General features: G+C 70.7%; 54 protein-coding genes, 1 tRNA gene, 1 pseudogene and 1 riboswitch (1 of these 57 running past the window's edge). Of the genes and pseudogenes, 29 read left to right on the top strand and 27 right to left on the bottom strand.

Translation table 11 applies throughout. From position 1 onward, the window contains the following. Window positions 1-223 precede the first annotated feature (223 nt). Both ACIBG6_RS19350 and ACIBG6_RS19345 read right to left on the bottom strand, forming a co-directional pair. Window positions 224-541: a hypothetical protein gene (locus ACIBG6_RS19350; RefSeq protein ID WP_056653193.1), complete on the bottom strand. Its 318-nt coding sequence runs from the start codon at window positions 539-541 to the stop codon at window positions 224-226. An 8-nt stretch (window positions 542-549) separates the two neighbouring features. After that, entirely contained in the window at window positions 550-762 is a 213-nt protein-coding gene (locus ACIBG6_RS19345; protein ID WP_399223795.1) for a hypothetical protein, read from the bottom strand. Between the two features lie 133 nt (window positions 763-895). Between ACIBG6_RS19345 and ACIBG6_RS19340 the strand changes: the two genes are divergently transcribed. Both ACIBG6_RS19340 and ACIBG6_RS19335 read left to right on the top strand, forming a co-directional pair. Then, entirely contained in the window at window positions 896-1,876 is a 981-nt protein-coding gene (locus tag ACIBG6_RS19340; protein ID WP_399223794.1) for a helix-turn-helix transcriptional regulator, read from the top strand. 5 nt (window positions 1,877-1,881) lie between these two features. After that, on the top strand, window positions 1,882-2,349 hold the full coding sequence (locus ACIBG6_RS19335) for a hypothetical protein (protein ID WP_399223793.1): 468 nt from the start codon (window positions 1,882-1,884) through the stop codon (window positions 2,347-2,349). A 74-nt stretch (window positions 2,350-2,423) separates the two neighbouring features. Here the strand turns inward: ACIBG6_RS19335 and ACIBG6_RS19330 are convergent, their stop codons facing one another. Genes ACIBG6_RS19330 through dnaK form a run of 4 tightly spaced genes read right to left on the bottom strand, consistent with a single transcriptional unit; the run spans window position 2,424 to window position 6,596 of the window. Beyond that, window positions 2,424-2,867, bottom strand: coding sequence for a heat shock protein transcriptional repressor HspR (locus ACIBG6_RS19330; protein ID WP_015034631.1), 444 nt, complete (start codon window positions 2,865-2,867; stop codon window positions 2,424-2,426). Between the two features lie 4 nt (window positions 2,868-2,871). Further along, window positions 2,872-4,056 carry a molecular chaperone DnaJ gene (gene dnaJ / locus ACIBG6_RS19325; RefSeq protein WP_399223792.1) on the bottom strand — a complete coding sequence of 395 codons (1,185 nt, stop codon included), beginning with the start codon at window positions 4,054-4,056 and terminating at the stop codon, window positions 2,872-2,874. Between the two features lie 30 nt (window positions 4,057-4,086). Continuing rightward, on the bottom strand, window positions 4,087-4,755 hold the full coding sequence (grpE, locus tag ACIBG6_RS19320; RefSeq protein ID WP_399223791.1) for a nucleotide exchange factor GrpE: 669 nt from the start codon (window positions 4,753-4,755) through the stop codon (window positions 4,087-4,089). Next, window positions 4,752-6,596: a molecular chaperone DnaK gene (gene dnaK / locus ACIBG6_RS19315; RefSeq protein ID WP_399223790.1), complete on the bottom strand. Its 1,845-nt coding sequence runs from the start codon at window positions 6,594-6,596 to the stop codon at window positions 4,752-4,754. The genes grpE and dnaK overlap by 4 nt, the downstream gene beginning before the upstream one ends. Before the next feature lie 255 nt (window positions 6,597-6,851). On the opposite strand from dnaK, the gene ACIBG6_RS19310 reads away from it, so the two are divergent. From ACIBG6_RS19310 to ACIBG6_RS19300, 3 genes are all read left to right on the top strand, one after another. Continuing rightward, the gene (locus tag ACIBG6_RS19310; protein ID WP_399223789.1) at window positions 6,852-7,340 is read left to right on the top strand and encodes a sugar transferase; all 489 of its coding nucleotides are present in this window, start codon (window positions 6,852-6,854) and stop codon (window positions 7,338-7,340) included. Window positions 7,341-7,471: 131 nt separating this feature from the next. Beyond that, complete coding sequence (locus ACIBG6_RS19305; RefSeq protein ID WP_399223788.1) at window positions 7,472-9,733, top strand: (Fe-S)-binding protein; 2,262 nt, start codon at window positions 7,472-7,474, stop codon at window positions 9,731-9,733. Between the two features lie 335 nt (window positions 9,734-10,068). Further along, window positions 10,069-11,001 carry a Yip1 family protein gene (locus tag ACIBG6_RS19300; RefSeq protein WP_399223787.1) on the top strand — a complete coding sequence of 311 codons (933 nt, stop codon included), beginning with the start codon at window positions 10,069-10,071 and terminating at the stop codon, window positions 10,999-11,001. A 104-nt stretch (window positions 11,002-11,105) separates the two neighbouring features. Here the strand turns inward: ACIBG6_RS19300 and ACIBG6_RS19295 are convergent, their stop codons facing one another. From ACIBG6_RS19295 to ACIBG6_RS19285, 3 genes are all read right to left on the bottom strand, one after another. Then, window positions 11,106-11,834: a response regulator gene (locus ACIBG6_RS19295; RefSeq protein ID WP_399223786.1), complete on the bottom strand. Its 729-nt coding sequence runs from the start codon at window positions 11,832-11,834 to the stop codon at window positions 11,106-11,108. After that, window positions 11,831-13,144, bottom strand: a complete 1,314-nt coding sequence (locus tag ACIBG6_RS19290) for an ATP-binding protein (protein ID WP_399223785.1) — start codon at window positions 13,142-13,144, stop codon at window positions 11,831-11,833. Before ACIBG6_RS19290 ends, ACIBG6_RS19295 begins: the two co-directional genes overlap by 4 nt. A gap of 161 nt (window positions 13,145-13,305) precedes the next feature. After that, on the bottom strand, window positions 13,306-14,427 hold the full coding sequence (locus tag ACIBG6_RS19285; protein ID WP_399223784.1) for a peptidoglycan DD-metalloendopeptidase family protein: 1,122 nt from the start codon (window positions 14,425-14,427) through the stop codon (window positions 13,306-13,308). Window positions 14,428-14,618: 191 nt separating this feature from the next. Here ACIBG6_RS19285 and ACIBG6_RS19280 point away from each other — a divergent pair, with 191 nt between their 5' ends. Beyond that, window positions 14,619-15,203, top strand: coding sequence for a hypothetical protein (locus ACIBG6_RS19280; protein ID WP_399223783.1), 585 nt, complete (start codon window positions 14,619-14,621; stop codon window positions 15,201-15,203). Then, complete coding sequence (locus tag ACIBG6_RS19275) at window positions 15,200-17,809, top strand: peptidoglycan-binding protein (RefSeq protein WP_399223782.1); 2,610 nt, start codon at window positions 15,200-15,202, stop codon at window positions 17,807-17,809. Before ACIBG6_RS19280 ends, ACIBG6_RS19275 begins: the two co-directional genes overlap by 4 nt. A gap of 75 nt (window positions 17,810-17,884) precedes the next feature. On the opposite strand, the gene ACIBG6_RS19270 is transcribed toward ACIBG6_RS19275, so the two are convergent. Both ACIBG6_RS19270 and dcd read right to left on the bottom strand, forming a co-directional pair. Beyond that, entirely contained in the window at window positions 17,885-18,382 is a 498-nt protein-coding gene (locus tag ACIBG6_RS19270; protein WP_317596877.1) for a phosphoribosyltransferase, read from the bottom strand. A 13-nt stretch (window positions 18,383-18,395) separates the two neighbouring features. Next, on the bottom strand, window positions 18,396-18,971 hold the full coding sequence (gene dcd, locus ACIBG6_RS19265; protein ID WP_399223780.1) for a dCTP deaminase: 576 nt from the start codon (window positions 18,969-18,971) through the stop codon (window positions 18,396-18,398). Between the two features lie 450 nt (window positions 18,972-19,421). On the opposite strand from dcd, the gene ACIBG6_RS19260 reads away from it, so the two are divergent. The 3 genes from ACIBG6_RS19260 (at window position 19,422) to ACIBG6_RS19250 (ending at window position 20,761) form a co-directional block, all read left to right on the top strand. Continuing rightward, window positions 19,422-19,492 (top strand) — tRNA-Gly (locus tag ACIBG6_RS19260). A 253-nt stretch (window positions 19,493-19,745) separates the two neighbouring features. After that, complete coding sequence (locus tag ACIBG6_RS19255; protein WP_399223779.1) at window positions 19,746-20,093, top strand: transcriptional regulator; 348 nt, start codon at window positions 19,746-19,748, stop codon at window positions 20,091-20,093. Then, complete coding sequence (locus ACIBG6_RS19250; RefSeq protein WP_399223778.1) at window positions 20,090-20,761, top strand: nucleotidyl transferase AbiEii/AbiGii toxin family protein; 672 nt, start codon at window positions 20,090-20,092, stop codon at window positions 20,759-20,761. Before ACIBG6_RS19255 ends, ACIBG6_RS19250 begins: the two co-directional genes overlap by 4 nt. A 285-nt stretch (window positions 20,762-21,046) precedes the next feature. Here ACIBG6_RS19250 and ACIBG6_RS19245 read toward each other — a convergent pair whose 3' ends face one another. After that, window positions 21,047-21,901 carry an MOSC domain-containing protein gene (locus tag ACIBG6_RS19245; protein ID WP_399223776.1) on the bottom strand — a complete coding sequence of 285 codons (855 nt, stop codon included), beginning with the start codon at window positions 21,899-21,901 and terminating at the stop codon, window positions 21,047-21,049. A 166-nt stretch (window positions 21,902-22,067) separates the two neighbouring features. On the opposite strand from ACIBG6_RS19245, the gene ACIBG6_RS19240 reads away from it, so the two are divergent. Then, window positions 22,068-24,980: an AfsR/SARP family transcriptional regulator gene (locus ACIBG6_RS19240; protein WP_399223775.1), complete on the top strand. Its 2,913-nt coding sequence runs from the start codon at window positions 22,068-22,070 to the stop codon at window positions 24,978-24,980. A gap of 620 nt (window positions 24,981-25,600) precedes the next feature. Here the strand turns inward: ACIBG6_RS19240 and ACIBG6_RS19235 are convergent. Then, the gene (locus ACIBG6_RS19235; protein ID WP_399223774.1) at window positions 25,601-25,945 is read right to left on the bottom strand and encodes a hypothetical protein; all 345 of its coding nucleotides are present in this window, start codon (window positions 25,943-25,945) and stop codon (window positions 25,601-25,603) included. 321 nt (window positions 25,946-26,266) lie between these two features. Continuing rightward, window positions 26,267-26,638 (bottom strand): hypothetical protein, encoded by a 372-nt coding sequence (locus ACIBG6_RS19230; protein WP_399223773.1) that lies wholly within the window; start codon window positions 26,636-26,638, stop codon window positions 26,267-26,269. Window positions 26,639-27,648: 1,010 nt separating this feature from the next. Between ACIBG6_RS19230 and ACIBG6_RS19225 the strand changes: the two genes are divergently transcribed. Next, window positions 27,649-27,987 carry a MerR family transcriptional regulator gene (locus ACIBG6_RS19225; protein ID WP_399223771.1) on the top strand — a complete coding sequence of 113 codons (339 nt, stop codon included), beginning with the start codon at window positions 27,649-27,651 and terminating at the stop codon, window positions 27,985-27,987. 173 nt (window positions 27,988-28,160) lie between these two features. On the opposite strand, the gene ACIBG6_RS19220 is transcribed toward ACIBG6_RS19225, so the two are convergent. Beyond that, window positions 28,161-28,721 carry a GNAT family N-acetyltransferase gene (locus ACIBG6_RS19220; RefSeq protein ID WP_399223770.1) on the bottom strand — a complete coding sequence of 187 codons (561 nt, stop codon included), beginning with the start codon at window positions 28,719-28,721 and terminating at the stop codon, window positions 28,161-28,163. Between the two features lie 134 nt (window positions 28,722-28,855). Next, complete coding sequence (locus tag ACIBG6_RS19215; RefSeq protein WP_399223769.1) at window positions 28,856-29,065, bottom strand: hypothetical protein; 210 nt, start codon at window positions 29,063-29,065, stop codon at window positions 28,856-28,858. 439 nt (window positions 29,066-29,504) lie between these two features. On the opposite strand from ACIBG6_RS19215, the gene ACIBG6_RS19210 reads away from it, so the two are divergent. The 3 genes from ACIBG6_RS19210 to ACIBG6_RS19200 all read left to right on the top strand — a co-directional run bounded on the left by ACIBG6_RS19210 (window position 29,505) and on the right by ACIBG6_RS19200 (window position 32,665). Then, window positions 29,505-30,740 (top strand): ice-binding family protein, encoded by a 1,236-nt coding sequence (locus ACIBG6_RS19210; protein WP_399223768.1) that lies wholly within the window; start codon window positions 29,505-29,507, stop codon window positions 30,738-30,740. A gap of 136 nt (window positions 30,741-30,876) precedes the next feature. Next, the gene (locus ACIBG6_RS19205) at window positions 30,877-31,581 is read left to right on the top strand and encodes a DUF5819 family protein (RefSeq protein ID WP_399223767.1); all 705 of its coding nucleotides are present in this window, start codon (window positions 30,877-30,879) and stop codon (window positions 31,579-31,581) included. 73 nt (window positions 31,582-31,654) lie between these two features. Continuing rightward, window positions 31,655-32,665: an HTTM domain-containing protein gene (locus tag ACIBG6_RS19200; protein WP_399224020.1), complete on the top strand. Its 1,011-nt coding sequence runs from the start codon at window positions 31,655-31,657 to the stop codon at window positions 32,663-32,665. A 150-nt stretch (window positions 32,666-32,815) separates the two neighbouring features. Here the strand turns inward: ACIBG6_RS19200 and ACIBG6_RS19195 are convergent, their stop codons facing one another. Beyond that, on the bottom strand, window positions 32,816-32,986 hold the full coding sequence (locus tag ACIBG6_RS19195; protein WP_399223765.1) for a hypothetical protein: 171 nt from the start codon (window positions 32,984-32,986) through the stop codon (window positions 32,816-32,818). Between the two features lie 31 nt (window positions 32,987-33,017). Beyond that, window positions 33,018-33,374 (bottom strand): PRC-barrel domain-containing protein, encoded by a 357-nt coding sequence (locus ACIBG6_RS19190; protein WP_399223764.1) that lies wholly within the window; start codon window positions 33,372-33,374, stop codon window positions 33,018-33,020. Window positions 33,375-34,653: 1,279 nt separating this feature from the next. Here ACIBG6_RS19190 and ACIBG6_RS19185 point away from each other — a divergent pair. Next, the gene (locus ACIBG6_RS19185) at window positions 34,654-35,718 is read left to right on the top strand and encodes a cobalamin-independent methionine synthase II family protein (RefSeq protein WP_399223763.1); all 1,065 of its coding nucleotides are present in this window, start codon (window positions 34,654-34,656) and stop codon (window positions 35,716-35,718) included. Window positions 35,719-35,891: 173 nt separating this feature from the next. Here ACIBG6_RS19185 and ACIBG6_RS19180 read toward each other — a convergent pair whose 3' ends face one another. Next, the gene (locus tag ACIBG6_RS19180; RefSeq protein ID WP_399223761.1) at window positions 35,892-36,386 is read right to left on the bottom strand and encodes a DUF5994 family protein; all 495 of its coding nucleotides are present in this window, start codon (window positions 36,384-36,386) and stop codon (window positions 35,892-35,894) included. Between the two features lie 324 nt (window positions 36,387-36,710). Here ACIBG6_RS19180 and ACIBG6_RS19175 point away from each other — a divergent pair, with 324 nt between their 5' ends. From ACIBG6_RS19175 to ACIBG6_RS19155, 5 genes and pseudogenes are all read left to right on the top strand, one after another. Next, window positions 36,711-37,265, top strand: a complete 555-nt coding sequence (locus ACIBG6_RS19175; protein ID WP_399223760.1) for a DUF5994 family protein — start codon at window positions 36,711-36,713, stop codon at window positions 37,263-37,265. Between the two features lie 4 nt (window positions 37,266-37,269). Continuing rightward, window positions 37,270-37,479: a hypothetical protein gene (locus ACIBG6_RS19170; RefSeq protein WP_399223758.1), complete on the top strand. Its 210-nt coding sequence runs from the start codon at window positions 37,270-37,272 to the stop codon at window positions 37,477-37,479. A gap of 345 nt (window positions 37,480-37,824) precedes the next feature. Next, the gene (locus tag ACIBG6_RS19165) at window positions 37,825-38,097 is read left to right on the top strand and encodes a hypothetical protein (RefSeq protein ID WP_399223757.1); all 273 of its coding nucleotides are present in this window, start codon (window positions 37,825-37,827) and stop codon (window positions 38,095-38,097) included. A 293-nt stretch (window positions 38,098-38,390) separates the two neighbouring features. After that, window positions 38,391-39,589 (top strand): annotated as a pseudogene (locus ACIBG6_RS19160) (PP2C family protein-serine/threonine phosphatase). A gap of 224 nt (window positions 39,590-39,813) precedes the next feature. Continuing rightward, window positions 39,814-40,116 (top strand): hypothetical protein, encoded by a 303-nt coding sequence (locus ACIBG6_RS19155; RefSeq protein ID WP_399223756.1) that lies wholly within the window; start codon window positions 39,814-39,816, stop codon window positions 40,114-40,116. A 117-nt stretch (window positions 40,117-40,233) separates the two neighbouring features. Here the strand turns inward: ACIBG6_RS19155 and ACIBG6_RS19150 are convergent, their stop codons facing one another. Together ACIBG6_RS19150 and ACIBG6_RS19145 are read right to left on the bottom strand one after the other, a co-directional pair. Next, on the bottom strand, window positions 40,234-41,037 hold the full coding sequence (locus tag ACIBG6_RS19150; protein ID WP_399223755.1) for a hypothetical protein: 804 nt from the start codon (window positions 41,035-41,037) through the stop codon (window positions 40,234-40,236). 178 nt (window positions 41,038-41,215) lie between these two features. Beyond that, window positions 41,216-41,497 (bottom strand): hypothetical protein, encoded by a 282-nt coding sequence (locus ACIBG6_RS19145; RefSeq protein ID WP_399223754.1) that lies wholly within the window; start codon window positions 41,495-41,497, stop codon window positions 41,216-41,218. 163 nt (window positions 41,498-41,660) lie between these two features. Here ACIBG6_RS19145 and ACIBG6_RS19140 point away from each other — a divergent pair, with 163 nt between their 5' ends. From ACIBG6_RS19140 to ACIBG6_RS19130, 3 genes are all read left to right on the top strand, one after another. Continuing rightward, entirely contained in the window at window positions 41,661-41,987 is a 327-nt protein-coding gene (locus ACIBG6_RS19140; protein WP_399223753.1) for a hypothetical protein, read from the top strand. Beyond that, complete coding sequence (locus tag ACIBG6_RS19135) at window positions 41,984-42,685, top strand: restriction endonuclease (RefSeq protein WP_399223752.1); 702 nt, start codon at window positions 41,984-41,986, stop codon at window positions 42,683-42,685. Before ACIBG6_RS19140 ends, ACIBG6_RS19135 begins: the two co-directional genes overlap by 4 nt. 157 nt (window positions 42,686-42,842) lie before the next feature. Beyond that, a complete protein-coding gene (locus tag ACIBG6_RS19130) occupies window positions 42,843-43,046 on the top strand; it encodes an antitoxin (RefSeq protein ID WP_399223751.1) in 204 nt (67 codons plus the stop codon). Window positions 43,047-43,203: 157 nt separating this feature from the next. Here the strand turns inward: ACIBG6_RS19130 and ACIBG6_RS19125 are convergent, their stop codons facing one another. After that, on the bottom strand, window positions 43,204-43,806 hold the full coding sequence (locus ACIBG6_RS19125; protein WP_399223750.1) for an MBL fold metallo-hydrolase: 603 nt from the start codon (window positions 43,804-43,806) through the stop codon (window positions 43,204-43,206). A 153-nt stretch (window positions 43,807-43,959) separates the two neighbouring features. Here ACIBG6_RS19125 and ACIBG6_RS19120 point away from each other — a divergent pair, with 153 nt between their 5' ends. From ACIBG6_RS19120 to ACIBG6_RS19110, 3 genes are all read left to right on the top strand, one after another. Next, window positions 43,960-44,874 (top strand): helix-turn-helix domain-containing protein, encoded by a 915-nt coding sequence (locus ACIBG6_RS19120; protein ID WP_399224019.1) that lies wholly within the window; start codon window positions 43,960-43,962, stop codon window positions 44,872-44,874. A 236-nt stretch (window positions 44,875-45,110) separates the two neighbouring features. Further along, complete coding sequence (locus ACIBG6_RS19115) at window positions 45,111-46,610, top strand: APC family permease (RefSeq protein ID WP_399223748.1); 1,500 nt, start codon at window positions 45,111-45,113, stop codon at window positions 46,608-46,610. Then, window positions 46,607-47,047, top strand: a complete 441-nt coding sequence (locus tag ACIBG6_RS19110; protein ID WP_399223747.1) for a hypothetical protein — start codon at window positions 46,607-46,609, stop codon at window positions 47,045-47,047. Before ACIBG6_RS19115 ends, ACIBG6_RS19110 begins: the two co-directional genes overlap by 4 nt. A gap of 39 nt (window positions 47,048-47,086) precedes the next feature. Here the strand turns inward: ACIBG6_RS19110 and ACIBG6_RS19105 are convergent, their stop codons facing one another. Beyond that, window positions 47,087-48,406, bottom strand: coding sequence for a hypothetical protein (locus ACIBG6_RS19105; protein WP_399223746.1), 1,320 nt, complete (start codon window positions 48,404-48,406; stop codon window positions 47,087-47,089). 98 nt (window positions 48,407-48,504) lie between these two features. Between ACIBG6_RS19105 and ACIBG6_RS19100 the strand changes: the two genes are divergently transcribed. Then, entirely contained in the window at window positions 48,505-49,467 is a 963-nt protein-coding gene (locus ACIBG6_RS19100) for a D-2-hydroxyacid dehydrogenase family protein (protein WP_399223745.1), read from the top strand. 22 nt (window positions 49,468-49,489) lie between these two features. Here ACIBG6_RS19100 and ACIBG6_RS19095 read toward each other — a convergent pair whose 3' ends face one another. Further along, window positions 49,490-50,290 carry a CbtA family protein gene (locus ACIBG6_RS19095; protein WP_399223744.1) on the bottom strand — a complete coding sequence of 267 codons (801 nt, stop codon included), beginning with the start codon at window positions 50,288-50,290 and terminating at the stop codon, window positions 49,490-49,492. A gap of 23 nt (window positions 50,291-50,313) precedes the next feature. Next, window positions 50,314-50,541, bottom strand: a complete 228-nt coding sequence (locus tag ACIBG6_RS19090) for a CbtB-domain containing protein (protein ID WP_399223743.1) — start codon at window positions 50,539-50,541, stop codon at window positions 50,314-50,316. A gap of 59 nt (window positions 50,542-50,600) precedes the next feature. Next, window positions 50,601-50,676, bottom strand: a riboswitch (cobalamin riboswitch). Between the two features lie 32 nt (window positions 50,677-50,708). On the opposite strand from ACIBG6_RS19090, the gene ACIBG6_RS19085 reads away from it, so the two are divergent. Next, on the top strand, window positions 50,709-51,389 hold the full coding sequence (locus ACIBG6_RS19085) for a histidine phosphatase family protein (protein ID WP_399223742.1): 681 nt from the start codon (window positions 50,709-50,711) through the stop codon (window positions 51,387-51,389). Here the strand turns inward: ACIBG6_RS19085 and ACIBG6_RS19080 are convergent. Continuing rightward, window positions 51,382-51,738: a GntR family transcriptional regulator gene (locus ACIBG6_RS19080; protein WP_055642577.1), complete on the bottom strand. Its 357-nt coding sequence runs from the start codon at window positions 51,736-51,738 to the stop codon at window positions 51,382-51,384. The two genes, ACIBG6_RS19085 and ACIBG6_RS19080, sit on opposite strands and share 8 nt — an antisense overlap. 2 nt (window positions 51,739-51,740) lie before the next feature. Beyond that, window positions 51,741-52,179: the 3' portion of a hypothetical protein gene (locus tag ACIBG6_RS19075; protein WP_399223741.1), read on the bottom strand. 542 nt of this gene lie beyond the right edge of the window; only the last 439 of its 981 coding nucleotides appear in the window; its start codon lies beyond the right edge, outside the window — the gene reads right to left on this strand; the stop codon is at window positions 51,741-51,743.

The following is a 52,179-nucleotide window of genomic DNA, read 5'->3' as shown; positions in this document are numbered from 1 at the left end:
ACGAACGTCGCGCGGCACGAACGTGCGCGCGGCACGAACGTGCGCGCGGCACGAACGTGCGCGCGGCACGAACGTGCGCGCGGCACGAACGTGCGCGCGGCACGAACGTGCGCGCGGCACACATGTGCGCGGGCAGCACAGCGGCGCCATCGCGTTTCAGGTCCGCGATGGCGCCGCTGTGTGGGGGAAGTGCCGGAGCGATCTACAACGACGGGGGAATCGCTCAGGCACTGCGGGGGGTGGCGGTGATGGTCTCGGGTTCGATCAGCTGGTGGTCCCGCTGGTCGAGGTTGACGAAGATCATGCCGTACCGGATGGCACAGCGGATGGGCTGCGGGGCACCCCGCGGGCGGCGGAGACAGCGGTAAGCACGGACGTCCTCGTCCTGCTCGCGTGCCACGACGATCGGTTCTCCGAAGAGGGTGACCTTCAGCGCGTCGCCACGGTGGGGGATGGCCGTGGCGAGGTCGACGAAGTGCCAGCCGGAGCGATAGGCCGAGGCCATCTCCCGGCGGAACCTGGGGTCATCGGGAACGTTCATGCGCCCGTCTAGCTCCAGCCGGGATCCTGTGCGGGGGCCACGCTCCAGCCCGGGTCACCGAGGAGCGCGGGGGCCGCGTGCCAGCCCGGGTCGAGCGGAGCGGCCTGCACCTCGGCCGGCGCCGTGTGCCAGCCGGGGTCCTGGGTCACTCCCACGGCGCCCAATGCGGCCCCCGCGATGAAGGCGACTCCGGCCACCGTGCGTATGAGCTTCTTCATCATCACCGAGCAACCTCACTTGAAGGCAACGTCTCTTTTCCAACCCCCGCGAGTAAGACGATGGCTTACTCTCTGCACCTGCACCACCAAACCCAGGCATCATGTTCCTGAGATGCAGGAGCCTGGGGGTGTACATATGCGGAAACAAGCGGACGAAAGCGGTCACCCGCATTCGTATGCCGAGCTCTGCAAAGCCGGCTCCGAGCTGTACGCGGCCGCCTTGCGGACCGGGCGAATACCCCGGTCAGAGACCCTTGAGGCCCCCTGCCTCCTCGATCTCTCCCTGCTCCACCCCGACCCGGACGACGCCCGATGGCTCCGTCCGGTTCCCCCCTCGGCCGCCCTCGCCCAGCTCCTCCAGCCGATCGAACGGGAAATACTCGACCGTCGCCGGCGCACCGTCGCCCTTTCGGACGCTTTCGAGCCGTTCATGGCCATCAGCGCCCACGACTCCCCCACCACGCACGCCATCACCGTGCTGGAGGGCATCGACCGCATCAACTCGACCCTCGACCGCGTCGTCGCCAACTGCCGCCACGAACTGCTCACCGTCCAGCCCGGCGGCGGGCGCCCCGCGCAGGCCCTCAGCGAAGCCCTCGACCGCGTCTCGCCCCTCCTCGGCCGCGGCATCAGCATGCGCACGCTCTACCAGCACACGGCCCGCCACACCGAGCTCACCCTGACCTACCTGGAGCACGTCGGCCCCGAGGTCCAGGTGCGCACGCTGGAAGAGATCATCGACCGGCTGATCATCGTCGACCGCGAGGTCGCCTTCGTCCCGGCCCGCAGCGACCGCCAGGTCGCCCTGGAGCTGCGCCACCCCGGCCTGGTCGCCTATCTCGGCGGCGTCTTCGACCAGTTCTGGCATCTCGCGGTGCCGATCCGGGAGGAGATCCCGTACGACATCAAGACCGACGGCATCGGCGGCGTCCAGCGGTCCATCGCGAAGCTCCTCGTCGAGGGACACGTCGACGAGGCCATCGCCCGGCGCCTCGGCATGAACGTCCGCACCTGCCGCGCCCACATCGCCAAACTCGCCACTGCCCTCGGCAGCGGCAGCCGGGCCCAGCTCGGCTATCTCATCGCCCAGTCCGGCATCCTCGAACGGGACAACTGACCAGCGTGTACGTACAGATCGACCTCGACGGACCCGCGGGGACGCTCCGGGTCTCCGGCCACGGGCTGCCCACCGTGGAGCTCGTACGGGCCCCCGGGACCGACCCCGACGCCCACACCCCCATCGGGACCCGCAAGCGCGCCCTGCTCGCGCTCACCGTCGACGGGGAACCTGCCGTCATCCGGCCCGCGCGCGGGCGGCTCCTGCGGCGCTCCTACCGCGTGGACGTCCGGACCGGCGGCGTCCGCTACCGGCTCGTGCCCTGCGGGTACGTGGACAGCCGCCTCACCCGCGACGGGCGCCGGATCGGCACCTTCACCTCCTCGGGCGACGGCAAGGTCATCGACGAGTGGGACGGCGACCCCACCCCTCACGACCTCGCCGTCGGCGCCGCCCTCGCCGCCGCGTTCGGCACCGGCGCCTCGCCCTGGTGGGAGACCCTCGGCGACATCGTGGGCGAGCTGATCCCCTAGGAATCCTTCCGACACATACGGCGAGGCCCCCTCCACCGTCGTGGAGGGGGCCTCGCCATACGTGCTGTGCGGGGCTATTCGCCGCGCTTGGGACGCCAGACCACCAGCGCGCTCGCCTGCTGCACGTCCTGGTACGGCACCAGGTCGCGCCGGTACGAGGCGTGCACCTGGGCCTCGCGCTGCCGCATCGCCGCCGCCGCGCCGTCGACCGCGGCCGACAGCTCGGCGATCCGGCTCTGCAGCGCCGCGACCTGGTTCTCCAGCTCGATGATGCGCTTGATGCCCGCGAGGTTGATGCCCTCGTCCTGCGACAGCTGCTGCACCTGACGGAGCAGCTCGATGTCCCGGGCCGAGTAGCGCCGCCCGCGGCCCGCCGTGCGGTCCGGGGAGACCAGGCCGAGACGGTCGTACTGCCGCAGGGTCTGCGGGTGCAGACCGGAGAGCTGGGCCGCCACCGAGATGACGTACACCGGCGACTCGTCGGTCAGTTCGTACGGATTGCGTCGGCGCCCGTCCACGGGGTCACGCTCCCTTCGCGGCCTGGAACAGCTCCGCCCGGGGGTCCTCGGAGGCCGTGGCCTCGCGGAAGGTCTCCAGGGCCTCACGTGCCTTGTCGTCCAGCTCCTGCGGCACCGCGACCTCCACCGTGACGAGCAGGTCGCCGCGGGTGCCGTCCTTGCGGACCGCACCCTTGCCACGGGCGCGCATGGTCCGGCCGTTCGGAGTGCCCGCGGGCAGCTTGAGCGTGACCGCGGGGCCGCCGAGCGTCGGGACCTTGATCTCGCCGCCGAGGGCCGCCTCCGTGAAGGAGACCGGCACCGTGACGGTGAGGTTGTCGTCCTTGCGGCCGAAGACCGCGTGGTCGTCGACGTGCACGACGACGTACAGGTCGCCGTTCTGCCCGCCGCGCTCGCCCGGGGCACCCTTGCCGCGCAGCCGGATCCGCTGCCCGTCGGCGACACCCGCCGGGATGCGGACCTGCATGGTGCGGGAGGACTTGGCCCGCCCGCTGCCCTTGCAGACCTCGCAGGGGTTCTCGGCGATGAGGCCGCGGCCCTTGCAGTCCACGCACGGATCGGTGAGCGAGAAGCCGCCGCCGCTGCCGCGCGAGACCTGCCCGGTGCCGACGCAGGTCGGGCACACGCGAGGCGTGCCGTTCTTGTCGCCGGTGCCCGAACACGCCGTGCACGGCTGCTGGCTGGACATCCGCAGCGGTACGGTCGCGCCCTCGACGGCCTCGATGAAGCTGAGCGTCACCTCGGACTCGATGTCCTGGCCGCGGCGCGGCTGGGTACGCGTACCCGCCCCCGCCCCACGGTTGAACAGGCCGCCGAAGACGTCCCCGATGCCGCCACCGCCGCCGAAGCCGCCGGCTCCGCCGGGGCCGCCGCCCTGGCCACCTCCGAAGAGGTCGCCCAGGTCGAAGTTGAACGAGCCGCCGCCCGGGCCGCCGGCCCGGAAGCCGCCGTTCCCGAAGAGGGCGCGCGCCTCGTCGTACTCCTTGCGCTTCTTGGGATCACCGAGGATGTCGTTCGCCTCGGAGATCTCCTTGAAGCGCGACTCGGCGCGCGCGTCACCCTTGTTGGCGTCCGGATGGTTCTCGCGGGCGAGCTTCCGGTACGCCTTCTTGATCTCGGCCTCGGTGGCGTCCTTGGGGACGCCGAGAACCTTGTAGTAGTCCTTCTCGACGAAGTCCTTCGTGCTCATCGACGTCCCTCCTTCCGGACGATCGTTGCGTCACCCCTCTTCGGGGGCACCGCTCTCCTCGTCGGCCTTCTCTTCCTTGGTGCCGGACGTGGCACCGGGCGTGGCGCCCGGCTGGGGCTCGGCCACCGCGACCCGCGCGGGCCTGATGGTCCGCTCGCCGATCCGGTACCCCGGCTGCAGGATCGCCACGCAGGTCGTCTCGGTGACGTCCGGCGCGTACGAGTGCATCAGGGCCTCGTGGATCGTCGGGTCGAAGGGCTCGCCCTCCTTGCCGAACTGCTGCAGACCCATCTTGGCGACGACGGTCTCCAGCGATTCGGCCACCGACTTGAACCCGCCCAGGAGCTCACCGTGCTCGCGGGCCCGGCCGACGTCGTCGAGCACGGGCAGGAGCTCGGACAGGAGGGTCGCGACGGCGATCTCCTTGACCGTGATCCGGTCCCGCTCCACGCGGCGGCGGTAGTTCTGGTATTCGGCCTGGAGCCGCTGGAGGTCCGCGGTGCGCTCGTCGAGCGCGGAGCGCACCTGGTCCAGCTGGGCCGTGAGGCCCGCGGTACCGGCGGCCGACTTCTGGCTGCTTGCGTCCCCGGCCGGGGCCGCCTTCTCCTCCGTGGAGAAGTCGGCGGCCTCGGCGGCGTCGTCAGGGGTGGCGCCGGAGGGGACGTCGGACTCCTCGAAGCCCGGGGTCTCCTCGGTCACGCCTGACCGCCCTTCTTGGGCTCGTCGTCGATGATCTCGGCGTCGACGACGTCGTCGTCCGCCTGTGCCTGACCGGCACCGGCGTCGCCGCCCGCGGCCTGCGCGCCCTGCGCGTCGGCGTAGAGGGCCTGGCCGAGCTTCTGGGAGACGGCCGCGACCTTCTCGGTGGCGGTGCGGATCTCGGCGGTGTCCTCGCCCTTGAGCTTGTCCTTCAGCTCGACGAGCGCGGCCTCGACCTCGGCCTTGACGTCACCGGGGACCTTGTCCTCGTTGTCCTTGAGGAACTTCTCCGTCTGGTAGACGAGCTGCTCGCCCTGGTTGCGGGACTCGGCGGCCTCGCGGCGACGGTGGTCCTCGTCCGCGTACTGCTCGGCCTCCTGGCGCATCCGGTCGACCTCGTCCTTCGGCAGCGAGGAGCCGCCGGTGACGGTCATCTTCTGCTCCTTGCCCGTGCCCAGGTCCTTCGCGGTCACGTGCATGATGCCGTTGGCGTCGATGTCGAAGGCGACCTCGATCTGCGGGACGCCTCGCGGCGCCGGCGGCAGACCGGTCAGCTCGAACATGCCGAGCTTCTTGTTGTACGCCGCGATCTCGCGCTCGCCCTGGTAGACCTGGATCTGCACGGACGGCTGGTTGTCCTCGGCCGTCGTGAAGATCTCGGACCGCTTGGTCGGGATCGTGGTGTTGCGCTCGATGAGCTTCGTCATGATCCCTCCCTTGGTCTCGATGCCGAGGGACAGCGGGGTCACGTCGAGGAGCAGGACGTCCTTGACCTCACCCTTGAGGACACCGGCCTGGAGCGCGGCGCCGATGGCGACGACCTCGTCCGGGTTGACGCCCTTGTTGGCGTCCTGACCGCCGGTCAGCTCCTTGACGAGCTCGGCGACGGCCGGCATACGGGTGGAGCCACCGACGAGAACGACGTGGTCGATCTCGCGGAGCTCGATGCCCGCGTCCTTGATGACGTTGTGGAACGGCACCTTGCAGCGGTCGAGCAGGTCCGAGGTGAGCTGCTGGAACTGGGCGCGCGTGAGCTTCTCGTCCAGGTGCAGCGGGCCCTCGGCGGACGCCGTGATGTAGGGCAGGTTGATCGAGGTCTCCGTGGAGGAGGACAGCTCGATCTTCGCCTTCTCGGCGGCCTCGCGCAGACGCTGGAGCGCCATCTTGTCCTTGGCGAGGTCCACGCCGTGGCCGTTCTGGAACTGCGTCACCAGGTAGTCGACGACGCGCTGGTCCCAGTCGTCACCACCGAGGTGGTTGTCACCGTTGGTGGCCTTCACCTCGACGACGCCGTCGCCGATCTCCAGGAGGGACACGTCGAAGGTGCCGCCACCGAGGTCGAAGACGAGGATCGTCTGGTCGTCCTTGTCGAGGCCGTAGGCCAGGGCGGCCGCGGTCGGCTCGTTGACGATGCGCAGGACGTTGAGGCCCGCGATCTCACCGGCCTCCTTGGTGGCCTGGCGCTCGGAGTCGTTGAAGTACGCCGGGACGGTGATGACCGCGTCGACGACCTTCTCGCCCAGGTACGCCTCGGCGTCACGCTTGAGCTTCTGCAGGATGAAGGCGCTCATCTGCTGCGGGTTGAAGTTCTTGCCGTCGATCTCGATCTTCCAGTCGGTGCCCATGTGGCGCTTGACCGACCGGATGGTCCTGTCGACGTTGGTGACGGCCTGACGCTTGGCCACCTCGCCGACGAGCACCTCGCCGTTCTTCGCGAAGGCGACGACGGACGGCGTGGTCCTGGCGCCCTCGGCGTTGGTGATGACGGTGGGCTCGCCGCCTTCCAGAACGCTGACGACGGAGTTAGTCGTGCCCAGGTCGATGCCGACCGCACGTGCCATTTCAATTCCTCCAGCTGACGTACTTGAGTGGATCTGACTCAAGGATGCACGAGACCCCGCGGTGCGTCAACAGACCTGAGTGGAGGGGGCTCAATTCTTCGCCCTTTATCTCGCTCATACGCGGCGGGGCGCGCGTCGATCCCGGACCGGACGGGGTGACGCGTGAGAGAGTCCGATTGCCCCTTGCCGGGCAAAGCAGGCATATCCCACGAATATCCCATGATTCTCACGCGGTCCCTCGGAAGGGTGTGGGGAATGACGGCCAAGCGCGCCTTCGACGTCCTGGGCGGACTCGCCCTCCTGGTCGTGCTCTTCCCGGTCCTAGCCGCCGTCGCCCTCTCGGTCGCGCTCGGCGGGACGACACCCGGCCGCGGTGTCCTGCGGCGCCGGACGGTGGCCGGTCTGGGCGGCAGCACCTTCACGATGCTGACCTTCCGCACGAAGAGCCCGCTGGCCGCGCTGCCCCTGCTCCTGCACGTCGTCGCGGGCCGGATGTCGCTGGTCGGACCGTGTCCGCTGGCCCCGTCCCACCGCGAGTGCGCGGGCGAGGGCCGGCGCCGGCTCTCCGTACGCCCCGGACTCACCGGACCGTGGCAGATCAGCGGTCGCTCGGAGCTACCGTGGGAGGAACGCGAACTGCTCGATCTCCACTATGTGGACCACCACTGGCTCGGGATGGACCTGACGATCCTGGCGCGTACGCTTCCAGCAGTCCGCAGGCGTCGCGCGGCAAGGTTTGCCTGAGCGACACAGATCACCGTGAGTGCCGCTACAGCGCGGGGCCGTGACCCGGTAATCTCAGCACGGACTCAATAAGTTACCGCTTAGTAGGCCCGCGAGTAGTAGGCACGCGAGGCCCGCCCGAGGAGCCCCTCATGCAACTCGCCGCGATCGTCGTGTCGATCGTCATCACGGTGGTGGCCGTCGCGCTGTTCGGCCGTGCCACCGTGCAGATCTACCGCTTCGTACGCCTCGGCCAGCCGGTCCCCGCGGGCACGCGCACCGGCGACCCCACACAGCGCACCATCACGCTGGTCAAGGAATTCCTCGGCCACACCCGGATGAACCGCTGGGGCATCGTCGGCGTGGCGCACTGGTTCGTCGCGGTGGGCTTCTTCTCGCTGCTCCTGACGATCGTCAACGCCTTCGGCCAGCTGTTCCAGGCCGACTGGCTGATCCCGATCATCGGTGACTGGCTGCCGTACGAGATCTTCACCGAGTTCCTCGGTCTGATGACCGTCCTCGGCATCGCGACCCTCATCGTGATCCGGCAGCTCAGCAAGCCGACCAGGGCGGGCCGCAAGTCCCGCTTCACCGGCTCCAAGACGGGCCAGGCCTACTTCGTCGAGGCCGTCATCCTGATCGTCGGCGTCTGCATCATGACGCTGCGCGCCCTCGAAGGCGTCCAGCACCACGTGACGAGCTGGGAGCCCGGCTTCTTCGCCTCGTACCCGCTGATCGCGCTGCTCGACGGCCTGAGCCTGAGCACCATCCAGTACCTCACCTACTTCTTCGCGGCGCTCAAGATCGTCACGTCCTTCACCTGGATGATCACGGTCTCGCTCAACACGAACATGGGTGTCGCCTGGCACCGCTTCCTCGGCTTCCCGAACATCTGGTTCAAGCGAAACGCAGATGGGGGGTCGGCTCTGGGTGCCCTCCAGCCCATGACCTCCGCCGGCAAGGAGATCGACTGGGAGGACCCGGCCGAGGACGCCGTCTTCGGTGTCTCCCAGGTCGAGCAGTTCTCCTGGAAGGGCATCCTCGACTTCTCCACCTGCACCGAGTGCGGCCGCTGCCAGTCGCAGTGCCCCGCCTGGAACACCGGCAAGCCGCTCTCCCCGAAGCTCCTCATCATGTCGCTGCGCGACCACGCGCACGCCAAGGCCCCGTACCTGCTCGCAGGCGGCGGCAAGGACATGGAGGGCAACGAGAAGGCGACGCCGGAGCAGCTCAAGGACGTCCCCGCGTCGGCGATCGCTGAGGCCGAGCGCCCCCTCATCGGCACCGCCGAGGAGAACGGCGTCATCGACCCGGACGTCCTGTGGTCCTGCACCACCTGCGGCGCCTGCGTCGAGCAGTGCCCGGTCGACATCGAGCACATCGACCACATCGTCGACATGCGCCGCTACCAGGTGATGATCGAGTCCGCGTTCCCGTCCGAGGCGGGCACGATGCTCAAGAACCTGGAGAAGAAGGGCAACCCCTGGGGTCTCGCCAAGAAGGCGCGCGTCGAGTGGACCAAGGAGGTCGACTTCGAGGTCCCGATCGTCGGCAAGGACGTCGAGGACCTCTCGGAGTACGACTACCTGTACTGGGTCGGCTGCGCGGGCGCCCTGGAGGACCGGGCCAAGAAGACCACGAAGGCCTTCGCCGAGCTGCTGAACATCGCGGGCGTCAAGTTCGCGATCATGGGCGGCGACGAGAAGTGCACCGGTGACTCCCCCCGTCGCCTGGGCAACGAGCCGCTGTTCCAGCAGCTCGCGCAGGAGAACGTCGCGATGCTGAACATGGCGTTCGGCGAAGACGATGAAGACCCGTCGACCCGGAAGCCGAAGTCGGCCAAGCGGATCGTCTCGACCTGCCCGCACTGCTTCAACACCATCGCCAACGAGTACCCGCAGCTCGGCGGCGACTACGAGGTCATCCACCACACCCAGCTGCTCCAGCACCTCATCGACGAGGGCAAGCTGATCCCGGTGACCCCGGTCGACGGCCTCATCACCTACCACGACCCCTGCTACCTGGGCCGTCACAACAAGGTCTACACGCCGCCGCGCGAGATCATGTCCGCCGTCCCCGGCCTGCGCCAGCAGGAGATGCACCGCCACAAGGAGCGCGGCTTCTGCTGCGGCGCCGGTGGTGCCCGGATGTGGATGGAGGAGCGGATCGGCAAGCGCATCAACACCGAGCGCGTCGACGAGGCCCTGTCCCTGAACCCGGACATCGTCTCCACCGCCTGCCCGTTCTGCCTCGTCATGCTGACGGACTCCGTCAACGGCAAGAAGAACGAGGGCAAGGCGAAGGAGAACCTCCAGGTCGTGGACGTGGCCCAGCTGCTCCTCGACTCGGTGAAGACCCCGGCGGAGCCGGAGCCGGAGTCCGCGCCGGAGCCCGAGCCGGAGCCTGCGCAGTAGGCAGTAGTCACGTACGTACGAGAAGGACGGCCGTCCCGCGGAGATGCGGGGCGGCCGTCCTTCTCGTGTCCTCGCCTCAGGCGGTCTGCTTCTTCGGGGCGGTCTTCCTCGGGGCGGTCTCCAGCCAGGAGGTCACCGTGCCGTCCGGCTGGTCGGCGGCGAACGAGGCCGCCATTGAGGTGATACGTCGGATGTGTAACGACCTCCGCGCGTCTGGCCACCGGCCAGGTCACGGCCCGCCCGCCCCTGAGACTTCCCTTAGGGGATGTCACAGCTCAGTGGCAAGGACCGGCCGGACGCGCGCCCCCACAGCCCGAGCGGGTACGTTCAAGGGCGTGGCTGGATTCAGGAACGGACGCGGCCGGGACAACCGCCCCCCGCAGCAACAGCAGCAGCAACCGCAGCAGGCGCCCTACGGGTACAACGCGGCCCCGCCGCCGTACCCGCAGCAGCAGTGGCCCCCGCAGAGCGGCCAGTACGGCGGTCAGTACGGCGGTCAGCAGGGCCCCCAGGGCGGCGGCCAGTACGGCGGCCCCCAGGGGCAGCCGCAGCAGCAGCCCTACGGCGAGCCCGAGTACTTCGGGGACTCGTACGGGCAGCAGCAGCCGCCCGGACAGCAGGCGCACGCCGGCACGGCGAACAACCCGGGCCACACGCAGATGTTCAGCGTCGACGACCCGTACGGCGACGGCGGCGGCTACCAGGCCGCGCCGCCCGTCCCCACCGGCCCCCGTCTCCCCTGGAAGCCCCTCCTGAGCGGCATCGTGCTGCGCCCGGCGGACACCTTCCTCCGGATGCGGGACCACGCCGTCTGGGGCCCGGCGCTGATCGTCACCTTCCTCTACGGGCTGCTCGCGATCTTCGGCTTCGACAAGGCGCGCGACGAGGCGATCAACGCGACCCTGTCGACGGCGATCCCGTACGTCCTGATGACCGCCCTCGGCTTCGTCGTCGGCGGACTGATCCTCGGCGCGGTCACGCACACGCTCGCCCGCCAGCTCGGCGGCGACGGCTCGTGGCAGCCGACCGTGGGCCTGTCGATGCTGATCATGTCGATCACGGACACGCCCCGGCTCGTCTTCGCGCTCTTCCTGGGCGGCGAGAACGGCTTCGTGCAGGTCGTCGGCTGGCTGACCTGGCTGGCGCTCGGCGCCCTGCTCACCATGATGGTGAGCCGCTCGCACGACCTGCCGTGGCCGAAGGCCCTGGGCGCGTCGGCGATCCAGCTGGTGGCGCTGCTGAGCCTGACCAAGCTGGGCATGCTGTAGCGGCGTAGCACGTACACACGTACGGACATGGAGAAGCCCCTCATCGCACGGCGGTGGGGGGCTTCTCCGTACGTCCGCTCCGCACGTCCGCTCCGTACGTCCGCTCAGCGGCTCCGGCCGCCGATGCGCCACCACTCCTTGCGATCCGGCGGGTCCGCCGGGTCCGCCGGGTCCACGGCCCCCTCGGCCCAGTACTCCAGGAGGTCGCCCGGCGCGAGCCCGAGGGCGCGCTCGATCTCGCCGGGGGTGAGGCCGCGCAGGGAGTCCGACAGCGACCTGGTGAGGTCGAACCAGTAGCCGCGCAGCGTCGACTCGCTCACGAACAGCTCCCGCGCGACCTGGGCGTAGCTCAGGCCGCGGGCACGGCCGTGCAGGATCTGGCGCTGGCGCTCGCTCAGCAGGGTGATGCAGTCGCGCCGGACGAGCACTTCGAGGATGCCGACGACCTGCTGCGGCACGACGGTGCCGCCGGCGGCGACGTCGAGGAAGAGCTGTTCGGCCCGGTCGCGCGGCAGGGCCTTGGAGACGATGCCGCTCGCGCCGGCCGCGATGCACGCCGCGAGGACGAACCGGCGTTCCTCCTGGCTGTAGACGCAGACGCGGTAGCCGCGGCGGGTCAGCGTACGGATGGCGGCGATGCCCTGACGCGCGTCGGGCTGCTGTTCGAGGTTGGCCAGGTGCAGGTCGAGCAGGACGACGTCCACCGCCGGGCTGCGGCGCACCAGCTCCTCGACGGTCGCGACCGAGGCGACGACGTCGAGACCGGGCATGAGCGGGCCGATCGACTCGCGGATCAGCGAGGCGTCGTCGACGACCGCCACCGCGGGCCTCACGGCGCGTCCGCGAAGGCGGCGCCTACGGTCGGGTGCGCGAAGGCGGCCCGTACGGTCGGGCGCGCCGGCCCCGGCGGATCCGCCTCCGGCCCCGGGCGCGACCGGACCGTCACGGTCGTTCCCTCGCCCACGGCGGACACGATCCCGACGCCGAGTCCCCGCCGGCGCAGCTCGCCGACGACCACCTCGCGCAGTCCGACCCCGGCGGTCACCGACGCCGGCTCGAAGCCGACGCCGTCGTCGTGCACGGTCAGCGTCCAGCCCCCGCGCTCGCATTCCTGGTCGTCGAGGTGGACGACGACCTCGTGCGCGCGGGCGTGCACGCGGACGTTCAGGAGCAGGCTCCCGAGCGCGCGCTCCAGCGCCTCCGCCTGCGCTGCGGGGATCCGTACGCCGGTGCAGAGATCGAGCGAGGCGACGACGTTCAGGTCGGCGAAGCGGTCGCACACCCGCCTGACCATCGGGACGAGCCCGACCGAGGGCCCTTCGGCGTCGGAGGCGTACGCGTCCCCGTCCCCGTGTCCATCCCCGTCCCCGTGTCCGTCCCCGCCCCGCAGATAGGAGCGCATCCGCCGCAGTTCCACCTCGGCCTGGCCGACGAGCCCGGCCCGTGAGACGTCGTCGCCCTGCTCGGTCAGCAGGCGCATGACGGCGACGCCGTTGTGCATCATCACCTGCGCCCGCCGCTCCTCCTCGCGACGCGCCAGCTCGGCGGCGCGGGCGCGGGAGGCGTCGGCGTCGCGCGCGATGCGGCGGGTGTACCCGAAGAACATGCGGGCGACCAGCGCGTACACGACATAGGTCATGACGTTGCCGACGGCGGTCGACGTCATCTCGCTCCCGACGTCGCCGCCGAGGTAGACCACGTAACAGACGGAGACGGCGAGCAGGCTGCCCGCCCACACGCCGAGGCCGCGCACCCCGCCGGCGGTGATGATGACGGACAGCGCGTACCCCGGCTGGAACGCGGTCCAGGTGCCGAAGCGGTCCCAGGGCGCGAGCACCAGGGGGCCGAGGACGAGCAGGGCGCAGGCCAGCCCGAAGTCGAGCACGGACACGACCGTGCCCGGCGGCCGGCGGCGTACGAGCGTCACGACGCTCACCGCGACCGCGGCCAGGGCGGCGGCGCCCCAGCACGCGAGGTAGCCGGCCTCGTGCGGCGAGCGCGCCGCCCCGAGCTGCACCGCGGGAACCATCTGCGCGACGGTCCCGAGGCGGACCCCCGCGGTGAAGTACGAGAAGGCCCGCTCGACGCCGGCCCTCGTCGTGGGCAGCTCCGCGACCCGCCACAGACCGCTACGGATCCTCATCGTCCTCCTCGGCTCCGGAGCGGCTGTCTGGTGACAGCCCTCTGGTGACAGCCCTCTGGCACGCAACGATGAAGATAGTTGAGCGGCATGCCTCAGGGCAGGGCCTCGGAAGGAGACCCTGCCCTGACGGAGTTCGACGAGCGGTCGTACGGGTCGGAGCGTCAGACGAGCTTGGCGAGCGCCGCCCAGGTGTTGGTCCCCGGGACGCCGTCGACCGGGCCCGTGTAGCCGCCGAGCTGGGCCATGCGCTGGAGCCCCTTGTACGTGTTCGCTCCGGGCGCTCCGTCGATCGGGCCGGTGTACCCGAAGCCGGTGAACAGCCTCTGGAGGCCCTTCCACGAGTTGGCGCCCAGGATGCCGTCGGCCGGGCCGGTGTAGCCGCCGAGCTTGGCCATCCGCTGCATCGCCGCGTACGTGTTCGTCCCCGGGGCGCCGTCGATCGGGCCCGTGTAGCCGAAGCGCCGGCAGACGGTCTGCACGCCCTTCCACGAGTTGGCGCCCATCACACCGTCGATCGGGCCGCCGTAGCCGCCCTTCTGGGCCAGGCGCTGGAGCGCGGAGTACGTGCCGTTGCCGGGGGCGCCGTCGATGGGGCCGGTGTAGGCGTAGCCCCTCACCACGTTCTGCACGCCTGTCCAGGTGTTCGTGCCGGGCACGCCGTCCAGGGCCCCGGTGTAGCCGCCGGCGCCGGCGATCTTCTGCAGCGTCAGGCCCTCGCCCTGGACGGGGGGCGTACCGCCGCCCGTGACGGAGAGCGGGTTGACGCGGACGCCGCTCGCGTTGATGACGTGCCAGTGCAGGTGCGGTCCGGTCGAGTTGCCCGCGCCGTCGGCGCCCGCCGCTCCGCCGGAGAGCCCGACGACCGTCCCGGAGGACACGGACGCGCCGTTGGCCAGCAGGAACCTCGACAGGTGCATGTACTGGCTGCGGTAGCCCTCGGCGTGGTGGATGGTGACGGTGTGGCCGCCGGTGCCGTTGTAGGGGATGTTCTCGATCGTTCCGGCGCCGCAGGCCGGGAGGGACGTCCCCACGGCCATGCCGAAGTCGACGCCGTTGTGGTTCGGCGGGTCCCACGGGCCGGTGATGGCGTACGCGCCGAACGGGTTGTAGAGCGCGGGGACGGCGTACGCGCTCGTGGGCAGGACGAGTCCGCCGGCGGCCAGCGCTCCGCCGCCCACCACCGCGCCACGCAGCAGCGTGCGGCGGCTGACGCCCGCCGGGACGACGGGATGGTGGTCGTCCCGGCCGCCGCCACAACGATGCCGTGCCTCGTTCTCGGTCAACGCTTCTCCTCGTCTAGGACGGTTCGCGAGCCCGCTCATCCCATCGGGCCGCCTTGTCGCCGACAACCCAACGAATGCGCGGAACCTGGGCTTCAACTCCGCGTATTCGTTGGGTTGTCGGCGTACGGGCCGTGGGGTGGTCTTGACCGGTCCGTGGTTCGGCCGGCGGTACAGGGATTCCAGGAGGTCAGGTGCCCGAGTGGGTTGACGGCGAAGGGCGGGGGCGGGGGCTGTCCCGGCGGTCCGTCCTGCGGACGGCGGGCGCGCTGCTGCCGGGACTGGTCCTGGGAGTGGGGGTGGGCGCGGGCGGTACGGCATCGGCCGCGAGCCCGCCCGGGACGTCCGGCGACGCGGAAGCCCGGGGGACGTTCTCGTCACCGGAATACGCCTGGCGGGCCGCGGATCCGCGGGGTGAATCCTCCGCCCCGGCCACCGGCGTGCTGTTCACGCTCACCGCACCGGACGGCAGGCCGCTGCCCGGCCGACGGGTCCGGTTCTCCCTCGGCTCGTTCCACGCGGCCCGCCCCGGTCTCTGGTTCGAGGTGTCCGAGGGCCGGAAGTCCCCGGGCCGGCACGGCTACCTGGACCTGGACACGGACGCGGACGGAACGGTCGACCTGGCCCCGTGGCTCCGCCATGGAGCCGTTCCGACGGCGGCGACGACGGGCGTACGACCGGTCGTACGTGCCCAACGGGTGGGCTCCGAGACGATCCTCGCGACGTCCGACCTGACCATCCTCGCTTCCCCCAACACCCTTCAGGAAGGTGCGAGTTGACGAGAACGGTCGCCGGGGCGGAGCAGTGGGCCCGCCTGCACGTCACCGATGGTGGTGCCGCCGGCTTCGACAACGGCTCCAACTGGTCGGACATGTGCCAGTCGTTGATGTTCCGGGCCTGCGACCTGAGCAGCTCGCGGGCCACGGCGTACGACGCGTGGGAGGCGTCGGGAGAGGGGCATCCGGACTACTCGGCGGCGCCCCGCGGGGCCTTCCACTGGTGGGCCAACGCCGTACGGCTCACGCCCGGCCATGTGGCCCTGGACCTCGACGGCGGCGGCACGCGCTGCCTGATGGCGACGGGGCACCTGTCGGGCGGGGAGGACTTCGCCCCCGGCGGCTACCGCATCGGGACCCAGTCCGTCGCCCGGTACGACTCCCTCGCCGGCCTCGTCTACCTGGGCTGGACGCTGGACAACGTCGGCGCGCGGATGGCCGACGTGGGCACCCCGGGCCCCGGGGGCGCCACGTACCCGCTGACCGCGGACGACCAGCGGGTGCTGCAGACGCTCGCGCAACGCGGCGGCTACACCGGCCCCGTCGACGGCGCGATCGGCGTCAACGGCTGGCAGTGCGTGCAGACCGCGGTCCGCGGCTACGGCTACACGGGCCCGATCGACGGCGTGCCCGGTTCCGCGACGTACAAGGCCGTCCAGGCCCTGGCCCGGGACGGCGGCTACACCGGGCCGATCGACGGCGTCCTCGGCCCGAACACGATCCTCGGCGTCTCGGGCTGGCTGTCCGCGCACCCGCCGTCCACGCCGCCGGCCCCCGGCCCGGCACCGACACCCTCGCCCACGGACGCGGTGTACGGGATCGACGTCGGCACCAGCCAGGCCGACCTGGACTTCCTGGCCGCGCGCAGCGCCGGCTTCCGGTTCTGCGTCGTGAAGTCGGGCGGCTCGAACGACGGCACCCACCAGCCCTACACCTCGCCGCACTACGTCCGGCAGGTCGACGAGGCCAGGGCCGCCGGGTTCCTGGTCGGCCACTACTGGATGACGGGCTGGGGAGCGGCGGCCACCGACGCCGCGTACTTCCTCGCCCATCTGCGGGACTACCGCCCCGGCGAGCCGCTGATGGTCGACGTCGAGGGCGTCGACCAGAGCCCGGTGTGGACGGACGCGCAGACGGCGGAGTTCATCGGCATCGTGAAGGCCCGCCTGGGCACGACCCCCTTCCTCTACACGTACTCCTCCCTGCTCCAGTCCCGCTCCTGGCCGCAGACGCAGGCGACGGGCGCGAAGCTCTGGATCGCGGACTACGGCGCTCCCGCCGGCAGCCCGCGGATCGGGACGGCGTATCCGGCCTGGGCGATCCACCAGTTCAGTGACACGGGGTCGGTCAAGGGCGTCGCCGTCGACCTGAACCAGGCGAAGCCGGACGCGTTCGGCTCGGCGGTCCTGCCGCCCCCGGGCCCGAACCCCGTCCCCGACCCGGCGCCGGACATCCCGCTGGCCGACGGCGTGACGCTCCAGCGGATCGCGCAGCTGGGCGGCTACACGGGCCCGCTGGACGGCGTCCTCGGCACGTTGTCGTGGAAGGGCATCCAGACCTTCCTCACCCAGCTGGGCCTGTACGGCGGCCCGATCGACGGCGTCCCCGGCCCGAACACGTACAAGGGACTGCAGCAGTTGGCCCAGCGCGGCGGGTACACGGGCCCGGTCGACGGGATCATGGGCCCGAACACGTACGCCGGGCTGCGCGGGTACCTCGCGCAGGCGGGCGGTACGGGGACGATGACGATCTCGACGGCGGACGCGAAGACGCTCCAGCAGCTGGCCCAGCGCGGCGGCTACACGGGCCCGGTGGACGGCGTCCTGGGCACCCTGTCGTGGAAGGGCGTCCAGACGGTCCTGTCGGCGGGCTACTTCACCGGCCCGCTCGACGGCACGCCGGACCCGGACACGTACAAGGGGCTCCAGCGGCTGGCGGCCGACTACGGCTACACCGGTCCGATCGACGGCGTGCCCGGCCCGAACACGTTCGCGGCCGTCCGCACGTACCTGAGCGTGACGGGCACGGGCCCCGGCCCGATCTCGACGGCCGACGGAACGACCCTGCAGAAGATCGCCAAGGCGGGCGGCTACACGGGCCCGCTGGACGGTGCCATGGGCATCAATTCGTGGAAGGGCGTCCAGACGGTCCTGCGGGGCTACGGCTACACGGGCCCGCTGGACGGGGCGCCGGGCACGGCGACGTACAAGGGACTGCAGACCCTGGCGACGGCGGGCGGCTACACGGGCCCGATCGACGGCGTCATGGGCACCCACTCGTGGAAGGGCGTCCAGACGGTGATGCGCCGCTTCGGCTACACGGGTCCGATCGACGGCGCTCCGGGGACGAACACGTACGCGGCGATGCAGCGGATGGCCGTACTGGGCGGCTACACGGGCCCGGCGGACGGGGTGCTCGGCTCGTACAGCTGGGCCGGCGTCCAGGCGTGCCTGCGCGGCTCGGGCTACTCGGGCCTGATCGACGGAGCGCCCGGCACGGCGACGTACGTGGCGCTCCAGCGCCTGGCCCAGACCGGCGGCTACACGGGCCCGCTGGACGGGGTGCCCGGCACGAACACGTACCGGGCACTGAGCAACCTGGTCACCTAGCCGACTCAAGCGACCAGGCGGTGGGGGGTGGGGATCGGCCACTCGACGCGGACGACAGGGGCGGGCCCCGTCGCCTCAGGCGTCGAGAACCTGCCCCTCACGCCTCACGACGGGCGGCTCGACCGACCAGGGGAAGTTGATCCACTCGTCGGTCTTCTTCCACACGTACTCGCACTTCACGAGCGAGTGCGACTTCTCGTAGATGACGGCCGAGCGGACCTCGGCGACGTGGTCGACGCAGAAGTCGTGGACGAGCTTGAGCGTCTTGCCGGTGTCGGCGACGTCGTCGGTGATGAGCACCTTCTTGTCGCTGAAATCGATCGCGTCGGGCACGGGCGCCAGCATGACCGGCATCTCCAGGGTGGTCCCGACGCCGGTGTAGAACTCCACGTTCACGAGGTGGATGTTCTTGCAGTCGAGGGCGTAGGCCAGACCGCCGGCGACGAAGACGCCGCCGCGGGCGATCGAGAGCACGATGTCGGGCTCGTAGCCGTCGTCGGCGATGGTCTGCGCCAGCTCGCGGACGGCGGTGCCGAAGCCCTCGTACGTCAGGTTCTCGCGTACTTCACTCATGCCGGCTACCGCCTCACACCTGGGTCCGATGGAAGTTCATGAACGAGCGGGAGGCCGTCGGCCCCCGCTGTCCCTGGTACCGCGAGCCGTACCGCTCGCTGCCGTACGGGAACTCGGCGGGCGAGCTCAGCTTGAAGAGGCACAGCTGGCCGATCTTCATGCCCGGCCACAGCTTGATCGGCAGGGTGGCGAGGTTCGACAGCTCCAGGGTCACGTGCCCGGAGAAACCGGGGTCGATGAACCCGGCGGTCGAGTGCGTGACCAGCCCGAGCCGCCCGAGGGAGCTCTTCCCCTCCAGCCGCGACGCGATGTCGTCCGGCAGGGAGATGACCTCGTAGGTCGAGGCGAGCACGAACTCGCCGGGGTGGAGGATGAACGCCTCGTCGCCCTCCGGCTCGACCTCACGCGTCAGGTCGAGCTGCTCGACGGCGGGGTCGATGTGGGGGTAGCGGTGGTTCTCGAACACCCGGAAGAAGCGGTCAAGCCTCACGTCGATGCTCGAGGGCTGCACCATGGATTCGTCGTACGGGTCGATGCGCACCCGTCCGGCATCGATCTCGGCCCGGATGTCCTTGTCTGAGAGAAGCACGCCCCCACGATACGCAGAGGGCGCGGACCTGCCCCAATCGGCAGGGCCCCGCGCCCCGGCCCCTCGGCCCCGCCCTGCTCGGCCCCGCCCTGCGGCGCAGCGCGCCCGCCGCGCTAGCGCTGCCCGAGCACCACGGGCACCGCGTGCCGCAACCGCGCACACCGCGGACACCGAATGAGCCGCCCGGGCCCGATCCGCCCGGCCCCGAGCTGCTGAAGCGGGAACGAGGCGGTACTGAACACGTGCCCTTCGGCACAGCGGACGACGGTGCGCTCCATGGAACCCATCAAGTCCCTTCCCCTACACATACGCTGGACGAGACAGCCACATTAGGGGATCAACAGGACACCCTCCAGGCGGCGCTCCGCACACGCGGAGGCGTGAGCTTCGCCTCAAGTGGCGCATGGGGTACAGTGTGCAACGATGCGGCACCGTTCATACGGCCGCTGTGCGGATGTAGTTTAATGGTAGAACATGAGCTTCCCAAGCTTATAGCGCGGGTTCGATTCCCGTCATCCGCTCTTTAACGAAGCCCCAGGTCAGCGACCTGGGGCTTGTTTGTTGGCAGGCCAGCCTCGCCGTTCGTACACCCTTCAGCCCCGCGAGATGGGGCACGCGGAACACAGCATTGTCTCGCCGGACGTGTCGCATGAGGACTCTGACCTGCCCTTACGGCGGCGTTACCGCCACTGCGGCCACGTAGAAGCTCTGAGCCGGGTGTTACCTGTACCGGAATCACCGGGCCGCCTCGCCCACCTGCGGAATAATCAAGGTATGGCAGCCACGCCCAGCGTTCCCGAGCTCCGCCGCACCAGATTCGCCAGGCGGCTTCCCGCCAAGCTCTCTGAGCTCGGCGGCCCCGCCCACGGCCACATCGACCTTCCGCTGCACCTCGCGTGGTCCGGCCTGTCTCGGTTCGACCTCGACCAGCCCCGATTGCGGATGGGCTGCTACCGGATCGTGCTGGCCGAAGGGCAGCACGATGACCTGGTCCATTACCTGAACCGGGAACTGCTCGTCGCCATGTGGCCCGTCCTGCGCACACTGATCAGCCGGGACATCCGTGATGTCTGGGAGGACGCCTTCAACGAACTGACGCCCGATGCCCAGGCTGCCGCGTGAATCTCACGGAACTGCATCGGCGGCTCCTCGCGGATGTCCTCGCCGTGGGCGATGTCTACCCGCTCGTGCTCACGGGTGGCTACGCCGTCCAGGCACACGGACTGGTCGACCGGCTCAGCAAGGACCTCGATGTTGCCACCGAGAACCCGGAGCCGATGGAGAAGATCGCCGCCGCCGTGCGCGCCGGGCTGGAACAACGCGGCTGGCGGGTACGAGCGTTGGAAACCGACCCGCTGTCCGCGCGGCTGATCGTCACCGACACCTCCACCGGCGAGGAGTGCGAGGTCGATGTCCTCAAGGAAGCACTCTGGCGTCCACCTGTGAAGACTCAGCACGGCTTGGTGCTTTCCCTGGAGGACGTGGTCGGCACGAAGGTTCGCGCGCTGGCGGACCGGGGCCTGGCGCGTGACCTGATCGACGTCCGAGCGGCAACGGAACGCTGGAGTCGCATCGAGCTCGAAGAGCTCGGCCGCCGCCACGCCCGTGACAGCTTCGACCTCTCCGATCTTCAGGCCCGGCTCGCCGGCGCGGACTGGATCGATGACACCGAATTCGCGGCCTACGGACTCGACGACCAGCAGACCATCGAGCTGCGCCGGTGGGCTCAGGAGTGGGCCGATGACGTCGCCGAGAGACTCCAGGAAGCGGAGAGCCCACCCGACGACTGATGGCCGGGCATCGGACACGCGGAGGAAGCGCCGCATCTCCGAGGAAGCTGGTCGTGCCCCATCCGTGCCCTTCGGGGCGGTGAACAGCGGTCACCACGGGTATCGCCGAGCCGGCGAGAAGCGTCACGAAGGACCCGTTTCCGCAGGTCAGGCAGAGGGTGGCCAAGCCGGGCGCCGGTGATTCCCAAGCTTATAGCGCGGGTTCGATTCCCGTCATCCGCTCTTCCACTAAGCCCCAGGTCAGCGACCTGGGGCTTAGTCGTTGCCCAGACCTGTCCGACCCGGTCACATGATCGTCGCCGCATCATCGGCGCGAAGTTCGGACACACCCCACGAGCTGACTGTCACGTCGTCGCCAACGGACAGTCGGCCGGGCCGGACCACGGCCAGCTTCACGCCGAAGGCGACGCCGCCCTCAGCGGCCCGCCGGTAGGTGGCGAGGGTGCGGATCGGTTCCCGCCCGCTCCGGCACCCGGACCGCTGGTCGACCAAGGTGACGGCACAGCGGATGGCGAGCTTCGCGTACGCCAACTCCACCGAGCCGACGGTGATGCGGCGCGCGAGGTCCTCGGTGTGGGGATCGTCCCATCCGTCGACGACGACATTGGGGCGGAACCGGCTGATCGGCAGCGGTTCCGCGCCGTCGGAGACGAGGCGCTCGTTGAGGGCGGCCATGGACGAGCGGGAGACGACGTGCACCGCGCAGCTGTCGGCGTAGCCCGATGTGCCCGCGACGAGTCCGTCGGTGATCCGGTCGTGCTCGGGCGGCACCCGCACGAGTCGGCTCGGCCCGCCTGTCACCGCGGAAAGCCAGGCTGCTGCCTCGTCGCCCTGATCGATGCCGGTGAACGGAGCTCCGAACAGTTCCACCGGCCGTCGCTCGGACGACGAGTCCACCGGGACGGTGACGGTGCCGGAGCCCGGGGCCTCCAGGGTCAGGCGCGTTCCGTCGGCCGCGATGCTCGGGCGTATCAGGGCCAGCCGGGGATCGCGCCGCTGGCTGCGGAAGACTCCGTTCTCGTCGACGATCATGAATGAGCGATCGTGAGGGAGTCCCGCCGGGGCCATGAAGGCATCCTGCACGGAGAGGCCCGCGCAGCCCTTGACCGGGTAATAGGTGAGTTCCACGACCTTGGCCACAGGGCCTCCTTGTTCCTCTCGGCTTCCGGATTCTTCTCGGCTCCGGTGCACGTCGGTCTCTGGCGCCCGAGTCTGCGGGGCGGCGGCAATGGAACGTCAACGGCCCGGTTTCGGCGCTGGCTATGATCAGCGCGGTGGCGTGCCCGGGGATCACGGAGCGGTGGGGATGAGGTTCGGTCTGCTGGGTCCGCTGACCGTCCATGACGCCGGTGGCAGGCCTCTCGCCGTTCCCACTCCGAAGAGCAGGGCCCTGCTGGCCGCGCTGCTTCTCGAACCGAACCGCCTCGTCTCACGTGAGCGGCTCGCGGCCGCGCTGTGGGGTGAGAGTCCGCCCGCGACGGCCGCTGCCGCCCTGAGCAACTACGTGAGCCAGTTGCGACGAACCCTGTCGGCCGTCGACGCCGAGCGCCTCGCGTCCGTACCGACCGGCTACCGGCTTCTCGTCCACGACGGCGAGGTGGACACCGAGGAGTTCACCCTGCTGCTCGCTGAGGCGAAGACGGCACAATCCCGGCAGGACTGGGTGTCCGTCAGCCGCCTGACCCGGGCGGCCGAACAGCTGTGGCGCGGTGCTCCGCTCGCTGACGCCCCCGTGTCCGAGACCCTGCGTCCCCAGATCACACACTACGAGCAGGCGCGGGTGCAGGCCCGGGAGTGGCACTTCGCGGCCGAGCTCCGGCTGGGGCGTCACCACGAGATCGTTCCCGAGATCAGCCGGTGGACCGCCCGGTACCCCCTGCACGAGGTGTTCTGCGCCCAGCTGATCCTCGCCCTGTTCCGCAGCGGTCGCCAGGCCGAGGCGCTGCTCGCGTTCGAGCGCGTACGCCATGACCTGGTCGAGGAGCTCGGCACTGATCCGGGCCGCGCACTGCGCGATCTGCATCAGTCACTGCTGGTCGACGACCCGGCACTGCAGTGGACGGGCCCGGCCGTCGCCGCCGAGAACGGCCGGCAGGCCGATGCGGTGCACGCCGCCAGCGGGCACCCCGGCGGCGGCGCGTCCGTCGACGCCGACGTGCCCGACGAAGCCGCTGACCCGCGTACCGTCAGGACCTGGCCCGCTCCGTCCCAGCTGCCCGCCGACGTCCCCGATTTCACGGGGCGCGCCGACGAGGTGCGGACCCTGATCGAGCTGCTCACCCCCCGGCCGGACGACCGGGGCCCCCGCATGGCGGTCGTCACCGGGATGAGCGGCGTCGGGAAGACCGCCCTGGCCGTCCACACCGCGCGCATCCTGGGCGACCGCTTTCCGGGCGGCCAGATCTTCACGGACCTGCACGGATTCGGGCTCGGTACCCGCCAGGACCCGCACGACCTGCTCGGGCGATTCCTGAGCGATCTGTCCGACACTCCGGCCGGTCCCGGCCTGCCGATACCCGGCGACACCGACGGACGCGCGGCGCTGCTCCGTACCCGTCTGACGGACAGGGGCGTGCTGATGGTCCTCGACAACGCCCACGACGTCGAGCAGGTGCTCCCGCTCCTGCCGGGTTCGGCCGGCTGCTCGGTCCTGATCACAAGCAGGAACGCGCTGCCCGACCTGCCCATCGGAGCCCGGGTTCCCCTGGAGCCGCTCGGCGAAGGCGACCAACGGGCGATGCTCTCGGCGTTCTGCGGTGCCGACCGGGTCCTGGCGGAGGCAGGGGACGCTACGCGGATCCTGGCGGCCTGTGCCGGACTGCCCCTGGCCCTGCGGATCGTCGGAGCGAAGGCGAGGGTTCGCCCCTCCTGGCCGCTGCGCACGATCGCGGAGCAACTGGAAGCCGGCGACGGCCGGCTGCGGGCCCTGTCGGCCGGCAGCCTGTCCGTCCACAGCTCCTTCGCCTCCAGCTATCGGATGCTGCGGGACAGCCGTGACCGCCACGAACGCGATGCGGCGCGTGCCTTCCGGCTGCTCAGCCTGTGGCGCGGCGAGGGGCTGAGCCTCGATGCCTCCGCCGCGCTGCTGGACCTTCCCGCGCGCAGGACCGCCGAGGTGCTCGGACTCCTGGGGGACGTACATCTGCTGCAGAATCCGGAGCCCGGGCGATACCGGTTCCACGACCTGGTCGGAGAGTACGCGGCCGAGCGCAGCGCCGCGGAGGAGTCCGAGCCCGCCCGAAGGACGGCGCTGCTGAGGCTCCTGACCTGGTACACCGTCGCAACCGAGGCGGCCAGTGCGACGATCGCGCCTGGCATGCCCGCCGGCCCGAGGTTCGAGGAGGGCCCGGCGGGCCGGGCGCCGCGCTTCTACGACGCCGCCGGGGCGCTGGCGTGGTTCGTGCAGGAGCTGCCCAACCTGCGCGAAGCCGTCCAGGCGGCCGCGCTGTCCCCGCGTCCGGATCTGGCCTGGCGGCTGGCCCTCAACCTCTTCGGCTACGCCACCACGTACTGGTGGACCGGCGTGTGGGACACCTGCCTGCGGTCGGCGCTGGCCACGGCGAAGGCGCACGACGACCACGAGGGGCGGGCATGGGTCCTGTTCCGCCTCGGGGTGGCGCACCGCATGGCGCACCGGCACGATGCCAGCCTCACCTGCCTGCTGGACTGCCTCCCCCATTTCGAGGCGAGCGGCGATCTCGAGTGCCGGGCGGGTGTCTACTCCAACCTTTCCCGGGCCTACAGCGGGACGCACCGCCCACGGCAAGCCCTCGACCACGCGCGGAAGGCCATCGATCTCTTCAGGCGGTCCGGCAGCGAGCGCAGCGAGGCTCCGCTCCTGAGCGGACTGGCCACGGCCCATCGCGCCGCTGGCGAACTCCGGCAGGCCGAGGCCGTGTACCGCCAGGTGCTGGCCATGTGCCGCGAGCTGGGGTACCTCACCAACATCGCCATCGCCCTGGAAGATCTCGGCGACACCCTGCGCGCACTCGGCCGGCGTGACGAAGCGCTCGACGCCTTGACCGAGGCTCTGGCTCTGCGACGTCAGGTCGGCGACGCCGGCGGCTCGACGGACACCCTGATGGCCGTCGGACGGACCCACGCGCACTTCGGCGAAACCGCTGCTGCTCAGGCGTGCTTCGACAAGGCCGAAGAACTCAGAGGCAAGGACCAGTTGCCCCCGTGGCCGGCCGGAACGAGTGCGGGATCGGAACCGTAGCGCCGAGGGTGATCGATAGACGAACGGACCGTTTGGCTCAATCGCGTCTCAGAGCCGGTCTCCCCCGCGTTGAGGATCGAGGTGGCGCGAGGCGAGAAGCGCAGGTCAGAGGCAGGATAGCCCCGCCGGGCGACGGTGATTCCCAAGCTTGTAGCGCGGGTTCGATTCCCGTCATCCGCTCCATAGCGAAGCCCCAGGCCAGAGGCCTGGGGCTGTGTGTTGTCCAGACCTCTCGGGGCGCGTGCCATTCGCGTGCCATAAGTGCCGTAACGGGGCGTCGGCTCCAGCCCGGACCTTATCCACCGTGAGTGGTCAGGCGGCCGTTCGGGTCCGAGGCGTGGTGGCGGGCGGGGACGCTTCGGACTCTCGTCGCCCCGGGCACGGCGTCTACGGTTGCGGCCGCCAACCCGGCCTGCTCTCTGTCTGGGAGCCTTCATCGGCTGACGTCTCATGGGGCTGTCCTCTCAGCCGGTAGACGTCGTGGGATGCGCCCCATGCCAGACGGCGCAGCAGCGCGGAGAAGTAGCCGGTGCGAGCGGACGTGTGCCGGGGGCTGGGCGTCCGCGACGGCTTCCAGAGCCTGGAGAATGCACGGCCGCACCATTTCCTCGCCCGTTCCTTCACTTCACTGAGGGGTGTTGAGGAAGGAGGGGGTACACGTCCGTCGGGGAGAACAGGGTTCCGCGCCCGTCGGGTGCGACGAGCCAGGCCAGCCCCGTCGCCTGCCGGTCGGGGTCCGGAACGGCCAGCCACGCCCCGCTCGTCAGATACCGGGCGGCCCGGTCCAGCCCCGTGGGAGGAGGAGTGCCGGGAGTCATCAGGAGCACGAGTTCCTGACGCTTGCTGTCACCGAGCACCGGGCCGCTCCCCGACTGTCCCGAGCGGGCGATGGCGGCCAGCAGGCTGCGTCCCAGTATCTCCGGGACCGCGAGCGCGTCCCACATCCGCCCCGCAGGCAAGAGCACGACACCCCGTGGGCCGACTCGCCACTCACGCAGGCACCCGGCCGGGTCATCACAGGACGACGCCAGCCACCGAGCCGACCTCATCGCGCCAGTCATATGCCACCCCATCCCTGATCGGCCGACGAAGTACCCGACTCTCTAGGACCGGCAGCTGTAGGGGTAGGGAGGCGGGGCGTGGCGGATTCAGCCAGCCGATTCTTGTGATCTGACAGGTGCCGCCAGATTCCCTGGATACGGCGGCGAGCCCCTCGACGGCGGGCTTCGCCCCCGCCTCCGGCAGACGCGGGCCCATGCCCCACAGCACACCCAGCCCCACGAGGGTCACATGGCGTGGCTGATCCATCGCCGCAGCGCGACATGGGTGGTGTCGCCCAGCCGGCACAGGGCCTCGATGGCATCCATGTCGCCCGGCAGGGGCGCGATACCCGCGGTGGTGAGAGCGGCATGCAGCTCCAGGCGCCGACGGTCGGCCGGCTCGAGACGAGCGGACGGGCGGCTCGTCGGCTCCGGCGCGGGCAGAAGGTGGTCGCCGGGCTCCAGGACGCCGCAGACCGTCGGCGTCTGCTCCGGCAGATCGTCGACGAGCGCGGCAGGAAAGCGGTACGGGTCGAGATCCCGCAGCGCCACGGTGCCGGTGGTGAAAGCCTGAAAACCAGTCACGAATGCCTCCTCGGTCGTCGTGCCACTGCGCATGACGACTGCAAGCAGAGCGGAGGCGGTTGCGGCGCACGACGTACTCCACTCGAATGTCCCCTACGGCATCTCGTCACAAGAGCGATGAACCAACCGGCGAGGACCGCTGCGCGACGGCCACCTCGCGGCTCGCTCGACACCGGCGGCGACGCCTCGCGAACCGGCCACCAGACCGCAGCGGGACTCCGAGCCCAGCTTGCGTGACCAGTACCTCATTGCCGTCGCTTCACTGTTCGAGGTCGATTACCTATCCACCGGACACACAGAAATCTATGTCGGCCGGAGTAGACATTGGGTGGCGGCCTGGTTATGGTTTCTCTCGTAGCCCAGAGAGACAGCAGGGCCTGGCAGAGACGAACTGCCGGCAAGCGGTACCAGCAGTACAGGTAGTTGCAGTTCGCAGGACGGTGCGGTGGTGGAGTTTCGAAGCCAGGGTTGTTGCAGGACGGCGACGGGACTGACGGCCGGACCGGGTGGCCCGCAGTGATCAGGGGCCGCCGCGAGCGGGACCGCTGTCATGGCAGGTGCGGTACCCGCGAGTGCAGTGCGCAGTACCCAGCAGTGAAGAGTGAGCGGTACCCCTGGTGAAGGCGTCGGCTGCGGACGCGCGCATCGGGAAGTTCGGCAGTGGGGTTCCAAGCCAGAGAAGACGCAGGACGGGCGACGGGGCTGGCTGCCGAAGGGTGGCGCTGTCACAGGCCACTGAGCAGTTCGCATCACCGGCAGTACCAGCAGTACGTAGTTGATCACCGAGGAAGAACGGAGGAACCCGACGCCATCAGGATCGCCCGGGCGGAAGTCGTGAGCCCGGGTACCGCAGGACATCGATAGTGAGGTGGTCTCCGGTCAAGCAACCGCGATCCCCGCGCCCCCGACAGCAGTCAGGTCGGGTACGCGGACACAGAACGCCGGCGCAGTATCAGGGCCGGCAGGTGGTGTAGTAGTTCCTTCGGGGCCCTGGTGCCAGTACGGCACCAGGGCCCCTCCACGCGTTTCCCAGAGGGGTGCAAATGACAGCAGATGACTCGTACGGCCGTCTCGACGACGACGACTACCCCGCCTACACGATGGGCAGGGCCGCCGAGATGCTCGGCACCACACAGGGCTTCCTCCGCGCCATCGGCGAGGCCCGCCTCATCACCCCGCTGCGCTCGGAGGGCGGCCACCGCCGCTACTCCCGCTACCAACTGCGCATCGCCGCCCGCGCCCGCGAACTCGTCGACCAGGGCACCCCCATCGAGGCCGCCTGCCGCATCATCATTCTCGAAGACCAGCTCGAAGAGGCGCAGCGCATCAACGCCGAATACCGCCGCGCCGCCACGTCCGACACGCCACCGGACTCGGCTTGAGTGAGTTCGCCCGCCGTCGGCATCGATCGACGGGTGCGACCCGAGGGCTCGGCGGAGGATTGCTCACGAGCAGATGCCCGCGCGAGGTCCACCCCCATATCGGCACTGCGAGTGGCCTGGTAGGCGCCGGCCGGAGAGTGCATGCCGGGAGTTGCACATCAGGCCGTTGACGCCTATCGAGACTGCTCCCACTCGGTCCGGGAGAGTTCGTACTCGACTTCACCGTGCTCGGAGCCCTCGATCTGCTCCGGCCAGTCCCCGGTGAAGTTCCGGATGAAGGACAGGCCCGACTTTTCCATGACGCGACGGGAGCGGGTGTTGACGGCCATGGTGTTGGCGGTGACCCGCTCGACGTCAAGGTCCGTGAATCCCTTGTGGACCAGGGCCCGGGACCCTTCGGTGGCGTAACCGCGTCCCCATGCCGCCTGGTTCAGGCGGTAGCCGAGTTCGACCACGGCAGGGCTGTCCTCCTCCAGGGGCCGGAACTCGAACCAGCCCAAGAAGGTGCCGGTGGGCTTCTCCTGCGCGGCCCAGTAGCCCCGGGTCCTCCAGCACGGGTAGTCGTGCAGGAGCCGCGGGAGGGTTCTCGTCTCGATCACCTCCCGGCTTGTGGGGCGTCCGCCGTTGATGAAGCGCATGACCTCGGGGTCATTGTCCAGGGCGAGCAGATGGTCGACGTCGGCCGCCGTGAACGCGCGCAGGACGAGCCGGTCGGTCTCCAGGAAGTGGGGCATGCCGCGATCGTCACCGGGGCGGACCGGGCCTGCCACTGATTTTCCGGCCGCCGACAGACGGTGGTGTTCATGCCGCGAGGACCTCGGATCACTCGACCAAGCCCATGTCCGCGGGCCCATGGGACGGCCTCGACCTACCTGGCGACCGCGGACGACCTGGGCGACATCGTGCCGGAGGCATTCCGGCCGACGACGTACGCCTTGATGGCTTCGGCAATGAGCTGCCGGATGCCGTCCGAGCTCAGCGCCCGAGCCTGTAAATGCGCGTGCATATCGCCGTAGAGCAGCACGTCAAATCGTTTCTCCACATAGAGGTCGCTGGTGAACCGCTCCACATACACCACGCTCGCATGGTGGCGCCGGCGAACTCTCGCCGCTGCCCACGACGCGCCGCAGCACCGACTCGTCCAGCACGGCCATAAGCGCAGCGCGTTGCCGGGGGCGCCCAGCCGGCAGAGTGCCACGGCCCAGGGGCAGTTGGATCCGTCTTCGTGCCCTGTCGCGCCTGGTCGCAACCGGTTCGTCTCCGTCGCCGCCTCGCGAATTCTCGTAGCGCAGGCCGCGCGCACATAAGAATGCCTATTTCCCCCACAAGGCCCATCGGCTTCATTCGTTCTTTGTGCGATTTTCCGCCGACGCGAATGATGAACGGCAAAGAAACCGCCCACGCGAATCCCCAGGACCGTGCAAATTTCTGCGTAATATGCCAGCGACAGAGAGACGGTCCCATGTGACCGAGACCGTCAATTACGCCACCATCCACTCACAGGAGTTGGCCCCTCGATGACGCTGAATATCTCTGGCGCGGCGCTACGGCGCACGAAGCCCCTCTGGATCGCGACGGCTCTCGCGACGGTGATCGCCTCTGCCGTGATCGCGGTGACCCCGACCCCGGCGAACGCGATCGCCACACCCGTACCTCTGGGAACGGCCGCCAGCTTTGCCGTGCTGGCCGGTTCGGAGATCACCAACACCGGCCCCTCGGTGATCACCGGCGACCTCGGAGTGAGTCCGGGGACGGCCGTCAGCGGATTCCCGCCCGGCGTCGTGTTCGGCTCCCGGCATTCAGGGCCCGTCGACCAAGTGGGCCTCGATGCCAAGAGCGACCTGGTCGTGGCCTACAACAACGCCGCCGGCCAGGCCACGGACGCGGTCCTTCCCGCGGACGCCGGGGGACTGACGCTGGTCCCGGGTGTGTACACCGCCCCCTCCACTCTCGGACTCACCGGCACGCTCACCCTGGACGCCCAGAACAACCCCAACGCCGTGTGGGTGTTTCAGGTCGGTTCGGGTCTGACGACGGCGAGCTCCAGCAACGTGTCCCTCATCAACGGCGCCTCCCCCTGCAACGTGTTCTGGCAGGTCGGGAGTTCGGCCACCCTCGGCACCGAGACCAACTTCGTGGGCACCATCATGGCCCTGACCTCCATCACTCTGACCACGGGTGCGGACATCCGCGGCCGGGCGCTGGCCCGAAACGGCGCGGTGACGATGGACACCAACACGATCAACCGTGGGACGTGTGCCGGAGGCCTCATCGGCGGGGCCACGGGCGGTCTGGTCACAGGCGGTCTGATCGCCGGCACCACGGGTGGTACGGCGACCGGTGGCACAGCGACCGGTGGCACCACCTCGGGAGGCCTTCTGGGCGGTGTGGTCGGCGGCGCGACGACCAGCGGCGGTGTGCTCGGCGGCGTGCTGGGTGGAGCGACGGGCGGCCTCGTCGCGGGCACCACGACGAGTGGCACCACGGGCGGCACCGCGGGCCCGATCACGGGCGGAACGCTCGGTGGCACCTCGGGGGGCGGCATCCCCAAGCCGCCCGGAAAGCCCGGCCATGACTTCCCGGGCCTCCCCGGTCACGAGGCGCCCGGCAAGCCCGGTAAGCCCGGCAAGCCCGGTCACGGCGAACACGACGGGCACGACGGACCTGGCGGGCACGACGGGCACCACGGACCTGGCGAGCACGACGGGCACCACGGACCTGGCGAGCACGACGGGCACGACGGGCGCGCGTAAGTCTCCACGCGGGTTGGCTGCCGGGGCAGTCAACCCGCCTCGCGCGAGCCGGACGGAACGGAACGGAACGAAAGCATGAGCAGTCGCGACAGGAAAGCCGGGTGGGGCCGTGCTGGGTGGTGTCCAGTCAGCGGACGTGAAGGAACCGGAGCCCTCCGAAGCCGGGCCGGCCGCCGAGGGCAGGGGCGGCGGGCCGCACGCGTACGGGGATGAGCCCGGCCCTCCCGGCCCACTGAAGGCGGGAACCGCGGCCGCCGTCGTCGTATGTCTGGCAACGGCGCTGATCCATGTCCTCCTGGTGTTCCTGCACGTGGCGCCGCCCAACCCGGTCTCGCAGCTGTACAGCCGGCCGATCAACGCATGGATCCATCCCCTCTTCGAGCAGAACTGGCGGCTGTTCGCCCCTGATCCGGAGTCGGTGAACCGGCAGATCTCCGCGAGGACCGCGCGGACGGCACCCGACGGCACCGTGGAGGTGAGCGGCTGGTTCGACCTGAGCGCCCTGGACCACTCCGCCGTCAAGCACAACCCCTTCCCGAGCCACACGGCGCAGAACACGCTGCGCCGGGCCTGGAGTTCCTACCTCGAAGCGTTCGGCAGTGACGACGAGCCACATTCGGAGCGGGCTGTGATGATGCGGACGTACCTGCGCAACATCGCGGTGGATCGCGTCGCCGCCCACCGACGGGGCTCTTTCGACTCCATCCAGCTGCGAGTGGTCACGCTCCCCGTCGCAGCCCCGAACACCGTGGGCGTCATCCCCCCGGCCACGACCGGCGCCACGCCTCTCGAGACCCGTTACCTGCCCTGGTGGAAGGTGGCCCCCCATGGAACAGACTGAGCCGGCACCGGCACCGGCGCCGGCACCGGCAGCCGCGCCCACCCGCCCCACGGAGCAGCGCGTGCTCGACCGCATGGGCACGCTCCTCGCGCTGCTGATCGAGCGGCCGGTGTCCCTGTACGCCGCGGCGGTCCTGCGCATCGGGTACGGGCTCCTCTACCTCGTCTTCCTGTTGCGCGAGTTCCCGCACCGCGACGAGATCTGGGGTCCCGGTTCGCCGTGGACACCCGCGCTGGCGCAACAGCTCTTCGACGAGACCGGGTGGGTCAGCATCCTCACCCTGTCCGACAGCCGCGCGTACTTCGAGGTCTGCTACGGGGCCGCTCTCGTCACGTCCGTGCTCTTCACGCTGGGCTGGCGGACCAGGGCCGTGTCCGTACTGTTCGCGGTCGTAGTGGCGTCGTTCCACGCCCGGGCGATCTTCATGACGGACGGGGGCGACAACCTCATCCTCCTCATGTCCGTGTACCTCGTCTTCACCGCGTGCGGGCGCCGCTGGTCCCTGGACGCACGCAGGAAGGCGGCTCCGGCGGCGGAACGCGGTCGGCTCGGGCAGCGGTTCCACGATTTCCGCCGGACCGTGGGCACCGTGCTGCACAACTGCGGCATGTTCGTCATCGCCGCCCAGGTCTGCTTCCTCTACGGATCCGCGGGCCTGTACAAGGTGCAGGGCGGCTCCTGGGGCAACGGGACCGCCCTCCACTACGTGCTGAACCTCGAACTGTTCCGGCCGTGGCCCGCGCTGTCCCACCTGCTCGACGAGCACGCGATCGCGATGGCCATCGCCGGCTACCTGACGGTGCTGCTCCAGGTCGCCTTCCCGTTCGTCCTGTTCGGCAGGCTCAAGTACCCCGTGCTGACGATGCTGTTGGGGCTACACCTGGGGATCGCGCTCCTCCTGGGACTGCCGCTCTTCTCCGGCGTCATGATCGTCGCGGATGCCGTGTTCCTGCCGGATCGCTTCTACCGGTCCTTGGGGCACCTGTGGCCGCGAAGTGCCCGGCCACCCGGCGTCGGGAAGACACGGGATCCGGCCCGGAGAGAACCCGCACTCGTGCCGACGCAGCCCGGTCCGGCCGGCTGAATCCCTGAAACGGGAACGCGGCGGCGTCACCAGCGACGGCGCGACCATCTTCCTCATCGAGTGGCGCGGCGGCGACGCCGACCGTCTCACCATCCTCGATTGAGCCGACAGCCACCGCCGCCACGGAGCCGGCTCGCCTGGCGCGTCGGGTCACCGGACCGGGCGGCGGTGGGCGGAGCGACGCATGCGCAGGGTGATGTAGACGAGGTCCGCCACGAACAGCACGATGCCGATGATCAGCAGGAAGAGCAGTCCGTCGGCGGTGGCACCGATGATGCCCAGCACGATCGCGATGATGATCAGGGCCAGGAAGAGCGTCATGAGGGCTGCCCCCTCGGTCGGTTGGGGGGGGTCAGCGACGGGCCAGCTGCCGTTCACCGTTCGCCCCGGTCTGGTAGGGGAGGTCGTAGTGCCGGAAGACCGCCTCCTCCTCCTCGGCGGGAAGTACGTCGTCGGTACCGACCGAAGGACACCGCTTCACCAGCGCCTTGTCATGGACGACCTGCACGTAGCCCGGCCCGACCGTCGCACCGTCCAGGGGAACGAACACCAGACGGTGTCGGGTGGGCAGGCCGACGCGGACCGTGGCCATGGCCGGCTCGTCGGTGCTGGTGTCGACGTAGACCGCCTCCAGCTCACCGATTCTGTGGCCCCGCGTGTCCACCACGTCGTGGGTTCGCCACTCACGGATGTCCGCCATCTGGATCATGTCGACTCCTGGTGGTCCGTCATCGGTCGCGACCTCCCGGGAACGGTGCCACCACGCGCCGTCGAGGACGCCCTCGCGGGTGTGCGTCGTCTGCAGCCGGAGCTGAGCCGTGCCGGGCCTCACCGCTCGGTGAATCTCGTCCGGAAGGAGCTTCCGAGGTGCTGGGGCTGTCGTATTCGGCCATGGTGTTCCGCCTGCCTGTGCGGGCCCGCCGACACCTCATGGCCGACGAGATACCACCGTGATCTCACGGTACTCCGCGTGCCCGTGGTCGTGCCCGTGGTCGTGCCCGTGGTCATGCCCGCGGCCGACAGCCGGGCGTACTCGGCCATCGGCCGGCGGTGCTCTCCCGGCTCACCACCAGCAGACCGTCCACGCGCACGGGCACAAACGTCGACGACGTCTGAGCGGCACCGGAACGACCTGCGCATCCCGGAGGAGGAAGGCGGCTGAGCCGGACTGCCCGCCGGCCCGATCTCTCCCTGCCGGCCCGGCCCGCCGTCGTACAATGGGACGTGGATCGAGCACTCTCACGTGTGACGATCCGGAAGGGCGGCCTCGGCGGAGTGAATGCGCTGGGGCCGTTGTGACGACCAAAGCCAGTCGTGACGACCGCCGCCCTGCCGCCCGCGCGGGCGGCTTCATGGCGCCGCCCGTCAGAGGTGACCCAGTTCCGGGGACCTCCGCTGTTCCGGCCCACAGGCGGGTGCGACGAACACCATCACGCCCCCCGCCACCGGCAGTGAGCCACCACGCGCCGGGCGCCGTCCTACCGGGGCAGCCGCGGCCAGGAGCCACCGTACGGCACGGGAGCGGTTCGCGAGCCTGAGGCGTCGTCCGTGCCGGGGCCACCAGTCGACCGCGGCGAGGAAGCCGGAGTCACAGAAGGTGACCTGGGAGGTGTCCAGTACGAGGCCAGGCCGGCGCCCGGCAGGCGTAAGGCAGACGTTTTCTCAGGTCAGCAGGCATGTACCGACTCAAGTGCCGGGTGACTCCCAAGCTTATGGGCGCGGTTTCGATTCCTTCCTGACGGGTCCCGTCCGGTCAACGCGACGCCGTAGGGCGCGCCGATTCAGTGAACTGTCATCAGCCAATCCCTCTGGCTGAACAGCGGCCCCTGTTCCGGACGGCTGCCCATCCGTCACTCCGCCGATCAACGGTGACCTGCGGCGATCCCGCTCACCCCCGGAACGCTGCCGCGGTTCGGGCGGGGCGCGGACCGGTACACGCGGTCCACGCCTCCTTGCCCGGGCCTGTGGCGCTTTCTAGGGTCCGGCCCATGAGCATCCCCACCGAGTCGATCGGCAGCATCCCCCGGCCCCGCGCCCTGCAGGAGGCCCTCTCCGAACACGCCGCGGGGCGCCTGTCCGAAGCGGAACTGACGCGCCTCCAGGAACAGGCCACGGCCGACACCCTCAGCCGGCTGGAAACGCTGGGCTGCAACGTCCTGGTGGACGGGGAACAGGCAAAGCCCAGCTTCCTCACCTACCCCCTCGCAGGGCTCACCACCCTCGCCCCGGACGGCGCCGTCATCCCCTTCGCCGACGGCCACACCCGACAGCTGCCCCGCCTGACCTCGGGGCCGTTCCGCTACAAGGTCCGCGCGGAGACCTACCTGCGCGACGCCCTGCGCCACACCGACCGCCCGGTCAAGCAGGCGGTCATCGCGCCGTCCGCCCTCAGCCTGCTCTACCCGGCCGCCCCCATCGCCGGCTATCCCCGTGAGACCTTCCTGAGCGACCTCGCCGACGAGGCCGAGGCCGACATCCGCGGCTGCCTGGAGGCCGGCGCCCACAGCGTGCAACTGGACTTCACCGAAGGGCGGCTGTCCCTCAAGCTGGACCCGTCAGGCGGCCTGCTCGACGACTTCATCGCGCTCAACAACGAGGTGCTCGGCCGGTTCGGCGAGGAGGACCGGGCTCGCATCGGGGTGCACACCTGCCCGGGAGGGGACCACGACTCCACGCACAGCCTGGACGTGGACTACGCGGACCTGCTGCCGAGGCTCTTCCGACTGAAGGCCGGCAACTTCTACGTCCAGCTGGCGAGCGAGTCCGACCCCGAGCGCGTACTCAAGATCATTGCCGACCGACTGCGTCCCGAGATCCGCGTGTTCGTCGGCGTGACGGATCCGATCGGCACCACCGTCGAGACGCCGGAAGAGGTACGCGATCGCGTACTGCTCGCCGCCCGATACATCCCGGTCGACCAGCTGGGCACCTGTGACGACTGCGGATTCTCGCCCTTCGCCGACGACACCTCCACCTCACGTGACCTCGCCTTCGCCAAGATCGAGGCTCGCGTGAGGGGGACCGCCATGGCTTCCCAAGCCCTCGGCTTCTGACGGGAAGGGCCGACCGCCCCCTCCTGGGGCGGCCGGCCCCGGTCGGTTGGCGCAGGGCGCCCGCCGGATGTCGGCCTCCACGGGGAGAACACCGCACGCCTCCTCACCGATCCTGCGGCCCCGCGTGTCCACCACGTCGTAGGTCCGCCACTCACGGATGTCCGCCATCTGGATCATCCCGACTCCCGGTGGTCCGCCGTTGGTTCGGGAAGCGTGGCGACAAGGATCTCGGCGGCCTGGGTGACGTTGCCGGCGTCGACCGCACGGGCCATCGCCGCGCGGGCCGCATCCGCCGTGGTGTGCGGCGGGACCACCAGCAGGGCGAAGTGGTCGTTGTCGCCACGGGTGATGAGGACGGTGTCGTCACCGACGGGATACGAGTCCAGACGGACGACCTGATCGTCGATGACAAGGCGCGTCGGGACCTCGCCCCAGGCATCGGTGTCCAGGCCGACCCTCGTGATGGGGCCGAGGTGTCCGGTGAGCGCTTGGATCAGGGCGGGCAGCTCGGTCGCGACGTCCCGGGAGCGGGGCCACCAGGCGCCGTCGAGGACGCCTTCGCGGGAGTGCGTCGTCTCCAGCCTCAGCAGGGCCGTTCCGGGCCTCACCGCTCGGTGGATCTCGTCCGGGAGGAGCTTCCGAGGGGTGGGTGTGTCAGATTCGGCCATGGTGGTCCGCCTGCCTGCGCGGGGCCGCCGACACCTCGAAGCCGACGAGAAACCGCCGTGGTCTCACGGTACTCCGGGCGCCCGCGATCGGTACTCCGGGCGCCCGCGATCGGTACTCCGGGCGCCCGCGATCACGCCCGCGAGCATCGGCGGGCGGTGTTCTTGGTCGGAAACCGCCTGGTCAGAACCGCTCGTCCGTCCACAGCGCGGAGTAGGCTGAAGGTACCGGGAGTAAGTCGAGCACCCGCTCCCACGCGGACGTCGTTTCCGGCGATCAAGACACTGGGCCGCCCTGCAGGACGGCCCGGAGACGGGTCCGCGATCATGACCACCGTCGCCGCTCCCCTCATGTCGGCGCGCCTGTCGCTGACACCTGAGACCACCCTCGTCGGCCAGTTGGACGGCGCTTGGTGGCCTGAGTCACGCGACCTCGAAGCCGAGCTTCCACCACTGATCGACGCGCTGGAGGGCCGCTTCGGACGCATCACGCGCGTCGCGGTGAACCCCACCCGCTGGCCCGTCGTCCCGCAGAAGGTTCCCGTCACCGGGCACACCCTGCACGTGGGCTGGTTCACCGAACAGGACCCCGACAAGATGATCCTGCTCTCCTACTCCGTCGGCCGCTGCGACCTGCTGGTGATTCCGCCCGAGACCGAACCCGCCGCAGCCGCCCGGCTCATGACCGCCGCCGCCGTCCCCGGCAGCATCCTCACCGCCGGTGTCCTGATGTCCGACGAAACCGCGACCGGCCGCCGTATGCGGGACGCCCGCAGCAGCGAGGCCGCCTCGGCGACCGACGGCGGGTCCGACCCGCCGCCCCTCCGGCACCCGGTCGTCGGCGCGCGGATGATCCCGCTCCGCGGGACCCCGCGGAGGTGACGTCATGGAGACCTTGATCGCGCTCGCGGCAGTCGCCCTGCTGATCACGCTCGGCATGCGCCTGATCCATCGACTCAACACCCAGCACGACGCACGCATCGCGGCCCACCACTTCAGCGACCCCTACCCGGCCATCGCCCGGCCACCCGGTCACAGCCCCCACACGCGGACAGGGCAAGCCTCCAGCCACAGGAGCACGGGTACCTGGCCGTGACCACCTCAGACCACTCCTCCGACCGAAGGCCGCGGGTGGGGCACCCGACACCCGGGACAACCCACCCGCCGACCTCTCGCTCGCCCATGACTCGCCCATGAAGGGGCCACGCACCTTGTACCCCGGCGACACCGCGATCCTGCCCTCGGCCGGACACACGTAGATCCGCATCGTCGCCTCCACCCCCGACGGCGGCACCCGGCTCCACCTCACCGTCGACACGGATTCCGCTGCCGGACCCGCACGGTCGTGGCTGACCGCAAGCAGGCCGCCCACCGGCGCCGGCACCCACGGGGACGAGGTCTGAGGAGCAACCCGGACCCCTACGCATGAAAGGACTCGGTCATGGCGACTCTCCACGAGCGGCAGGGCTACCGCGAACGGGTCCTGACCGCCCTCTACGAAGCCACCGAGGGCAACCGCCTTCTCGGAGTCCCTGGTCGAACGCTGCGGAACGACCTGCGCATCCCGGAGGACGACCTGGCGGCGGCCTGTACCTACCTGGCCGGCGAGGGCCTGATCACCGTCGACTGGGAACCGGGCAACACACCCGCGATGGTCTCCCTGACCCACCAGGGCATCAGGCGGATGGAAGCCGAAGAGGAAGAACGCGGCTGAGCTCCGGCCGGGAGCCGGCCGCCCTCGCCCGCGCTGGGAGCCGGCCGCCCTCGGCGCGGCCGTCGGCACGTGCGGAAACCCGTGTGGCGCACCCGGCCGCCGAGGAGCATCCTGAAGGCGCGTAGCGGTACGGCCCGCCGCCAGGACCGTCTCGGCGAAGGACGGCGACAGCACCGGGAAGCCGCGTGCGAGCACCGGGCAGGAGAAGGGTTGCCGCCCAATCGAGCTACCACGTGCGCCGGCATCGTACGAGGGCCACATCGCCGGCCCGCCGCCCGGTTGGAGGTAACTGGATGGCAGCCGGACAGCGTGGGGACCCGGACCGCTCCGAGAGCTTCGGGGAGAAGCTCCTGGGTGTGTTCCTGGACCGCGCACACGAGCTGCCACCCCATCTGGTCGCACCGCACGTCGCCGACGCGGTGGCCCGGCTGGGGGCCCGCGACCCGCAGATCCTGCTCCAGGACTACGGACAGCAGCAGCTGGTCCCCTTGCCCGGCGAGGGCCTGGCGGCCGGCGATCCGCAGCCCATCGACAGCTCCGTAGTGGGCCGGTGCTTCCTCGACTCAAGCCCTGTCGAGCTCGTCCGGCCCGACGGTGTACGGGTCCACCTGCCGCTGCTGCACGGCGGCGATCCGGCGGGGGTCCTGTCCGTAACCCTGGATCGGGTCGACGACGACGACCGCCGCATCCTCCGCAGGATCGCCGGTCTGGTGGCCGACATGATGGTGACCAAGAACGGCTACACCGACCTGTTCTCCCGCACCCGGCGCACCGAGCCGATGAGCGTCGCCGCGGAGGGCCAGTGGTCCCTGCTGCCACCCCTGGCCATGGTGATGCCGCGCGTCGCGGTCGCCGGGGTCCTGGAGCCCGCCTACGACGTGGCGGGCGACAGCTTCGACTACGCCTACAACGGGGACACCCTCCACCTCGCCATGATCGACGCGATGGGCCACGGGTTGAGCGCGGCCACGATGGCCACCGTGGCCATCGGCGCCTACCGCCACGCTCGCCGGACCAGCATCGAGCTGTCCGAGATCTACGCCTTCATGGACCGGGCCGTCGCCGACCAGTTCGCCCCCGACCACTTCGTGACCGCGCAGATGATGCGGCTGGACACGACCACCGGGAACCTCCAGTGGGTCAACGCAGGACACCCCGCCCCCCTGCTGATCCGCGGGCACCGCGTCGTACACCGGCTGGACAGCCCGACGACCCTCCCCGTCGGCTTCGGAGGATCGGAGCCACAGGTCAGCGAGCTGTCACTGGATCCGGGAGACCGGGTCCTGTGCTTCACCGACGGCCTGATCGAGGAACACCAGAGCGGGCAGGAGCAGTTCGGCGAGGACCAGCTGATCGACCTGGTGAACCGGCTGCAGGAGACGGACCGCGGCGTCCGCACGGTGGCACGGGACCTGTCCCACACGCTCAAGCGGCCCGCGGCGAAGCCACCACGGACGACGCCACGCTCCTCCTGGTCGAATGGCGCGGATGACCACCTGAACCGCGTCGGATCAGGTGGCGGGCGTACCCGCGTTTACCTGGAGGGCGATCAGGGTCGAGGCGTACACCTCCGCATGGCGCCGCGCCGGCCCTCCCTGCCGCGAGGCGACCTGCTCCGAATGGCTGCTCCGATGTGCCCGGCCGGTCTGACCTGCCTAGCGTCGTACTGCCGTGCCGCACGGCTGCGGCGCACCAAGGCAATGGAGAGGAACTCCCATGGCAGTCGTGATGACCTTCGTGTGGCCCGAGATGACGCCAGAGGTGTACGACGCGGCTCGTGCCCGGGTGGGCTGGGAAGACGACGCTCCGGACGGGTTCGTGATGCACATGGGCTGGTTCGTCGACGACGCCTTCCACGTGGCCGACGTCTGGGAGACGGAGGACCACTTCACGCGGTTCATCGCCGACAGGGTCGCACCCGTGGTCAAGGGGGAACTGGGCATCACGACCGAGCCCCAGGTGACGTTCGCCCCCCTCTACCGTCGCTTCATCGCCCCGGACGCCGGCGGCGCCGCCTGAACGTCGCGGAGCGACGCGCCCGCCATCCACGGCTTCCTCACGCAGCACTCCTGACCCACCGCGGCGGGCGCGGTGGGTCAGCCGGATGGCGATCTGAGTCCCTATCGGCCCGGGTCCTCAGGCGGTCGGTAGGCGGTTGCCCTGGGCGTCGCAGGGGAGTTCTGAGGCCGGGTGGTTCTTTGTGAAGTCTCGGGTCGCCTGGCGTTCGGCCTCGGTGATCGCCGTCGGCTGTACGTCGATGATGCCGCCGAAGGGGCGGTCGACGTCCCGGATGATGCACAGCGCCGTCGTCAGCAACGCGGTGATCACGACGAGCGTGATCAGTTGGCCGCGGTTGTTCCTGCGGGGCAGGCAGATGCCGAGGGCCACCACGGTGATGGCCAGGGTGGCGAGCAGGAACCAGAGGATGGCGCTGGGGATGCTGGCGGTGGCCTGGGTGAGGCGCTCCTCCCGTTCGTCGGAGCGCTTGTTGTCGGCGGCGATCAGCATGCCGAAGGCCGGCTTGCCCTCCAGGGTCCTGAAGGTCTGCCGGAAGTCCGTCGACCACACGCTCGGTGCGGCGGAGCCCTTGCCGTCGGCCATGGCCGGCCATTCCTGGGTGCGGACGGCGCGTGCGTAGCAGACGGCGTCGGCCTGGATTCGGGAACGCTGGGCCTCGGGCGCGTACTCGGCGGTCTCCACGAGCTGGTCCAGTGCCCGGGCCTCGCCGCGCGAGGCGACCTCGGCCTTGCCGTAGGACCCGTTGGCCGTGACCAGGACGAAGGCCAGCAGCAGGACGGTCAGCGTCAGCAGGGGCCCGACCAGGTCCTTCACCGCCATGCCCGTGTCGTCGTCCTCGTGGAGAAGGCGTGGCCTCAGGTAGCGGTTGGCGGCGAGGCCGGCGAGCAGGGCCAGTACGGCGACGACGATGACGAGGACCACGGGCGGACGCCTCCGATGGACGGCTTGAGGGGTTCCCGGTACGGGTGGGCGCCGCGATCATTGCCCGCCGGTGACGTGACCGGAACAGCGGAAACGTTCGTTCGACCCCGCACGGGGGATCCCCTTGCTCCAGCGGGAGCACGCGTGGCACCGGCTCACGGCGCGGGTGCGATGCCCGTCATCGGCCGTCGGTGCGCGTGCGCGTGGTGGTGACCAGGCCGTGTTCGTAGGCGGTGATGACCAGTTGCACTCGGTCGCGCAGGCCTGCCCGGCGGGTCGGCCGGAAGGCAGCGGCGACCAGTACGCATCCGGCCCAGACGCGCAGCAGCCACCCGCCCCGTCCCCCGCCGCCGACTGTCCGGACGGCCACGGCCGCCGACCCGGCCGCGACCGCGAGGAGCCCGACGGTCACCAGCATCGTCCCCGACGCGTCATCCGCGCCTGCGACAGCGGAGTACACGACTACTCCGATCGATGTACGACGCGACCGGGACCGTCGCGTGCACGGATGGCGCAAAGTGATCACAGTCAGCGATATCCATATGACAGGTTGTCAGTGCTGGGTGCTTTCATGAGCCGGTCGCGCAGGGAGGCGCGACGCGACTGACGAGGGGGACCCGCCTGTGCCCGTGATCGACGCGTACGTGAAGTCCGACGGGACTGTGGTCAGGAGGCACACACGCCTCCCGGCAGGGGCCCGTCGCCAGACCGCGATCGCGGGGCTGATCGTGGCGGGGGTGTTCCTCTTCGGCGGCGGCGACATGACCACCGGTGCGGCCACCGGCGCCGCCACCGGTGCGGCCACCCAGCCGGGGCAACACGGGTTACCGCAGCCGCAGTCCACGGTGGTCTACCCGATCAAGTGGCCCGGCTGGGACAAGCCCGTGGTCCGCCCCACGCCGACCGTCTCCTATCCGATCGTCTTCCCCCACTCGGGGAGCGGTCGATGAGCCGCCGTCCGGTCCGGCGCCGGACCGGTGGCCGCAGGCCGCGCCGCCGCAAGGGTGCCGTTCCGGTCGAACTGTGGGCGTTCGGAGCGGTCGCGCTGGTGGCCGTGAGCGTGATCACGGCGGTGGTGTCGTGGCTGGCCGCCCATCCGTGGGTCGTGCTTCTGGTGGTGCTCGTCGCGGCGGGGATCGGCGGCTGGTGGCTGTACCGGCGGCAGGAGGCCGCGCGGTGGGAGCGCGTACGGGCGCAGAGCCTGCGGTACGCCGTGGAGCACCTCGACGGACTGCACTACACCCAGTTCGAGTACGCGGTACGGGACTTGATGCGCCGGGACGGCTGCCAGGACGCCCAGCAGGTCGGCGGACGCGGCGACAACGGAGCCGACGTGAAGGCCACCGACCCCTTCGGGCGGCGCTGGGTGATCCAGTGCAAGCACCGCAAGGCGGGTACGAGCGGCTCGGCCGTGGGCACTCCCGATCTCCAGGTCCTGAACGGCACAGGGCGTCAGATCCACGGCGGAGACGTCCTCGTCATGCTGACCAACGGCCGCTTCTCCGCCCCCGCCCTCGATTTCGCCGCGTCCCAGCGCCTCCATCTGGTCGACCGCAAGCTCCTCGCCCGATGGGCCGCCGGCTCCACCCCGCTGTGGGAGCTGCTGCGGGCCGTGCCCCCGCCGCGTAGACCCACTTCGCTCTCCTGACCTCGGTCGCGTAGGGCGGGTGTGAGGGCGGCCTCATCCCGTCCGCAGTGCGAGCTGCTCGGTCGATGGCAAGGCTCCGGGCACGGAGTTTCCGGATGCGGAAATTCCGCCTGGCCGCGATGCTGGGTGCGTCGGCTTTTCATGAGGAGGACACGCAATGTCCATGCTCGACAAGCTCAAGGGCATGCTCAAGGGCCATGAGGACACCGCACGCCAGGGTGTCGAGAAGGCGGGCGACGCCGTCGACGCCAAGACCGGCAACAAGTACCAGAGCCAGGTCGATACGGCCCAGCAGAAGATCGACGAACAGCTGGGTACGCAGCAGCAGCAGCCGCCGCAGCCACCGACCAGGGAGCAGTAGCCCTCCCAGGAGCAGCCTTCTCAGGTGCAGCCCTCCCAGGAGACCCTCCCAGGAGACCCTCCCAGGAGCAGCCCGCTCAGGAGCAGCCCTCCGCCCGAACGACCGACGAGGCCCCGGGGGTAGTCCCCCGGGGCCTCGGGCGTTCCGATCCGACGGGTCAGCGCGGCGCCGTGTCGTCCGCCGGGAAGGCCGGGCCGTGGCCGGGGACGATGACGTCCGCGGCGGCGAGCACCCGGAGCCGGGAGTCGCGCAGGATCGTGTGGTCCGGGGCGACCGGGTCGTCCACCGGGCCGTTCGGCCGCCACCAGAGGTCGCCCACGAAGGCGACGACCTCGGTGTCGGTGCCGGCGAGGAGCGTGATGTCCTCGCGGCTGTGGCCGGGCGTGCGGATCAGCCGGAGCGACGGGGTGAGTTCGTAGCCCTCGGCATCCCGGTCGGTCCACTGGTCGTTCTCGTAGATCGCCTTGTGGTCGTGGACGCGGGCCTGGCCGAAGAGGCCGACGTTCATGGTGTTGTCCGGGTGGTGGTGGCTGAGCACGACGTCGGTGATGTCGTCGGGTCCGAGGCCCAGTTCGGCCAGCGGGGCGAGGATCCGGTCGCGGCCGGCCACCATGCCGGGGTCGACGATCACGTGCCGGTCGCCGTCGTGCACGTAGGAGACGGTGGCGGCGACCCCGGGGCCCGTGGAGAGGGTGTAGCCGGTGGTCAGGACCGTGTAGCGGGCGGTGCGGCCGCGCAGTGCTTCGTCGTTGGTGTTCATGGGCTCAAGTCTTCGCGTTCGGCGGGACCTTCACGAGTGGCCGTACTGCCACTGATCGCGTGAATCGTGCCAGCCGGTCGGGACGGGTCGTGCCACACTCCTGGGGTGCCGCCCTTCGTGACCGTCGCCGCCTACGCTCCGCCCGGCGTCGGCATGCTCGGCGCCGGGATCGTCTCCGAGGTGTTCGACTTCCGCGGACAGGGCCTGCCGCGCTTCGACTTCGCCCTGTGCACCGACCGGCCCGGCCGGGTCCGCACCGATGTCGGCCTGCCGCTCTTCGTCGAGCACGGCCTGGACCGGCTCGCCTCGGCCGACCTCGTCATCGCCCTGCCCTGGGCCGACTTCCGTACGCCCCCGGCCCCCGCCGTCCTCGACGCGCTGACCGCCGCCCACGGGCGCGGCGCGCTCGTCGCGGCCCACTGCGTCGGCGCCTTCGCGCTCGCCGCCGCCGGGCTCCTCGACGGGCGGCGGGCCACCACCCACTGGCGGTTCGCCGGCCTCCTGGCCGAACGCCACCCGGACGTCACCGTCGACCCCGACGCCCTGTACGTGGACGAGGGCAGCGTCGCCACGGGCGCGGGCGCCGCCGCCGGCTTCGACCTGTGCCTGCACCTCCTGCGGCGCGAGTACGGTGCCACCACGGCCAACGCCATCGCCCGGGACCTGGTGCTCCCCTCCCACCGGGACGGCGGCCAGGCCCAGTACCTGACCACCCCCGTACCCGAGGACAGCCAGGACGAGCGGCTCTCCGGCGTCCTCGCCTGGGCCCGCGAGCATCTCCACGAACCGCTCCCCGTCGCCGAGCTGGCCCGCCGGGCCCTGATGAGCCGCCGCTCCTTCGCCCGCCGTTTCGCCGCCTCCACGGGCACCACCCCGCATGCCTGGCTGCTCGGGCTGCGCCTCAGCCGCGCCGAGGAACTCCTGGAGACCACGGACCTGCCGGTCGAGGAGATCGCCCACGCGGTCGGCTTCGGCAGCGCGGCCGTGCTCCGCGCCCAGTTCGTCCGTCGCCGGGGCGTCCCGCCCCGCTCGTACCGCCGTTCCTTCACCCGTACACCCACCGTCTGAGGTCGGTCGGACGGGGCCGACGGGACCACCCGGACCAGCCGGACCACCGGTTACGCCGACGCTCCCGACGACACCTTCGCGTACGGGCTCGGAGCTCTCCTCGACGCGCTCGAAGCACGGCTGAAGGCCGACACGCCGAGGAGCACGGACACCCCTAGCCCGTACGGGTGCGACCGGTTGCCGCGCCCCATCCACCGATCGAGCCTGGGGTGATCGTGTGACCTATGGGAGGGCCCATGAGCAGCCTCGACACCCCGGCCGAAGTGCCCCGACCACGGGCGGCGGCGGCCCGAGTGGCCGCGCCGTCCACCATGACCTGGGTGACGCTCGCCCTGATGACGACCGCGTCGGTGGCGAGCCTGCGGGCCGCACCCACCATGGCGGTCTACGGACTGGCGTGCGTCTTCCTCTACCTCGTCCCGGCCATCGTGTTCCTGCTGCCGACGGCGCTGGTCTCCGCGGAGCTCGCCTCCGGGTGGAACGGCGGCGTCTACCGCTGGGTCTCCGAAGGGCTGTCCAAGCCGCTCGGATTCCTCGCGGTCTGGTGCCAGTTCGCGATGACGATCTTCTACTACCCGAGCCTGCTGGCCTTCGTGGCCTCCACGATCGCGTACGTGATCGATCCGTCCCTGGCCTCCAACGGCGTCTACACCGCGATCGTCATCATGGTCCTGTACTGGACCGGCGTCTGGGTCTCCTCACGCGGGACGAAGGCCCTCGCGGGACTGTCCAGTTGGGGCCTGGTCATCGGGACGCTCGTGCCGGGCACGATCCTCGTCGTCCTCGGCATGGTCTTCCTGGGACAGGGCAACCCGTCCGCGGCCCCCATGAACGCCGACCACCTGCTTCCGCAGTGGACGGGCCTCGCGAGCCTCGTCCTGATCGTCAACAACTTCCTCTCGTACTCCGGCATGGAGATGAACGCCGTCCACGTCTCCTCTCTGAAGAACCCGGGGAAGGAGTACCCGAAGTCGATGTTCCTGGCCGTGTGCCTGGTGCTGCTGATCTTCATCCTGCCGGCGCTCGCGATCAGCTGGGTCGTCCCCGCCGACCAACTCAGCCTCACCGCAGGCGTGATGCAGGCCTTCGACGCCTTCTTCTCGTACTTCGACATCGGCTGGATGACGCCGATCGCCGCCGTCATGCTGATCTCCGCGTCGCTGGCCGGCATGCTGACCTGGCTCGCCGGCCCGTCCAAGGGCCTCCTGGAGATCTCCCGCAGCGAGGGCTACCTGCCGCCGTTCCTGCAGAAGCTCAACAAGTTCGGCGTCCAGCAGAACATCCTGGTCACCCAGGGCGTCGTGACCTCGGTCATCGCCCTGATGTACGCGCTCATCCCCAACGTGTCGAGCGTCTACTGGATCTTCTCCACCATCACCACGCAGGTCTATCTCATCGTCTACCTGCTGATGTTCGCCGCCGCGATGCGGCTGCGGAAGACCCATCCCGACCATCCGCGCGGCTACCGGGCACCCGCCCTCGGGCTGATCTGCACGGTCGGCCTGCTCTCCTCGCTCGCCGCGCTCGCCATCGGCTTCGTCCCGCCGTCCCAGTTCGGCGGCGGCAGCGTCTGGGCGTACGCCCTCTTCATCGGCAGCGGCCTGGTCGTCCTCGGGTTCCTCGTCCCCTGGGCCTTCCTGAAGTTCCGCAAGCCGAGCTGGCGTACCGCCGAGGCCGAGGCCGCGGCCGGCCCGTCCGGTGCCTCCGGCACGTCGACCGAGGGAGACCGGTCATGAGCCCCACCCGTTACGCCTCCGAGCACAAGTGGATCTACTGGGGCGCGATCGTGATCCTCGTCGGCCTCACCGTCACCGGCCTCATCCAGTACTCGGCCATCCGGACGAACAGCCAGTCCCTCTCCAAGGCCGACGAGCTCCAGGACGAGCTGCTGGAGGCCGGCTACTCCGCACCCCCCGACACCGACACCATCGCGCGGGTGCTCGGCACGGACGGCGGCCAGGTCTGCGAGGCGCCGGGCAGTGCCCTGGAGACGGCGCTCTGGAAGATCCGCCAGTCGAACGGCGCCACCGGCCCCGGCCAGCGGCCCGTCATCTCCGACTCGAAGGCCGTCGAGGCCGAGCGGATCGTGCTGAAGGTCTACTGCCCGGACCAGCTCGACGAGTTCGACGAGGCCCTGGAGGACCTGCAGACGGACGACACCGTACGGCGCTGACACCGCCGTACGGCGCTGAGCCGGACCCCCGAAGGAGCCTCACGCCACCGGCTGGGGCTCCTTCTCGTGGGGGTCGTGGTTCTCGTGCGACTGCTCCGCCAGGAACGCCACCACCGCCAGCGCGAAGAGCAGACCGAGCGCGAGCCCCAGCACGACCCAGCCCGTGGGGTGGGGCCAGAAGACGCAGGCCGCGGCCGCCGCCCCGACGAGGATCCAGGTGATCCAGGTGCGGTACCGGCGGACGAAGGGCCCCACCGGGCCCGTCCGCAGGCCCGCGTGGTCGGCGGTGGCGCGGGTCGCGGAGATGCCCGAGTCCCACAGGCCACGGGCGAGGGTCGCCGGGCGGCTCGGTCCCGAGATCCAGGCGGCGACCGCGACCAGCACGCCCAGGGTCACGAACACCCGTACCGAGGTGCGGAGGTAGCGGACCAGGGTGTCGTAGACGGCGCCGGCGGCGGCCGGGGAGACCCCGGACGGCAGGGCGTTGAGATAGACCGTACGGAAGACGGTGAGGGCGATGCCGAGGACCAGGGCCGCCACCGCGATGCCCAGGGCTCCCGCCACCAGGGCGCGGCGCCTGCGCGCGGCGAGCAGGATCCCGCCGGCGACCAGCAGCACCGAGATCACCGGCAGCCACACGCCCATCGCCTGGAGCAGGGAGAAACCGGTCTTCACCTTGCCGATGTCGTCCGCCTGGAGCACCGTGAAGTCCGTGTGGATCTCGGGGATCTTGCCCGCGACCGTCAGGCCCGAGTCGACGAGCCGCTCCTTCACCCGCTCGATCACGGGCGCCAGGTCGATCGTGACCTTGTCCGTGTCGATCTTCACCGCGCCCTCGTCACTGCCGGTCAGGGCCCGGTCGAGGGACGTGTGGATCGCCCGGTTGGCGTCGGTCCAGATCGTCGCGAAGGCCGAGGAGGCCACCACGTCCTGCGTCCGGTCGTGGACGAAGCTGGCGACCGCGCTCTCCAGGGAGTCCCCCAGCTTGCCCAGGGCCTTCTCCAGGAGCGGCCGCTGCTCCGGCGCCACTCCCTCCAGGAGCGACTGCAGGTCGATGTGCTCCATGACGACGTTGGTCACCCGGGTCGCGACGGCGGCCTGGACGGCCGGGTCGGAGGCGAGCGGCTCGACCGTCTGCACGTACCGGTCGGTGTCGCCGACGATGTCCGACGTCCAGGAGGCGACGATGCCCAGGGGTGCCAGGACGCAGCCGATGACGATGAGCAGGGCGGCACAGAACGAGCGGAGGCGATGGCGGGGCGGCCGGGCCGCCCCCGCCGTACTGGCCTCCAGGGCGGCGATCCGGGCCCGGAGCGCCGCGAGATCCTCACCGTCGGAACCCACGTCCTTGGCGTCCACGGCACCCACTCCTCACAGCGACAGCGCATAGAGAGACAAGTCAGGGCAATTCTCCGTGGGGCGAGCGGCTTTGTCGCGCTGAGGGCGATCATGCGGTCATGAAGCTGCTGCGCTGCGCCGTACTCGACGACTACCAGGGCGTCGCCCTCTCCTCCGCCGACTGGGGCCCGCTCGCCGGCCGGGTCGACGTCCGTGTGCTGCGCGAGCACCTCACGGACCGCGACGCGCTCGTCGCCGCCGTCGAGGACTGCGAGATCCTCGTCGTCATGCGGGAGCGCACGCCGGTCGACGCCGCGCTCCTCGCCCGGCTCCCCCGGCTCCGGCTGCTCGTCACGTCCGGGCTGCGGAACGCCTCCGTCGACGTCGCCGCCGCCCGCGCCCGGGGGATCACCGTCTGCGGCACCGCCAGCAGCTCCGAGCCGCCCACCGAGCTGACCTGGGCCCTGCTCCTCGGCCTCGCCCGGCACGTACGGACCGAGGCGCAGGCGCTGCGCGAGGGCGGGCCCTGGCAGTCGACCGTCGGTGCCGACCTGGCCGGCCGGACGCTCGGCCTCGTCGGCCTCGGCAAGATCGGCGGCCGGGTCGCCCGGATCGGCCTCGCCTTCGGCATGGACGTCCTCGCCTGGAGCCCGAACCTGACGGAGGAGCGGGCCGCCGAGCACGGCGTACGGCTCGCGAAGGACAGGCGGGAGCTGCTCGGGAGCAGCGACTTCGTCTCCCTGCACCTGGTGCTGTCCGACCGCACCCGGGGCCTGATCGGGGAGCCGGAGCTGCGGGCGATGCGCCCGTCCGCGTACCTCGTCAACACCTCACGGGCGGGGCTCGTCGACGGCGGGGCGCTGCTGCGGGCGCTCCGCGAGGGGTGGATCGCGGGGGCCGGCCTCGACGTGTTCGACACGGAGCCGCTGCCGGCCGGCGACCCGCTGCGGACCCTGCCGAACGTCCTGGCCCTCCCCCACCTGGGATACGTGACGGAGGGCAACTACGCCCGCTACTTCGGGCAGGCGGTCGAGGACATCGAGGCGTTCCTGGCGGGCGCCCCGATGCGCGAGCTGAGCTGAGGAGCGTCCGCCCGGGGACGGCTCAGACCGTGACCGTCTCCCTGACCGCGGCGGCGTCGCGGGGCGCGGCCGGGGCGAGCAGCCGCTGTGCCAGGGACCCGAAGGCGACCGCGAAGACCGCCCACAGGACCGCCTGGATCCCGAGGGTGGCGAGCCGGAACTCCCACAGCACGGCCGCGGGGAAGCCGGCCTGCACCGCATCGTCGTTGCCCGGCAGGAACGCGCAGGCGACGGCGACGGCGGCGACGAAGCCGGCCCCGGCGACGAGGGTCGCGTTCCAGTTGCCGAGGCGCGGGGCGAGGCGGCGGCCGGCGACGACCGCGGCGACGCCGAGCAGCACGCTCAGCAGGATCATCAGGAAGAAGAGCGTGGTGCGCTGGCCGATGGTGTCCGGGTTGCCGACGGCCGGCGGGGTCGCCGGGTACTTCAGGAACGGGACGAGGTAGACGGTCGTGAAGGCGGCGGCCGCGACGAGCGCGGCGGTCGCCTTCGGCGTGAACCGGCCGACGCGCCCGAGAACGAAGGCGAACGCGAGGGAGGCGATGCCGCCGAGCGCGACGCCGTAGACGAGGACGCCGGTGGCCAGGCCGGCCGTGGACTGGACGTCCCGGCTGACGAGCTCCTCCTCTTCCTCGGCGGCGGCGGCCGCGCCGTGGCCCGCGTGCTCGGCCTTGGCGGCGGCCTCCTCGACGGCGATCGAGGCGTCGACGGACGGCTCACCGACGACGTACGCGACGGCGAAGGCGAACAGTCCGGCGATCAGTCCCGCGAGCATGCCGCGGACCAGCAGTTTCCTCACGGTGGAGGAAGACGTGTCGTACATGTGCGTGAGCTCCTCTACCGCGGTCAGTGGCAGGGGAAGCCGAGCAGATGACGGCCGTCGTGGACCCACTCGTGGACATCGCTGCCCGCGAAGACGGAGAGGGCGCCCTGCTCGGCGCCGACGAAGTAGAGCGCGACCAGCGCCAGGAGCCCGGCGAACAGCGCCCAGGGCAGCACGGCGCGGACCGGCAGGGAAACCGGCAGCGCGACAGGGGTGGTGGGGATGGCAGACGGGGCGACGGCCTCGGCCATGGCTGAACCTCCTCGGGAACTCGCGTCCCATTACGGTGGTGCGCGACGACGGTCGTCGGGTCTGACTCACCGGGTCCCGGGGATGCCGGGTCGGCTCACAGTGGCGCGACCGTGCCGGATTTGCACCGGACTTCCGTGTCGCCGTCGTCGGTTGTGGAATTGTCGCCGTGACCGTACCGCGCGGGCCGCACCGCGCCAAGGGCGTACAGGCGGCCGACCGAGCACTGAGGGATCTATCACCCGTGAACGCGCCCCCGCCCCCGCCCCCGAGCGCCCCCGCGACCTCGTCTCCACCGGAACGGACCGTACGACTCGTCCTGGTCGCCCCCGCCATGAACGCGGCCCTGCGCGAGGCCCGGTTCGACGACGGCTCCCCGGTGGAGCCGGCGAGCGCCGACCCGGTGTGCCTCGGGCGGGGGGTCCGTGCGCTCACCTCGCCGTCCCCGCGCTGCCGGGGCACCGCCGAACTGCTCCGCCTGACGGGGGCCGTCCCGGAACCGGCCCTCGCGGGGTGCGCGATGGGCCGGTGGCGGGGCCGTCGCCTGGACGAACTCGCCGCGGAGGAACCGGAGTCGGTGGCGGCCTGGCTCTCCGACCCAGATGCCACCCCGCACGGCGGCGAGTCCCTGAGCGCCCTGTGGGCCCGGGTCGCCGCCTGGATGGACGCCCTGGAGCCGGGCACCCTCTGGGCCGTCGCCGAACCGGACGTGATCCGGTCGGCCGTCGCGCACGCCCTCGGCGCCCCGGGGGCCGCCTTCTGGCGGCTGGACGTGCGCCCCCGGTCGTCCGTCGAACTCACCGGCCGCGCGGGCCGCTGGAACGTCGGGATCGGCTCCGTACTCAGCTGAGGCTGGTACGGGCGAGCTCCAGGAACTCCGCTTCGGTCAGGCCCAGTTCGCGGGCCTCCGCCGCCGCCTCGCGGAGGCGGGAGACCAGGCGGGCGCGGTCGGGGGCGGCGACGCCGGGGACGATGACGGCGCCGCGGCCCCGGCGGAGTTCGATGAGGCCCTCCTCGCGGAGCCGCTGGTAGCCGCGGAGGACGGTGTGGACGTTGACCCCCAGGGAGTCGGCGAGCTCCCGGGCGGCCGGGAGGCGTTCGCCGGGCTCGGCGGAGCCGTCGGCGAGCGCCCCGCGGACGCAGGCGGCGATCTGGTCGCCGAGGGGGACGGAGGAGGCCGGGTCGACGCGGAAGAGCACGATCAGACCTTCCCATGCCGTTCGGCCAGCGCGTTCAGGAGGGCGGCGCCGGTCCGCGCGTCGGGCACGGTCACCGCGAACTCGCGCCCGTTCTCCCCCCGTCTCCGTACGACGAGGGCCTCGCCGGAGCGCAGGACGACGCCCGTCCGGTGGGCCCGGACGCGGTAGCCCCAGCCGCCGAAGTCGGCGACGGCGTCGATCGCGCGGACGCTCGCGCCCTCGACCGCGTCGAGCGGGACCCGGACGCGGGGGCGGGGGACGAGGGCGGAGCGGACGGTGAGGCCGTGCCGGTCGACGGTGACCCTGACCCGGGCGAGGGCGAGCCCCGGTACGCCGACGACGAGGCCCAGCAGGCCGAACAGGGCGTCGGGCCAGGTGGCGACGAGCAGGGTGACGGGGGCGGCGGCGAGGGCGAGCACCGCGAAGACGGTGAGCGCCCGG

Source organism: Streptomyces sp. NPDC050842, from assembly GCF_044456565.1.
Lineage (GTDB): Bacteria > Actinomycetota > Actinomycetes > Streptomycetales > Streptomycetaceae > Streptomyces.
Note: the sequence above shows the minus strand (reverse complement) of the source record. Positions and strands in the feature narration are given on the sequence as shown.

Bases quoted from the DNA above. Each gene is read 5' to 3' on its own strand.
- ACIBG6_RS19165 (WP_399223757.1), top strand. From the start codon at position 37,825: ATGGCGACTCTCCACGAGCGGCAGGGCTACCGCGAACGGGTCCTGACC.
- ACIBG6_RS19135 (WP_399223752.1), top strand. From the start codon at position 41,984: ATGAGCCGCCGTCCGGTCCGGCGCCGGACCGGTGGCCGCAGGCCGCGC.
- ACIBG6_RS19310 (WP_399223789.1), top strand. From the start codon at position 6,852: ATGACGGCCAAGCGCGCCTTCGACGTCCTGGGCGGACTCGCCCTCCTG.
- ACIBG6_RS19290 (WP_399223785.1), bottom strand. From the start codon at position 13,144: ATGAGGATCCGTAGCGGTCTGTGGCGGGTCGCGGAGCTGCCCACGACG.
- ACIBG6_RS19200 (WP_399224020.1), top strand. From the start codon at position 31,655: ATGGGCACGCTCCTCGCGCTGCTGATCGAGCGGCCGGTGTCCCTGTAC.
- dnaJ (WP_399223792.1), bottom strand. From the start codon at position 4,056: ATGAGCACGAAGGACTTCGTCGAGAAGGACTACTACAAGGTTCTCGGC.
- ACIBG6_RS19090 (WP_399223743.1), bottom strand. From the start codon at position 50,541: ATGGCCGAGGCCGTCGCCCCGTCTGCCATCCCCACCACCCCTGTCGCG.
- ACIBG6_RS19120 (WP_399224019.1), top strand. From the start codon at position 43,960: ATGCTCGGCGCCGGGATCGTCTCCGAGGTGTTCGACTTCCGCGGACAG.
- ACIBG6_RS19130 (WP_399223751.1), top strand. From the start codon at position 42,843: ATGTCCATGCTCGACAAGCTCAAGGGCATGCTCAAGGGCCATGAGGAC.
- ACIBG6_RS19255 (WP_399223779.1), top strand. From the start codon at position 19,746: ATGGCAGCCACGCCCAGCGTTCCCGAGCTCCGCCGCACCAGATTCGCC.
- ACIBG6_RS19230 (WP_399223773.1), bottom strand. From the start codon at position 26,638: ATGCGCAGTGGCACGACGACCGAGGAGGCATTCGTGACTGGTTTTCAG.
- ACIBG6_RS19350 (WP_056653193.1), bottom strand. From the start codon at position 541: ATGAACGTTCCCGATGACCCCAGGTTCCGCCGGGAGATGGCCTCGGCC.
- ACIBG6_RS19340 (WP_399223794.1), top strand. From the start codon at position 896: ATGCGGAAACAAGCGGACGAAAGCGGTCACCCGCATTCGTATGCCGAG.
- ACIBG6_RS19345 (WP_399223795.1), bottom strand. From the start codon at position 762: ATGATGAAGAAGCTCATACGCACGGTGGCCGGAGTCGCCTTCATCGCG.
- dnaK (WP_399223790.1), bottom strand. From the start codon at position 6,596: ATGGCACGTGCGGTCGGCATCGACCTGGGCACGACTAACTCCGTCGTC.
- ACIBG6_RS19095 (WP_399223744.1), bottom strand. From the start codon at position 50,290: ATGTACGACACGTCTTCCTCCACCGTGAGGAAACTGCTGGTCCGCGGC.
- ACIBG6_RS19110 (WP_399223747.1), top strand. From the start codon at position 46,607: ATGAGCCCCACCCGTTACGCCTCCGAGCACAAGTGGATCTACTGGGGC.
- ACIBG6_RS19180 (WP_399223761.1), bottom strand. From the start codon at position 36,386: ATGGCCGAATCTGACACACCCACCCCTCGGAAGCTCCTCCCGGACGAG.
- ACIBG6_RS19100 (WP_399223745.1), top strand. From the start codon at position 48,505: ATGAAGCTGCTGCGCTGCGCCGTACTCGACGACTACCAGGGCGTCGCC.
- ACIBG6_RS19155 (WP_399223756.1), top strand. From the start codon at position 39,814: ATGGCAGTCGTGATGACCTTCGTGTGGCCCGAGATGACGCCAGAGGTG.
- ACIBG6_RS19210 (WP_399223768.1), top strand. From the start codon at position 29,505: ATGACGCTGAATATCTCTGGCGCGGCGCTACGGCGCACGAAGCCCCTC.
- ACIBG6_RS19190 (WP_399223764.1), bottom strand. From the start codon at position 33,374: ATGATCCAGATGGCGGACATCCGTGAGTGGCGAACCCACGACGTGGTG.
- ACIBG6_RS19115 (WP_399223748.1), top strand. From the start codon at position 45,111: ATGAGCAGCCTCGACACCCCGGCCGAAGTGCCCCGACCACGGGCGGCG.
- ACIBG6_RS19125 (WP_399223750.1), bottom strand. From the start codon at position 43,806: ATGAACACCAACGACGAAGCACTGCGCGGCCGCACCGCCCGCTACACG.
- ACIBG6_RS19175 (WP_399223760.1), top strand. From the start codon at position 36,711: ATGACCACCGTCGCCGCTCCCCTCATGTCGGCGCGCCTGTCGCTGACA.
- ACIBG6_RS19240 (WP_399223775.1), top strand. From the start codon at position 22,068: ATGAGGTTCGGTCTGCTGGGTCCGCTGACCGTCCATGACGCCGGTGGC.
- ACIBG6_RS19305 (WP_399223788.1), top strand. From the start codon at position 7,472: ATGCAACTCGCCGCGATCGTCGTGTCGATCGTCATCACGGTGGTGGCC.
- ACIBG6_RS19225 (WP_399223771.1), top strand. From the start codon at position 27,649: ATGACAGCAGATGACTCGTACGGCCGTCTCGACGACGACGACTACCCC.
- ACIBG6_RS19170 (WP_399223758.1), top strand. From the start codon at position 37,270: ATGGAGACCTTGATCGCGCTCGCGGCAGTCGCCCTGCTGATCACGCTC.
- ACIBG6_RS19220 (WP_399223770.1), bottom strand. From the start codon at position 28,721: ATGCCCCACTTCCTGGAGACCGACCGGCTCGTCCTGCGCGCGTTCACG.
- ACIBG6_RS19195 (WP_399223765.1), bottom strand. From the start codon at position 32,986: ATGACGCTCTTCCTGGCCCTGATCATCATCGCGATCGTGCTGGGCATC.
- ACIBG6_RS19185 (WP_399223763.1), top strand. From the start codon at position 34,654: ATGAGCATCCCCACCGAGTCGATCGGCAGCATCCCCCGGCCCCGCGCC.
- ACIBG6_RS19270 (WP_317596877.1), bottom strand. From the start codon at position 18,382: ATGAGTGAAGTACGCGAGAACCTGACGTACGAGGGCTTCGGCACCGCC.